Origin of the sequence: Streptomyces nidicola, assembly GCF_050106155.1 — a bacterium.
In the GTDB taxonomy this organism is placed as follows: Bacteria; Actinomycetota; Actinomycetes; order Streptomycetales; family Streptomycetaceae; genus Streptomyces.
The window spans coordinates 8,328,959-8,384,657 of the sequence record NZ_JBNBPI010000001.1 but is presented as its reverse complement, the minus strand read 5'-3'; the positions used below and the strand labels follow the sequence as shown (position 1 = coordinate 8,384,657).

The following is a 55,699-nucleotide window of genomic DNA, read 5'->3' as shown; positions in this document are numbered from 1 at the left end:
CTGTGACTACGTCGTGGCCGCCGACGACGCCCGGTTCGTGGCCTCCTTCGCCAAGATCGGGCTCACCGCCGACTCCGGACTCAGCTGGAGCCTCGCCCAGCGCGCGGGCCGGCCCGCGCGAAGGAACTCATCCTGTTCGCCGAGGACTTGGACGCTCACGAGGCCAGGCGGATCGGCCTGGTCAGCGAGATCGTCGAGAGCGAGAAGGTGGCCGTGCGGGCGTGGGAGCGGGCCGAGCGGCTCGCCGCCGCATCCCCCGCCATGGTCGCCGCCACCAAGCGGATCTTCGCGCAGGAGGCGCAGGACCTGGACGCGGCCCTCGACGCGGAGGCCGCGGCGCAGGTCGAACTGCTCGGCGGCGAGGGCTTCGTGGAGGGCCGGGCCGCGTTCCTGGAACGCCGCCGCCCGGTCTTCCCGGCCTGAGCCCGATCCCGTTCGCACGAGGAATGAGAGGAGAACGCATGCCTCGCCCAACGGCGTCCCGCTCCCGTCCCCTTGAGGGCATGCGGATCGTCGAGCTCTCCAGCTACGTGGCCAGCCCGCTCGGCGGGATGACGCTGGCCCAGCTCGGCGCCGACGTCATCCGCGTCGAGCCGCTGAACGGCGCGCCGGACCGCACCCGGCACCCGCTCGCCGACAGCGGTACGAGCCTGTACTGGTCCGGCCTGAACAAGGGCAAGCGGGCCGTCGAGGTCGACCTGCGCAGCGAGGAGGGGCGCGAGCTCGTCGCCGGCCTGGCCACCGGGGGCGGCCCGGGCGGCGGCATCGTGCTCGCCAACTCCGAGCGTTATCAGGACCTTTCGTACGAGGCGCTGGCCGCCCGTCGCCCCGATCTGATCCACGTACTGCTCACCGGCCGTCGGGACGGTTCGGCCGCCGTCGACTACACCGTGCAGGCCGCCACGGGCTTTCCCCAGCTCACCGGCCCCGAAGACGCTTCTGGTCCCGTCAACCACCTGATGCCCGCCTGGGATGTCGCCGCCGGCCTCTATCTCGCCGTCGGTCTGCTCGCCGCCGAGCGCCACCGGTCGCGTACCGGCGAGGGCCAGCAGGTCCGCGTCGCCCTGGAGGACGTGGCCCTGGCGACCGCCGGAAACCTCGGCTACCTCGCCGAGGCCCAGCTCGACCGCGCTCCGCGCACCCGCGCCGGGAACTACGTCTACGGCACCTTCGGCCGCGACTTCGCCACCGCCGACGGCGGCCGCCTCATGGTCGTCGCCCTCACCACCCGGCACTGGCAAGGGCTGTTGGGCGTCACCGGTCTCACCGACGCGGTCGACGCCGTCGGCCACGCGCTCGGCGCCGACCTCTCCGACGAGTTCGAGCGCTACACCCACCGCAAGGTCCTCGGCGAGCTGCTCGCCGGCTGGTTCGCGGCACACACCCTCGCCGAGGCCCAGGAGGCGCTCGCCCGCACGCGGGTGCTGTGGTCCACCTACCGCAGCTTCACCGAACTGGCAGCGAACGACGCCCAGTTGCTGCGCGAGAACCCGCTGATGGCCCGCGTCGGCCAGGACGGCGTCCCCGCGCACTGGGCACCCGGCTCCCCCGTCGTCATGGACGACACCCAGTCCACGCCCGAACCCTCGCCCACGGTCGGCCAGCACACCGACAAGGTGCTGCGGACCGAACTCGGCCTGGGCGACGCCGAATTGGAGAAGCTCGGCGACGCGGGCGTCATCCGCCCCCGCCGGGCCGCGCACCCGTTCACCACGACCACAGGGAGCTGACGACACTCATGGCAGCCAAGGCACTTCTGGCCGACAAGACCGCGGTCATCACGGGCGGCGCCCAGGGCATCGGGCTCGCGATCGCCAAGGCCTACGTCCGCGAGGGCGCGAAGGTCGTGCTCGGCGACCTCAACCTGGAGGCCGCGGAGGCGGCCGCCAAGGAACTCGGCGGGCCCTCCGTCGCGCATGCCGTCCGCTGCGACATCACCGAGGCCGCCCAGGTCGACGCCCTGATCCAGGCTGCGATCGACACCTTCGGCTCACTCGACGTCATGGTCAACAACGCCGGCATCACCCGTGACGCCACCATGCGCACCATGACCGAGGACCAGTTCGACCAGGTCATCGACGTCCACCTCAAGGGCACCTGGAACGGTACCCGCAAGGCCGCCGCCGTGATGCGCGAGCAGAAGCGCGGCGCGATCGTCAACATCTCCTCGCTGTCCGGCAAGGTCGGCATGGTCGGGCAGACCAACTACTCCGCCGCCAAGGCCGGCATCGTCGGCCTGTCGAAGGCCGCCGCCAAGGAGATGGCCCACCATGGTGTGCGCGTCAACGCCGTCCAGCCCGGCCTGATCCGCAGCGCCATGACCGAGGCGATGCCGCAGAAGGCCTGGGACCAGAAGATGGCCGAGATCCCGATGCGGCGCGCGGGCGAGGTCGAGGAGGTCGCCTCCGTCGCGCTGTTCCTCGCCTCGGACCTGTCCTCGTACATGACCGGAACCGTGCTGGAGGTGACGGGCGGCCGGTTCATGTAAACACGGTCCACCGAACGTCCCCCACCGACCCGCCAAGGAGCACCCCATGCGTGAAGCCGTCGTCTGCGAACCCGTCCGTACGCCCATCGGCCGCTACGGCGGCATGTTCACATCGCTGACCGCCGTCGACCTCGGCGTCGCCGCCCTCAAGGGCCTCCTCGAACGCACGGGCCTCAACCCCGAGGCCATCGAGGACGTCATCCTCGGCCACTGCAACGGCAACAGCGAGGCGCCCGCCATCGGCCGCGTCGTCGCCCTGGACGCGGGCCTTCCCGTCACCGTCCCCGGCCTCCACCTCGACCGCCGCTGCGGCTCGGGGCTTCAGGCCGTGCTCTACGCCGCTCAACAGGTGCAGACCGGCGCGCACGAGGTCGTCGTGGCGGGCGGCACGGAGTCCATGAGCAACGCGGCGTTCTACTCGACCGACATGCGCTGGGGCGCGAGGGGCGCCGCCATCCAGCTGCACGACGGCCTCGCGCGCGCCCGCTCCACCGCCGGAGGCCGCAACTACCCCGTCCCCGGCGGCATGTTGGAGACGGCCGAGAACCTGCGCCGCGAGTACGCCATCGGCCGCGAGGAACAGGACCGGCTCGCCCTCGCCTCCCACCAGCGCGCCGTGCGGGCGCAGGCGGACGGCGTCCTCGGCGAGGAGATCGTGCCCGTGAAGGTCCCCGGACGTCGCCCCACCGACGAGGGCACCGTCATCGACACCGACGAACACCCGCGCGCCGACACCTCGTTGGAGTCCCTCGGCCGCCTCAAGCCGATCCTGCGCCACTCCGACCCGGAGGCCACGGTCACCGCGGGCAACGCGAGCGGGCAGAACGACGCGGCCGCGATGTGTGTCGTCACCACCCCCGAGCGCGCCGAGCAGTTGGGCCTGCGGCCGCTCGTACGCCTCGTCTCCTGGGGCGTGGCCGGAGTGCCGCCGAAGACGATGGGCATCGGCCCCGTCCCGGCGAGCGCGGTCGCCCTCGACCGGGCCGGGCTCACGCTGGCCGACATCGACCTCATCGAGCTCAACGAGGCCTTCGCCGCGCAGGCGCTCGCCGTGATGCGCGAGTGGGAGTTCGGCGAGAAGGACCTGGAGCGCACCAACGTGCACGGCTCCGGCATCTCGCTCGGCCACCCGGTCGGCGCCACGGGCGTGCGCATGCTCGCCACTCTGTCGCGCGAACTCCACCGCCGCGAGGCCCGGTACGGCCTGGAGACCATGTGCATCGGCGGCGGCCAGGGCCTGGCGGCGGTCTTCGAGCGGGTGACGTCGTGACCACTGCACTTGTGCGTGCGACGGCGCTCGTCGAGGCGCTGGAGGAGGTCGTCGGCAAGGCCTCCGCCCGCCTCGCCGCGGCCCCCGCGACGGACGAGGACCAGACCGTCCCGTACGACATCGCCTCGGTGTCCTCTGCGGTCGCCGCCGCCCGCCACCTCCTCGACCTGGGCGCGCACAGCGCGGCCGAGGCGGATCTGGCGCTGCTCTTCGCCGCCGACACGGCCGCCGATCTCGCGGGCCGGACGGCCGGCCGCGAAGCCCTGTGGGGCATCGACGGGACGACGGTGCTCGACGCGGCCGCCGAGCACGTCGCGGCCGGGCGCGCGCCCGCGTTCCTGGACACCGTCGCCGAACGCGTCCTCGCGGCAGGCGGCGAGGCGGCCCCGCGCCACCTCTCCGACGAACTTCAGCTGGTGCGCTCCACGTTCCGCGACTTCGCCGAGGCGAAGGTGAAACCGGTCGCGGAAGCCGTCCACGCGGACGACCGGGACATCCCGGACGACATCATCGACGGCCTCTCCGAGATGGGCTGCTTCGGGCTGTCCATCCCCTCCGGGTACGGCGGCTTCGCCGAGGGCGGCGCGGACGAGCTGCTCAGCATGGTCGTGGTGACGGAGGAGCTGTCGCGGGCCTCGCTCGGCGCCGCGGGCTCACTGATCACCCGGCCCGAGATCATCGGCACGGCGATCGCGCGCGGCGGCACGGAGGAGCAGCGCCGCCGCTGGCTGCCACGCATCGCGTCCGGCGAGAAGCTGTGCGCCGTCGCCGTCACCGAGCCCAACCACGGCTCGGACGTCGGCGGCATCACGACGACGGCCGTGCGCGACGGCGAGGACTGGATCCTCAACGGGGTCAAGACGTGGTGCACGTTCGCGGGGCGCGCCCATTACCTCCTCGTACTGGCCCGTACGCAGCCGGACCGCTCTGCGGGCCACCGCGGCCTGTCCCTGTTCGTCGTCGAGAAACCGTCGTTCCCCGGCCACGAGTGGCAGGTCGCGCAGGACGGCGGCGGTTCGGCTGAGGGCCGCGCGATCCGCACGCTCGGCTACCGCGGCATGCACTCGTACGAGGTCACCTTCGACGGGTTCCGGGTCCCGGCGGACAACCTCATCGGCCTCGACGAGGGCCTCGGCCGGGGCTTCTATCTGCAGATGCAGGCCTTCGCCAACGCCCGCCTGCAGACCGCGGCCCGCGCGGTCGGCGTCATGCAGTCGGCCCTGGAACTGGCTGCCGACCACGCACGACAACGCCCCGTCTTCGGCCACCCGCTCACCTCCTTCCAGCTCACCCGGACCAAGCTGGCCCGCATGGCCGCCCACATCGCGGCCTGCCGCGCCTTCACCGCCACGGCGGCGCGCGCCATCACGGCGGGCGACGGCGTGCTGGCCGCGGCCCAGGTCAAACAACTGGCCTGCCGGGCCGCGGAATGGGTCACCCGCGAGGCCCAGCAGCTGCACGGCGGCTACGGCTACGCCGAGGAGTACGCGGTGTCCCGCCTCTTCGTCGACGCCCGCGTCCTGTCGATCTTCGAGGGGGCGGACGAGGTGCTGGCCCTCCGGGTGATCGCGCGGCAGCTGTCGAAGGGGGCGCCCCCAACCACCCAAAGGACATAGACCCCGCTTATGGGCTCATAGGGAACAAGCGGCTACCGGCCCGGGCGCCACGCGCCGACGCTGAGAGCATGACGACAACCGACACGGCAGTCAGCGCAGTGCCCGGAGTGGTCAAGCCGACCTCCGACAAACTCATGGAGGACACCGGCACCGGTCTGGACTTCGGTACCCGAGCGGACCGGATGCCCGGCCATCTGACCCCCAACGACCGCTTCTTCGTCCGCAGCCACTCCCCCACGCCGAGGATCGACGCCAAGGAGTGGTCCCTGCGGATCGAGGGCGATGCCGTGCGGTCGCCCGTCACCTTCGGCTACGACGATCTGTGGCGGGCGTTCCCGCTGGTCTCCGTCACGCGCACGATCGAGTGCGCGGGCAATCGCCGTGTGCTGTTCGGCCGGCAGCACGGTCGGCGCATCGCGGGGACGCCGTGGGGCCGCGGCGCGGTCAGCACCGCCGAGTGGACCGGCGTACGGCTCCGTGACCTGCTGGAGGCGGCACGCCTGAGCCCGGACGCGCACGACGTCATGCCGGTGGCGCTCGACGAGTGCGGCGCCCGGCGGCCCATGCCCCTGGACAAGGCGCTGGCCGACGACACCCTGCTCGCCCTCGCCATGAACGGCGAGCCGCTGCCGCCCGACCACGGCTACCCGGCCCGGGTCGTGGTCTCCGGCTGGCTGGGGGCGGCCAGCATCAAGTGGGTCGGCCGCATCGAGGTGTCCCGCAGACCGATCCACGTGCCCTGGAACACTGAGGACTACGTCCTCATCGGCCCCGACCACCCGGCGCACGGCCCCGTCCTGGGCACCCCCATCAACGAACTCCCGGTGACCAGCCTGGTGGAACTCGACTGGCCCGCACACCTGAAGCCGGTGCCCCAGCTCGTACGCGGTCGGTCGTTCGCCGGGGAGCAGCGCATCGCCTCGGTGGCGTACAGCATCGACCGGGGCCCCTGGCACGAGGCCCGGCTCACCGGCTCCCGGGAGGCGGGCGCCTGGACCCGCTGGCACTTCACGTGGAACCCCGCCCCGGGCGAGCACACCATCGCGATCCGCGCCACGGACGACACCGGCCGCACCCAGCCGTCCCACGTCCCGTGGAACCGCCTCGGCTACCTCAACAACCAGATCCTCGACCACCCCGTGCAGGTGGCGGGAGAGATCAGCGCCTGAAGCGCAACCCAACTCCTCACTCCAGCGCGGCCGTTGACTCCCGTACGACCAGTTGCGTCGCCAGCTCCACCCGATGCGTGTCGGGCTGCTCGCCCCGTGCCTGGCGCAGGACGGCGCGCAGGGCCGCGCGGCCCATCTCCTGGAGGGGCTGGGCGACGGAGGTCAGGGCGGGGACGGAGTCCCGGGCCAGGGCCGTGCCGTCGAAGCCGACGAGGCTCAGGTCCTCCGGGACCCGGATGCCGCGCCTGCGGGCCTCGCGGAGCACGCCGACGGCGATCGCGTCGTTGCCCGCGAAGACCGCGGTCGGCGGGCGCGTACGGGACAGGAGGGTGCTCAGCCCTTCGGCGCCGCACTCGGGGCGGAAGCGGCCGTGCAGGACGAGGCCCGGGTCGGCCTCGATGCCGCGCGAGGCGAGCGCGGACAGATAGCCGTGCAGGCGCGCCTGGTTGCACTCGATGGTCTCCGGGCCGCCGAGGTAGGCGATGCGGCGGTGGCCGAGGTCCAGGAGGTGTTCGGTGGCGGCCTTGCCTCCCGCCCAGTTGGCGGCCCCCACGCTGACGACGTCGGCGGGCGGCGGGTTGTAGGAGTCGATGACCACGACGGGGATGTGCCGGCGGAGGAAGGCGGCGAGTCCTGACTCGCCGTAGGCCGAGGTCACGACGATGACCCCGGCACGGCCTTCGTTGATGATGCGCTGCGCCTTGCGGCCGAGGCCGGGTTCGGTGGTGCGCTGTCGTCCTGTGGTGCTGACGACGACCTCGACGCCGGCGCTCGCGGCGTGGTCGAGGATGCCGTTGAGCAGTGCCGAGGGGTACGCGGAGTCGATCGCCTCGAAGGCGACCTCGACGACGTCCGGCCCCGAGGGCGCCCGGCGCTGGGACGGCGAGCGGTAGCCGGCCTCCTCGAGTGCGGCCAGCACCTTCGCGCGGGTCTCGTCGGCCACGTCCGCCCGGCCGTTGACGACCTTGGACACCGTCGCCGTGGAGACTCCGGTGCCGCGCGCGATGGCGGCCAGGGTCGGCTTGGCCGAGGAGGGCGGGAGCGGCACGGGGCCTCCTGAGTATCGAAACATTTTCGGTGACGGCAGCTTGGGGCGCGGCGTCATCGGCGTCAACCCCGGGCGCCAAATCTTCTCTGTGCGCGGCCTCTTGACCGCCTCCGTCACCACTTCTACGGTTCCAGGGTCTCGAACAATCTTCGAAATATTTCGGTCCCGTCCCTCAACGCCGAGGAACGGACGAACATGGCCGCGGGGCCCGCACCCGGCAAAGGAGATCTGTGACCACCGCCAAGAAGGCACTCGTCGTACGCGGAGGCTGGGACGGGCACCAACCCGTCCAGGCCACCGACCTGTTCATCCCGCACCTGAAGGCCAACGGCTACGACGTACGCATCGAGGACTCGCCCAAGGTCTACGCCGACCCGGCGTACATGGCCGGCGTGGACCTGGTGATGCAGTGCATGACGATGTCCACGATCGAGCGGGAGGAGTTCGCGGGGCTGCGCACGGCCGTCGAGAACGGGACCGGGCTCGCCGGATGGCACGGCGGGATCGCCGACTCCTACCGGAACACCGCGGACTATCTGCACCTCATCGGCGGCCAGTTCGCCTGCCACCCCGGCAAACACCCCGACGAGCGCAAGGGCGAGCAGGCGGACAACTACGTCCCGTACACGGTAAACATGCTCCCGGTCGCGGCCGAACACCCCATCACGGAGGGCATCGAGGACTTCGACCTCGTCACCGAGCAGTACTGGGTCCTCGCCGACGACTACATCGACGTGCTCGCCACCACCACGCAGAAGATCCGCGCCTGGGACCCGTGGCACCGGGAGGTCACTTCGCCGGCCATCTGGACGCGGAGGTGGGGCAAGGGCCGCATCTTCGTGTGCACACCGGGACACCACGTCGAGGACCTCGAGCACCCGAGCGTGCGCACCATCGTCGAGAGGGGCCTGCTGTGGGCAAGCCGTTGAACGTGGGCAGGCCGTTGAACGTCGGCATCATCGGGTGCGGGACGATCGTGGGCCAGTACCTGGCCAGTCTGCGCAGGCTCGCCGACATCGAGCTGGTCGCCGTGGCGGATCTGGACGCGGACCGGGCGCGCGCGGTGGCGAAGGAGTGGGACGGGGACGTACGCGCGGTCCCCGTCGACGAGTTGCTCGCATCCGACGACGTGGACCTCGTCCTCAACCTCACGATCCCCGCCGCGCACGCCGAGATAGCCCTCAAGGCGATCGCGGCAGGCAAGCACGTGTACGGCGAGAAGCCGCTCGCGGCCACCACGGACGAGGCCCGCCAGGTGCTGGAGGCCGCGCGGCAGGCGGGCGTCGTCGTCGGCTGCGCGCCGGACACGGTGCTCGGCACCGGCATCCAGACCGCGCGCAAGGCCATCGACGACGGACTCATCGGCCGCCCGGTCGCGGCCACGGCCACGATGGTGACCCCCGGCCACGAACGCTGGCACCCCGCCCCGGACTTCTACTACGCGCCGGGCGGCGGCCCGCTCCTCGACATGGGCCCGTACTACATCACGGCCCTGGTCACCCTCCTCGGACCGGTCACCTCGGTGATCGGCGCCGCGAGTCATCCCCGCTCCGAGCGGGAGATCGGGAGCGGCCCGCGGGCCGGTGAGCGGGTGCCGGTCGAGGTCGACACCCATGTCACGGGGGTGCTGGTGCACGAGTCCGGCGCGCTTTCGACGCTCGTGGTGAGCTTCGACGCGGTCGCGACACACTCCTCGAACATCGAGGTCCACGGGCCTCAGGGGTCCCTCGCGGTCCCCGACCCGAACCACTTCGCCGGCGACACACGCCTGTTCCGCCTCGGCGCCGAGACCTGGGAAACCCTCCCGGTCTCCGCCGGCTACAGCGACTCGGGCCGCGGCTACGGCATCGCCGATCTGGCCGCCACGCCCCCGACGCACCAGCCGCGTGCGTCGGGCACGCTGGCGTACCACGTGCTCGACATCATGGAGTCCCTGCTCGCCTCGGCGGCAGGCGGCAGCTCCGTCACGGTGTCGAGCCGCGCACCGCGTCCGGCGCCGGTGCCGCTCGCCGACCTGTCGCGTACGGGGGTGGGCGCGCCCTAGCCGGAGCCGATCGGGGTCAGACGCGCACGGGCTCATCGACGACCGGTGGCGCCGGGAGCACGGGCTCCCAGGCGAACGGCGGGTCGGGGAGCTCGGGCCGGAGCACCGAGGCGACCTCGGACTGGAACAGTTCGAGGGAGTCGCGGTGCTGAGTGTCCGTCAGTCCGCCGCCGTCCGCGTGCAGATGCAGCACCGAGTGCCCGAACCGCTCGTGGTAGCGGTGCACCTTCTCGATGATCTGTTGCGGGCTGCCGATCAGGGCCGAGCTGCGTTCGACGAAGTCCTCCACGGTCTCGAAGACCACCGGGAGCCCGGACTGCCGCTGGAACGCCAGCGTCGACTCGAAGATCGGCCGGTAGACCTTCACCGCCTCCTGGGAGGTGCGGGCCACGTACAGCCCGGCCGTACCGGCGCCGACGGCGATCTTGGCCGGGTCGTGGCCGTAGTGCTCCCAGCGCTCGCGGTAGTGGCGGATCAACTCGGCGTACGGCTCGATGGGGTTGGTGACGTTGGCCGAGAACAGCGGGTCGCCGTAGCGGGCCGCGAGGTCCACGGACTCCTTGCTGGTGGCGCTGCCGTGCCAGACCCTGACCGGCTGCTGGTACGGCCGCGGCCACACCTCGGCATCGGTCAGCGGCGGGCGGAACCGGGTCGCCGCGGTGACCTTGTCCTGCCGCCAGAGCTTGCGGAACACCTCGTAGCTCTCGGCGTTGCGGTCCCACTGATCCTCGGGCGTGACGTGGAACAGCTCGCGCTGGGCCGTCCCGTTGCCCTTGCCGATGATCAGGTCGAGGCGCCCGTCGGAGAGATGGTCGAGCGTGGCGTAGTCCTCGTAGGCACGCACGGGGTCGAGGAGGCTGAGCGTGGTCACCGCCGTGAAGAGGCGGATGCGTCTGGTCAGCGCGGCGATGTGGCTGAGCACGACGGTCGGCGAGGAAGAGATGAACGGCCGCTCGTGCCGCTCCCCCACACCGAACCCGTCGAACCCCAACTCCTCGGCGAGTACCGCGTGTTCGAGCACCTCGCGGAACCGGTCGTGGGTCGGCTTCTGGATGCCGGTGACCGGGTCGGGCCGGTGGGTGATCAGGGTGATGGCGAGGAACTTCATGAGGCCACCTGCTCGCCGCGCAGGTCGGTGGTCGTGGGCCAGGGGAAGGTGAGGGACACAGGGGTTCTCCGATCGGGGGCGCCTGTGATAGCGAGCCGTTGTCACAGCAGGCCGTGCCGGGGCGGACGGGTCCGGTTGAGTACGTAGCGGCCGACGTGCTGGACCTTCCAGCGGCCCGGATCGTGCAGGGTGTGAGTGCGGGCATCACGCCAATGGCGGTGCAGATCAAGAGAGTTGAGGGCCGAACGGGTGCCGGAGACCTCGAAGAGGGCGCTGGCCGTCTCCACGGCGGTCTCGGCCGCCGTGACCTTCGCCGCGGCCACCGCGATCGACGCCTCCGCCGCCGTGTCGTCGGTGAGGCCGGCGCGGGCGGCGTCCACGGACCTGGCCGCGGCGGCGAGCAGCGCATCCGCGGCCCGTACCCGGATGGCCAGTTCACCGAATCGCTGGATCAGCAGCGGGTCGTCGGCGGCGGTCGCGTGCCCCTCGTCGACGCTCTCGAACCAGGGACGGCTCTTGGTGCGGACGAACTCCACCGCCTCCCCCAGCGCGCCGGAGGCGATCCCGGCATCGATGGCGGCGTGCAGCAACTGGGCCACCGCGCCGTGCAGTTGCGGCCCCTGGAACGTGAGGTGGTGGGGCACGACCCGGTCGGCCGGCACGGGCACCGACTCCAGGCGGACGGTTCCGCTGGCGGTGGTGCGCTGCCCCATGCCGTCCCAGTCGTCCACCACCGTGAGACCGGGCGCATCCCGCGGCACGTACGCCACGTGCAGGGTGTCGTCGTCCGCGCGGGCGAGGACGGGGATCCAGTGGGCGAACAGCGCCCCGGTGGAGTAGTGCTTGACGCCGTCGAGGACGTACGCCCCGTCCGGCCCTCGCGCGAGCCGGGTGCGGATGTCCTGAACGTGCCGGGTGCCCGCCTCGGACTGGGCGTTGCCGAACCGCTTCCCCCGCAGCACCTCGCCGAAGAAGAACTCCTGCTGCTCGCGCGCGCCTTGCCGGCGCAGCACGTTGACGTACACGAAGTGGCTCTGCGGGATCTGCGCCAGGCTGGCGTCGGCGGCGGCGAGCAGCCGGAAGATCTCCGCGAGCGTCTCGGTACGGATGTCCGCGCCGCCGAACTCCTCGGGCACCGTCACACCGAGCAGCCCGGAGGCCGAGAGCCGTTCCAGCTCCGCGCGCGGGAGCCTGCGCGACGTGTCCCGCTCGACGGCCTCCTTGCGGAATTCCGCGGCGAGTTCGGCGGCGACGGCCAGGGCCTCGGCGTCGTCGGCGAGCACGGTCGCGGCGCTCATCCGGTGGCCGCGAGGAGCTTCGTGCGGCCGCCCAGCGCGGCGGAGAACTGGTCGGTGACCTGGGCCAGTGCCTCCGCCGAGCCGGGCGCCACGGTCAGCGTGCCGTCGTCGCCCACCTTGATGTCCTTGTCGAGGGTGAACCAGCCCGGCGTGATGTGCGCGGGCCCCATGGAGGAGAGGACCGGACGCAGGGCGTAGTCGATCGCCAGCACATGGGCGGTGGAGCCGCCGGTGGCCAGCGGGAGCACCGTCTTTCCGGCCAGCGCGTACTGCGGGAGCAGGTCGAGGAGCGACTTCAGCAGCCCCGAGTAGGCGGCCTTGTAGACCGGCGTGCCGACCACGACTCCGTCCGCCCGCTCGAACAGGGCGGTGGCCTCGACGATCGCGGGATGCCGGAAGTCGGCGTGGAGCAGGGCTTCGGCCGGGATCGTACGCACGTCGAGCGGGATCACCTCGTGCCCCTGACCGGCGAGCCGGGTGTCGAGTGCGCGTAGGAGACGGGCGGTGCGGGAGGTGGGGGACGGACTGCCGGAGACGGACAGGACGGTGGCCATGGGGCCTTCTTTCTGGGTTCGGGACGGCCGCGAAGGGGCGGGCGGAGGCGGTGGGGGTCAGGCGTGGGCCGGGACGGACTCGGCGTCCGCGTCGGCGGCCTGCGCCTCCAGTTCACGTACGAGGGGCAGCACGCGCCTGCCGAAGTACTCGACCTCTTCCTTGTAGTGCAGGAAGCCGAGCAGGAGGAGGTCGACGCCGAGCCGCTTGTAGGCGACGATGCGCTCGGCGATCTGCTCGGGTGTGCCGATCAGTCCCGTACGGAAGCCGTCGTTGTACTGGACGAGGTCATCGAAGGTGGAGTCCTGCCACATGCCCTTGCCGTCGGCGCTGGAGCGGCCGGCCTGCTGGACGGCGTCGCGGAATCCGTGGACGGCCTCGGTGTCCGCCTTGGCGACGATCTCGCGGAGGGTCTCGCGGGCCTCGGCCTCGGTGTCGCGGGCGATGAGGAAGCCGTTGAGCCCGAACTTCGGTGCTGTGCGGCCCACTTGGGCGGCTGACGCACGGACGTCGTTGATCTGCTCGGTGACTCCGTCGAAGTCCTTGCCGTTGCTGAAGTACCAGTCGGAGACGCGGCCCGCCATGGCGCGGGCGGCGGTGGAGTTGCCGCCCTGGAAGATCTCCGGGTTGGGCCGCTCGGGGGTGTTCAGGGGCTTGGGCTTCAGGGAGAAGTCACGCACCCGGTAGAAGTCCCCGGCGAGTTCGACGTGGTCCTCGGTCCAGATGGCCCGCAGGGCGCGGATGAACTCCTCCGCGCGGCGGTAGCGCTCGTCGTGCTCCAGCCACGGTTCGCCGAGAGCCGTGAACTCGCCCTTGAACCAGCCGGACACGACGTTGACGGCGAAGCGGCCGTTCGACAAGTGGTCGGCGGTGGCGCCGAGTTTGGCGAGGACACCCGGGTGCCACAGGCCGGGGTGGACGGCGGCGATGACCTTGAGCCGCTCGGTGGCGAGCAGCAGCGCGAGGCTGAAGCTGGTCGACTCGTGCTGGAACTCGGCGCCGTAACTTGCCATGTAGCGGACCTGGCTGAGGGCGTAGTCGAAACCGTTGTTCTCGGCGAGCACGGCCAGTTCGCGGTTGTACTCGTAGCCCCAGTCGGTGCGTTGCTCGATGGTGCTGGTGACGAGGCCACCGCTCACGTTCGGCACCCAGTAGGCGAAGCGGACGGGGTCGGTTCCCGGTGGTACAGGCATGGGGGTCTCCTGGCGAAGGCGCGCACGGAAGAGACACGTGCGCTGGCAGGCACAAGGGTTCGGTGGCCCGGATCGGGGCGCACGGGGGGCGACGTTCCCGGAAGAGGGACGTCAGCGGGTGGAATCCGCGGCGGGGGGGAAGGGGAGCGACGCGTGTGCGAAGGCTTTCGCGGGGGTGCGCTCAGACCCGACAACGACAGAAGGAGCTGGAGACACGCGCGAGATCGACGTGGCGTCGCTGCGTGAGGTCCTGTCGCTTCATGTCCTCGATCAAAGCAGCGGGATGTCCGGCCGGTCAACAGCGCCCGGACCGGATTCCACATTCTGAGAGATTCTGAGAGCCGGAAGTCGCCGTCACACCACTGTGACCGGATGCCGGACCACCGCGTCGAAGAGGTACCCCTGTGTGTTGGGCACCGCGACGTCCGGCTGACTGCGGCCCGCGGTATCGGTGGCTCGGGCCAGGACATGGGTGGCGCCGGGGGTGTCGGGCTTCCAGGGCACGGACCAGCGGGTCCAGGTGCCCGCGCGGGGCCGGTCGTGCAGCCGGGCGGGCCGCCAGTTGGCCCCGCCGTCGGTACTGACATCGACCCGCGCGACGCCGCCCGCGCCCGACCAGGACCGGCCGTGCAGCACCTGTCCCTCGCCCAGCGGGAACCGGGCGCCGCTCGCCAGCTCGAAGGCGCTCTTGATGGTCTGCCGGGTCAGCGGCGCGCTGCCGTTCTCCGGGTGGCCGGGGCCGAACAGCCGGTAGAAGGTGGTGTTCCACGGTGAGAACAGCGGCTGCGCGGACACCTCGATGTCACCGACCCACTTGATCGAGGCGATCCCCACCCACGAGGGGACCAGCACGCGCACCGGATGGCCGTGGTCGTACGGCAGCGGCTCGCCGTTCATCTCGTACGCGAGCAGGACGTCGTCCAGCGCCTTGGCCAGCGGCAGCGGACGCCGCACCCGGCCGAGGTTCTCCCCTTCGCTGACGTACTCGGCGTCCAGCCCACGCGGTTGTACGTCGACGGCGCGCGACGACAGCCCCGCCTTCCGCAGTACGTCGCCCAGGCGCGCCCCGCGCCATCGGGCGACGCCGACCGCGCCCAGTGTCCACGGGGTCCCGGTCACCGTCTCGCCCTGCTGGGACGTGTAATAGCTGCGCCCGTTCCCGGCGCACTCGACGAACGCGGTCCGGGTGACGGCGGGCAGGGCCCGCAGATCGTCGTAGCCGAACTCCACGGGCCTGTCCTCGCCGTGCGCGCCCCGCAGCCCGCTGCCCCACAGCCGCAACCGCCAGTCGTCTGCGTCCAGGACGGGCGTTGCGGTGTGATTGCGGACGAAGAACCGCTCGTTGGGCGTGAGATGGCCGGTCCCGCGCAGCGCCTCCCAGCGGGTCTCGGCGTTGGTGCCGCGCTGGATGAACCACTCGGGCGGCAGCGGTTTCACGATGGGCGCGTCGGCGGCGTGGGCGGGACGCGGGGTGGGGAGCGCGGTGGCGGCGGCGGTGGCGGCGAGCAGGGTGAGCAGCCGGCGGCGGCTGACCCCGTCCGCACGGGCGTCCCCGGCCAGCCACTGACGCAGCCTGCGCCGGTCGTAGGCGGTTTCGTCGAGGCGGGGTGCGGGGTGGGGCACGGCGGATTCAGGCATGGCGGGTCCTCGTGATCAGCGGGTGGGGCGGCGGCGCGCGGGACGTCCGGCCGCTGGACCTGCACACCCAACAGGGCTTCCGTATACGGCAGTTGGGAACCGGCCCGCGGCGGCGAGTGATCAGTCGGATTACCGACACAGCGCGGCAGCGACGCGGACGAGGTCCACGGCGCGGCGACGCGTCAGAGGCTCCAGCGGAGGCATGGCGCGATGCAAGCACGCGGGGCGAGAGGGTGTCAACGACGCCTCGTCTCAAGGTGGTTGAGCGTCGGTGGAGCGGACGGCGGGGCGCGGCACCACGGTCACGCCCCCGGCCGCCGACGGGCCTCGGCGTGTCCCGGCCCCCGCACCCTCCCCGCTGGCATCATGACGCCAGTGCGTCACGCGGAACCGGCGACGTACCCAGCCGATGGACGAACCACGGGGGCGTGGACATGCATGGCGGCAAGGTCGCGATCGTAGGCGGAAGCATCGCGGGATGCGCGGCGGCGCTCGCGCTGCGGCGTGGCGGGGCCGACGAGGTCACCGTGTACGAGCGCGCGGCGGGCCGCCTGGCCGACCGTGGCGTCGGCCTCGCCATGCACAACGCCCGTTACGCCGAACTGGAGTCGGCCGGCCTCGTCGACGCGTCGATGCCGTACCACCAGGTCGCCCGTCGCCGCTGGTACGTGCGGGACGACGCGGCGGCGAGCGGCCCGCTGGGGCGCGAGCTCGCGGTGCTGCCGTTCCCGTTCCGCACCTACAACTGGGGCCCGCTCTGGCGGGAGTTGCGCGGTCGGGTGCCCGAGGCGGTCGACTTCCGGCACGGCTCGACGGTCGAGGCGGTCGAGGTGACGCCGGATGGCGCCGCGGTGCACGCGGACGGGCGCACCGAGCGCTACGACGTGGTGATCGGTGCGGACGGTTACCGGTCGGCGGTCCGCGCGGCCGTGCACCCCGACGTCCGGCCGGGGTACGCCGGATACCTGGCCTGGCGCGGCGCCTACCCGTCGGACCGGTTGCGCGATCCCGACCTGTGGGCCGAGGACGAGTGCGTGTACGTCGTCTTCCCGGGCGGACACCTCGTCACGTACCGCATCCCGGACGGCGTCCAGGGCGGTCACCGGGTCAACTGGGTTCTGTACACGGCCCCGCCACCCGGACTCGACCAGGGCCTGCAGACCCCCACGACCCTGCCTCCGGGCACGGCGGGCGACGGTCTCCGCGCCCATCTCGCTTACGTGGCCGATGAGTTGTTGCCCACGTTCTGGGGTGACGTGGTGCGGGCGACGACACACGACGAGCTGTTCCTGCAGCCCCTCTACGACTTCACGGCGCCGCGTTACGCGGTGGGCAGGGCGCTGCTGATGGGCGACGCCGCCACGGTCGCCCGCCCGCACACGGGCGCGGGCGCCGTCAAGGCGCTGCAGGACGCCATGGCCCTCCAGTCGGCCCTGACCTCCGCGTCCACCTGGCCGGAGGCCCTGTCCGCGTACGACGCCGACCGCGCGCCCACCGGGCGGGTCATGGTCGACCTCGGCCGGCGCCTCGGCCGTGGCCTGGTCCAGGAGACCCCGGACTGGCGGTCCCTCGACCAGGCGGGCCTGGAGGCGTGGTGGCAACGGGCGGACGGGACGGGGGCGTTCGGCGGGGCGCCCCAGGCGCGTACGTGAACACATTTCGGGCATGCAAGAAGCAGCGACTGCCGCCGGACCGAACACCCCGGCGGGACGCCGCCGAGCGTGGGGGAGGGAAGCTCCCCTTCCCTCCCCCACGCGGACGCCCTGCACGGGGCGGAGAGCACGGGAGGCCGCTCCGCACAGCACATGACAGGGCGTGAGCTGGGGCCGCCGAAGGTCGGCGACGCGGCCCCAGCGGCCTGCGGTCTGCACAAAGGGGCCCGGGGACAGGGGGCCGTGGCGGCGCGCAACCGCGACCGCCGCAACCGAACGTACAACCCTTACCCAGAGTTCGTCAGGTCTTCCGCCAGACAACCCGCACGCGGAGTCGTACTCCCGGCTCGTCCTCGGGCCCGTCCGCCCGCCGCGCGAAGAAGCCCGGGCCCCGGACGTACGGTCAGCTGTCCCCGCCCTGCCCCGCGCTGCCCATCGGACCGACCTTGACGGCGGAACCGGAGCCGTCGGTGACCGGCAGGCTGGCGCCGCCCGGCCACGCCAGGGAGAACGACTTCGTCTCGTCGGGCGGGGTGACTACCAGCGTGCTGACCTTGACGCCGGAGCCGCCCGAGTCGTTGATCGGGTAGGTGACACCGAAGAACACCGACTTGCCGCTCTCCAGGGTCATCGGCGTGGACTCCTGACCGCTGCGCTGCGCGGACAGGTCCCCCTCGCTGGTCTTCAGGTCGACGCCGGCGTATCCGGACAGGACGCAGCCCTGGTCGCCGCGGTTCTTGAACTCGACCGCGACCGTGCCCTCCGTGTCCCCGCCGACGGTGGCGTCCGCCGCGGTGATGTCCAGGTCGTCGGTGCGGCACTTCTCGGCCCCGGTGTTCGCGTCGGAACCGCTGCCGCCGGCCGTGCCCTGCCCGTCCCCTTCGCCGCCCTCGCCCGTGGAGTCCGTCCCGCCGCCCTGCTCCGAACCGCCGCCCGTGGACGAGGCGGAGGAGGACGCGGAGGACTCCGACGACGAGCCGCCCTGTGCCACGTCGTCGCCGTTGCAGGCCGTCAGCGACAGTCCCGCGGCGACGGCCAGGGCGGCGAAGGTGAGCTTGCGAACGCTGCGAACACGCATGGATTCTTCCTCGGTCTTGGTGGGAGGTGGGAGGTGGCCGACCGCTCGGGCCGAGTCGGTACGAGCGGCCGTCTCTGATCACCAGGACCCCACCGACCGGGCGAACCGTTCCGCCCACGTTCCCCCTAAGACATGGCTGTTACGTACACGCGGTTGCACGACGGGTGCGACCACGGGCCCCAGGCCGCGGAGGGCCCGGCGAGAGCGGGGTTCCCGCGCCCCCTGCCTCGCCGGTACGCGGCCGTCATCCGCCGGGACAGACTCGTGACCCGGAAGATCTTGACCACATGACCGGCTCCATACATGAGTGGCGTCGCGGTCGCCTGGGAGTCGAAGTTCCGGTGGGAGACGCGGGAGGAGTACCTGGGTCACCGGGACCCCCAGGGCCTGGCCCGGTTCCACCGCTGCGGCAAGGTCATGCTGGACGTACCGCTGCTGCCACGCCAGAAGATGACCGCCCTCTTCAACCGCGCTGGTGTCCCCTACGAGGGGTGGGACACCGAGACGCTCGCGCGGCGGGTGCGCGGCTTGGACACCGGCTCGTACTTCCCGCCCAAGCCCGTGCACCGCGAGGAGTTCTTCGGCGATCCGCACGGCAGCCTGGGGGCCGTCTACACCCCGATGCCGGATACGTGAACGACCCCCGCCTGGCCGCGGCCAACCTGGCGGCCGCCGCAGCGCATCGGGGCGCCCGCTTCGCCTTCAGGCAACGGGTCACGTCGCTCACCCGCGCAGGAACCGTCTGGCGCGCGACGATCGACGGCCGGGACCCCGTAGAGGCCCCCGTCGTCGTGAACGCCGCGGGACCGCGGTCGAGCGCCGTGAAAAGGATGGTCGGCGCCACGGACGACTTCACCATCGGCGTGGCCCCGATGCGCCAGGAAGTGCACCACGTACCCGCCCCGTCCCAACTCCTTGCGCCGGACGCCGAGTTCTTCGTCATCAGCGACATGGACCTGGGCACGTACATGCGCCCCGAGACCGGCGGGAACCTGCTCGTAGGCGGCACCGAGCCGGAGTGCGATCCGCTGGAGTGGATCGAGGATCCGGACGCCGCGAACCCGCACCCCACCGTGGCGCGCTTCGAGGCCCAAGTCACCCGCGCCGCCCGGCGCTTCCCCGACCTCACCGTCCCGAACCGCCCCCAGGGCGTCGCCGGCGTGTACGACGTCGCCGACGACTGGACGCCCATCTACGACAAGACGGCCCTGCCGGGCTTCTACGTCGCCATCGGCACCAGCGGCAACCAGTTCAAGAACGCGCCGATCATCGGCTCCCTCATGGACCGGATCATCGACTCCGTCGAGAACGGCCACGATCACGACGCCGACCCGGTCCACTACACCTGCCCACACGCCGGCCACGACGTCGACCTGGGCACCTTCTCCCGAAAGCGCGAGGCCAACACCGAATCATCGGGCACGGTCCTGGGGTAGTCACGCGCCGGGCGCCAGGCGGATCCCTCGCACGCCGGGACCATGTCACTTCATCCGCGGCCGACAACGACGCAGCTCGGCCACCCCTTCACCGTTCACGATCTCGTCCGCGACGAGCCGCCCGACGGTGGGCGCCAGGGTGACACCGGAGTGCATGACGGCAACGTAGGCGGACCGGTCCCTCGTCACGTATCCGATGAGGGGGCCATGCGCGGGCATGGGACGGCTGCCGGTGCGGTGGCCGAGCAGCCGACACCGGTCGCCGCCACGGAAGGCCGTCTGCACATGCCGGAACGCGTCGTGCACGGCCCGCTCACGTGCCGCTCGCCCGGGAACGCACGGCAGTGCGAGCAGAAGCTCCCCGTCACGCACCTCCCGGACCTCGAAATCGGGGCTCACCGCGATGGTCCTGACCAGTCCGGGCGGTGCGCTGACACGCACCAGGGTGGCCGGGGAGGCACCGACGGGCAGGTCGGCCGGCAACGGTGCGCAGATCTTCGCAACGCCGGTCCCCGCAGCGACCACGACAGTGCCGGCGGCCCGCGCCCCGACCGACGACAGCACCCCCACGACACGTTCACCGGACAACTGCAGCGCGCTGACGGCCGTTTCGTAACGCACGATCGCTCCGTGGGCAGTGGCCCCGGCGAGGAGGGCGCGGGTCAACGCCGGGGCATCGACACCGATGTCGCTGGGAACGTGAACGGCCCGCTCCGGAGGATCCCGGAGGTTCGGCTCCAGGGCGGCGAGGTCCCTCGCCCCGATACGGAACCGCCCTGACTCCAGCCGCGACGCCTCGGTCGGCTCACCTCCCCAATGCACCGATCCGGTACGCCGGACGGTGAAGCTCGGCAGTTCGCCCTCCAACCGCCGGTAGTCCGCCAGCACGTACTCACGCAGCTCTCGCGCCCCACCGGGCCAGTCACCACCCGCCCCACCGACCCAGGCGAAGGAGTCCCCGGTCACCCCGGTGGCCGGCTCCGCCCCCTGCTCGAGCACGGTGACCGGAACACCCCGACGGGCCAGGTGGTATGCCACCGAGGCCCCGACAATGCCCGCACCGAGCACAACAACGGCTGCCATGAAGTCCTTTGCGATAGCCCGTGCGCCCGCCCGGTCCGGAGCCGCGGCCGCACAGACACAGTCGGGCGGCAATGGATCAGACCGCAACAGATTTACAGCGCAGTGCGCCTTTCGAGGCGGGTGTTCTTGCGGAGGGTGATCGACATCAGGTCGCTGGGTGCGTCCAGTTCGAGGCGGTGCCAGCGACCGCGGGGGACGACCGCAGCGGTGCCCGCCTGCAACTGGACCATGTCCTCGGTACCGACCCCGTCGGGGCGGAAGTACAGGCGGACACCCCCGGTCAGACAGCACACCGCCTCCTCGGCCTCCGGGTGCATCTCCCAGTGGTCGGCGTGGACGTCGGCGTCGGTCTCGACGTGGAACGTGGCGATCTGCCAGGCGCCGGAGTCGCCGCCGGCCATCTGCCGTTCGGCGGCTTGGACAGCGCCGTCGGCGCTGAAGCGCAGGGCCGAGGTGAACAGGTCGATGCTGGTGGTTGTCATGACGGGGTTCCTTCCAACTTCTGTGCGGGGGCGGTGGGTTGTGGAGGTCGCACGACGACGCGGCGGCGTGGCAGCACACCGATGGCCACGACCGCCGCCAGCAGGAGGACGGCAGCGGCCAGGGCCAGGCCCAGGGCATAGCCGTCGTTGAGCGCGGCGGGCCCCGTGCGCACGTACCCGTCCGGGGCCTAGCACCACTCCGGGCCTCCCCGTGGGTTTCTGTACATGTAAGAAAAGATAGCGCCGAGGGTCGTCCCTGTCGACTCCTGGGGGATGATGGGGGCATGCAGCAGCCGTCAACACCGCGCAAAACCCCGGGCCGGCCTCCCCGTATCTCTCGTGACGAGATCATCGGGACAGCTCGCCGGATCGTGACCGAGGAAGGCGTGCGCAAACTGACCATGCGTCGGCTGGCCGGCGAGATCGGCAGTACGCCGATGGCGCTCTACCACCACGTGCGCGACAAGGAAGAACTGCTCGTCCTGCTGCTGGACGACTACGCGGCGCGGGCGCTGACCCGCCCCGAACTTCCCGCCCGCCCGCGCGAGCGGGTCGTTGTCGCCGCCGCGGCGATCCACGAGGCACTCGCTGCCTGCCCGTGGATCGTGGAGGTGTTGACCGCCGACGACTTGATGTCCATGTCCGCGCTGTGGTTCGTCGAGCAGATCGTCGACGGCCTGGTCGAGTGCGGCCTCTCCCTCGACCAGGCCGTGCACGGCTACCGCGCGATCTGGTACTACACCGCGGGCGAAATCGTGATCAGGACGACGGCGGCCCGGCGTCGCGCCGACGACGACCGTACGACCTACCGGGAACAGGTCTTCGCCGATCTCGACCCGAGCGAACTGCCGCGCTTGGCGCAGGCCGCGGACCTCTGGGCGCCCCTGACCGCGAAAGACACTTACAAGGACGGTCTACGAGCCCTGGTGGACGGACTTACCGTCAGTCGTTGACGAGACCCGCTGCCGATGCGGCCGGCCCCGTCACCGGTACCTGAGTCCGAACCCCCGCTCGTACAGCGGATGCGCCGTGTCGTCGGGTACGTCGCCCCGCTGCGCCTCCACCTCCTTCATCGAGGACGGCAGCTCGAAGGGGAGTCTGCCGTTCGGGGTCCGGGCGCCGAAGATCGTGTCGAGCAGGACGGTGTCGGAGACGCCGAAGTTGGCCAGGACCGCGTCGGCGGTGCGGGTGATGTTGGTCAGGATCAGGGGGCGGGTCAGTTTGGGGACGGCGACCGTCGGGGTGCCGGTGGACGCGGCCTTGCGCAGGGCCTGGTACGCGGGGTCGGAGGTGGGGAATTCCAGGCCCGTGAGGTCGGAGCCGGCCCTGGGGTCCGCGAGTCGGACCACCGCCAGGTCGGCGTCGGCCGGGTCGTCGACCACCTTCAGGCCGCGTGCCTTCGCCTCGTCGGCGGAGACGCCGTGCAGGTAGACGGTGCGGACCCGGTCGCCGCGCGCGGGCAGGGTTCGGTCGCTGTTCTTGAGGAGGGTGAGGGAGTCGGACTGGGCCTTGTCACCAATCGCCTGGAATGCGGCGTTGCCGACCAGGCGTCCGGCCGCCTCTTCGTTCACGTACGGGTGCTCGAACAGGCCGAGGCGGAATTTCTGCTCCAGCACGCGGCGGGCCGCCTCGTTCACCCGCTGCTCGCCGACCAGCTTCTGCCGTACGGCCTGGACGACGTACGAGGGTTGGTCGCTGCCGCCGATCTGGTCGACGCCGGCGTTGAGAGTGAGCGCCGTGCGCTGGAGGATCGATCGGGTCTCGACGCCCCACGGCATGCCGACGCCCCACGGTCCGATGAAGGACGCCGGGGGCCGGTTGTCGAGGCACTGCTGCGGGCAGTCGCCGGTGATGCCCCAGTCCGAGACGATGACACCGTCGAACTTGTAGGTGCCGCGCAGAAAGTCGTTCAGGAGGTACGAGTTGAAGCCCGCGCCGACCTGGTCCAGCTTGTGGCCCTTGTACGTGAGGTCCTTGAGGATCGAGTACGTGGGCATGATGCCGGAGGTGTGCGCGGCGAACGCGCCCTTGAACGGCGTGATGTGGTCGGCGAAGTTCTTGCCGGGGAACGTGGCGTAGCGGCCGTAGTAGTAGTGGCTGTCGTAGCCGTTCGCCTGGGCGCCGTAGCCCACCCAGTGTTTCGTGACGGTGGCCGCGCTGTCGGGGCCGAGGCCGTCGGCGCCGTGCTGCATTCCCTTGACGTAGGCGTTCACTTGGCGGCCCGCGCTCTCCGGGTCCGAGCCGAAGGTGCCGTCGATGCGGGTCCAGCGGGGCTCGGTGGCTATGTCGGCCTGCGGCGACAGGCCTTCGGTGATGCCCACGGCGCGGTACTCGCGGCGGACGATGTCACCGAGCCGCCCGGTGAGCCGGGTGTTGTGGGCGGCGGCGATGCCGATGGCGTCGGGCATGGCCGTCGTGCCCGCGCCGGCGACGGTCTGGCCCTCGACCACGGAGAACCCGTTGCGCGGGTCGGTGGAGATCACGGCGGGGATGCCGAGGCGTTGCTTCTCGGCGATCGCCTGCACGCTGTTGTTGGCCGCGGCGACCTTCTCCGGGGACTTCGACAGGCGGGTGATGGCGGTGGTGACGTGGCGGTCGCCGACCAGTTGGGCCGTCGCGGCCGGGTCGTAGCCGTCGCCCGATGTGGGGAGGTTGCCGTGGACGAGGAGGCCCGCCTTCTCCTCCAGGGTCATCCGGGACAGCAGGTCGCGGGCGCGGGCGGTGGCGCTCAACCGCCAGTCCTCGTAGGGGGTGAGGCGGCCGTCGCGGTTGAGGTCGCGGAAGCGGATGCCGTCCTTGGCCAGGATCGGTACGTCGCGTGATTCCAGGCGGGGCTGAGCGGACGGTTTCCCGTGGGCGCCGGCCGGTGCGGTGAGCATGCCCGGCTGGGCGACGAGGGCGGCGACGGTGGTGACGGCGGCCCCGAGGGCCAGTCTTCGCCGGCCGCCCGTGGGGTGATTGTGTGAACGCATGCGTTCCTCTCCATCGAGGTCCACTTGAGCGCGTACAGGGCCGTGCAGGGCCTCTTGCAGCCGATTCGCCGTGTGACGGGCGGCGGCAGCGGAGGGCCACGTCTTCATGCTGTGAAGCGATAGAGCACCGGAGCGCCTTCAAAGTAGGTTGCAGGTTCAAGCAATACAAGAGCTGTGACAGGCGAAGTGCCCCGCTGACGCTCCGGCAGCTCCCCCGGGCCCGCCCTCCTTGATCCTCGACCTCTACGATCAGGTGGCGCTTCGCCGTCGAACGCCCGAGCCTCACCGGCCGAGTTCGACGTCGGGCGGTATCGGGCAGTCGAGGAGAGGAACGTCATGCGTGCTCGGAACATCGGTGCGGCGGCCGCCACCGCGTTGGCGGTGGTCGCCGCCCGCGACCTCGTGCAGAAGAAGCACGCACTGCTGCGGAACTTCCCCGTGATCGGGCACGCCCGGTACCTGCTGGAGACGATCGGCCCTGAGCTGCGCCAGTACGTCGTGACGTCCAACGACGAGGAGCGTCCCTTCAGCCGTGACCAGCGCAGCTGGATCTACGCGTCGGCGAAGGAGGAGAACAACTACTTCGGGTTCGGCACCGACAACGACGTCGAGCACGTGCAGGGCCACGCGTACGTCAAGCAGCGCACGTTCGCCGGGCCGCTCCCCGACCTGCACGACCCGCAGGCCCCGCTGCCCTCGGCGAAGGTGCTCGGCGGGCCGCGCGGGCGCGCCAAGGCGTTCCGGCCGGCGAGCGTCGTGAACATCTCGGCGATGAGCTTCGGTTCGCTGTCCGGCGCGGCGATCACGGCGCTCAACAAGGGCGCCGCGCTGGCCGGAACCATGCACAACACCGGTGAGGGCGGCCTCTCCTCGTACCACCGCAGCGGCGGTGACCTGATCCTCCAGATCGGCACGTCGTACTTCGGCTGCCGCAACGAGGACGGCACGTTCAACCTCGACAAGCTCAAGGCCGTCGTCGAGAGCGCTCCCGTCAAGGCGCTGGAGATCAAGCTCTCGCAAGGCGCCAAGCCGGGGCTCGGCGGGATGCTGCCCGGTGCGAAGGTGACCCCCGAGATCGCCGAGATCCGCGGCATCCCGGCGGGCAAGGACTGCGCCTCGCCCTCGCGGCACACCGCGTTCCACGACGTGGACTCGCTGCTGGACTTCGTTGAGCTGCTCGCCACCGAGACCGGGCTCCCGGTCGGCATCAAGAGCGCGGTCGGCGAGATGAGCTTCTGGGAGGAGCTCGCCACCCTGATGGCGCGCGGTGACCGCGGCGTCGACTTCGTGACCATCGACGGCGGGGAGGGTGGCACCGGCGCCGCTCCCCTGATCTTCAGCGACTCGGTGTCGCTGCCGTTCCGGATGGGCTTCTCGCGCGTCTACAGCACGTTCGCGGAACGTGGCCTGACCGACAAGCTCACCTTCATCGGCTCCGGCAAGCTCGGCCTGCCCGAGAACGCCGCGGTCGCCTTCGCCCTGGGCGTCGACATGATCAACGTGGCCCGCGAGGCGATGTTGTCCATAGGGTGCATCCAGGCGCAGAAGTGCCACACCGACAAGTGCCCCACCGGCATCGCCACCCAGGACCCCTGGCTGGTGCGGGGCGTGGACGCACCGTCGAAGGCCAACCGTGCCGCCATGTATCTGCGCACGCTGCGCAAGGAGTTGCTGAAGGTGTCGGGCGCGGTCGGCGTGGCCCACCCGTCGCTCATCACGCCCGACGACATCGACATCATGAACGGCGACTACGACGCCCGTACGCTGGCGAGTGTCTACGGATACAAGGCCGGCTGGGGCGAACTCGGCACGGACCTCGCCGAGGAGATCACCGCACTCCTCACCACGCAGGCTGAGCCGGAGCCCAAGCCGGGCGTCTGAGCCGGCTGTCCGAGGCTGCCCCGTACGCCTCTTCTGCGGCTGCCCGTCCGACGGTGGCCGGTGATGTCCGCCCGGATCCCCATCACCGTCACCGTCGGCGGGCCCCCGCGTCAGCCTGTATGACTCGTGCGCAGCAGATGCGGTCCGAGGTCGGCGATCGTCGCGGCCCCGATGAGCTGCATGGTCACCTCGATCTCCCTGGCGAGCAGTTCGACGGCTCGCGACACACCTTCGCGGCCGCCGGCCATCAGCCCGTACAGATAGGCGCGTCCGATGAGGGTGAAGTCGGCGCCGGCGCAGAGGGCGGCGACGATGTCGGCGCCGGACATGATGCCGGAGTCGAGGATGATCTCCACGTCCTCGCCGGCCTCTGCCCGTACCTCGGGCAGGGCGTGGAACGAGACGGGTGCGCGGTCGAGTTGGCGTCCGCCGTGGTTGGACACGACGAGGCCGTCGGCGCCCGCGTCGAGCGAGCGGCGTGTGTCCTCGGCGGTGAGGACGCCCTTGACGAACAGCTTCCCCGGCCACTGGGACCGGATCCACTCCAGGTCCTCGATCGACAGGGTCGGGTCGAACATCGAGTTGATGAGCGTCGGCAGGTCCTGGCTCGTACCGGACAGCGACGCGAAGCCGAGCGGGTCGGTGGTGAGGAAGTTGAACCACCACTCGGGCCGGTACGAGGCGTCGAGCACGGTCTTGAGGGTGAGCCTCGGCGGGATCACCATGCCGTTGCGGGCGTCGCGCAGCCGCTGCCCGGCCACCGGGGTGTCCACGGTGACCAGGAGCGTGTCGAAGCCGCTCGCCGTGGCCCGCTTCAGGAGGTCGAGCGACTTCTGCCGGTCCTTCCAGAGGTACAGCTGGAACCAGCGGCGCCCGTCCGGTGCGGTGGCGGCGACGTGTTCGAGCGAGCGGGTGCCCATGGTCGACAGGGAGAACGGAATGCCCGCCGCCGCGGCCGCCGCGGCTCCGGCGTCCTCGCCCTCGGCGTGCATGAAGCGCGTGAACCCGGTGGGCGCGATCCCGAACGGCAGTTGGGAGGACGCGCCCGCGATCCGGGTGCTCAGGTCCACCTTCTCGGTCCCGTGCAGGATGCGCGGCAGGAGCACGACGTCGTCGAACGCCCTGCGCGCCCGACGCACCGTCAACTCCCGCTGCGCCGCGCCGTCCACGTAGTCGAACGCGGGGCGGGGTGTACGTCGCCTGGCTATCGCGCGAAGGTCCCACACGTCGGCGGCCTTGCCCAGCCGGGCGGCACGCCTGTCGGGGTTGAACCCGTCGAACTTCAGCAGGGGGCGCAGCTCGGAGATCTGGGGCAGCCGGCGTTTCATGGGGTCCTCCTGCGGTGCGTGACGAATGCGGTGCTGTGCGGTCCTGCGGGCGGTCGTGGCGACGGACGCTGCACCCGTGGGTGGTGCACCCATGGACGATGCGCCCGTGGACGGCAAATTACAGGCCCATGATCCGCGGTTGCTCCCGGACGGCGCGGCGGCGGCCGTGATGGGTGGCCTCGAGTCGCCCGCCGGCGTGCACACCGCCGCGGAGCCGTAGGGTTCTCACCAGTCGGCCTCGCGGCATGTGAGGACCGCGTGCCGACCCGGGACCTGGTCCGAACGACAGGCCCTGGATCCCTGCCCCCTCGCACTCTTCTGGAGATCCGATGTACGCAGTCACCGACCCGGCCACCGGCGAGCTCGTCGAGACCTACCCCACCGCCACCGACGCCGAGGTGACCGCGGCCGTCGACGCCGCGCACCAGGCCACAGCGTGGGGGCGCACCAGCAGCGTGGCCGAGCGTGCCGCGCTGCTGCGCCGCCTCGGCGATCTGCACGCCGAGCACCGCACCGAGCTGGCGGACAGCATCGTGCGCGAGATGGGCAAGCCGCGCGACGAGGCGGAGGGTGAGGTCGACTTCTGTGTGGACATCTACCACTACTACGCCGACCACGCCGAGGAGTACCTCGCCGACGAGACGGTGAACGTGACCTCCGGTCCCGGCCGCGCGGTCGTCCGCCGCAGCCCGGTCGGCGTGCTCCTCGGCATCATGCCGTGGAACTTCCCCGCCTACCAGGTCGCCCGGTTCGCCGCCCCGAACCTCGCCATCGGCAACACCATCGTCCTCAAGCACGCCCCGCAGTGTCCCGCCACGGCGGCGCTCCTGGAGAAGCTGTGCGGCGAGGCGGGCTTCCCCGCCGGCGCGTACGTCAATGTCTACGCCACCAACGAGCAGATCGCCGATGTCATCGCCGACCCGCGCGTCCAGGGTGTCTCGCTCACCGGTTCCGAGCGGGCAGGGGCCGCGGTCGCCGAGATCGCCGGGCGGAACCTGAAGAAGGTCGTCCTCGAGCTGGGCGGTTCCGACCCGTTCGTCGTGCTGTCCGCCGACGACCTCGACGCCGTCGTGGAGTCCGCGGTCGCCGCCCGCCTCGACAACACCGGCCAGGCCTGCAACGCCGCCAAGCGCTTCGTCGTCGTCTCCGACCTGTACGACGCGTTCGTGGAGAAGTTCGCCGCCCAGCTCCTCGCACGCCAGTCCGGCGCCCCGCTGTCCTCCGTGGCCGCGGCCGACAACCTGGAGCGCCAGGTGGCGGCGGCCGTCGCCGAGGGCGCCACGCTGCACACCGAGGGCAAGCGCGACGGCGCCCACTACCCGGCGGGCGTCCTCACCGGACTGACCACCGAGCACGCCACGGCCCGCCAGGAGCTGTTCGGCCCCGTCGCCATGGTCTTCAAGGCCGCCGACGAGGACGACGCCCTGCGGATCGCCAACGACACGCCGTACGGCCTCGGTTCTTACGTCTTCACCACCGACGCCGACCAGGCCCAGCGGGTCGCGGACCGTATCGAGGCCGGCATGGTCTTCATCAACGGTGTCGGTGCCGAGGGAGCGGAGCTCTCCTTCGGTGGCGTCAAGCGCTCCGGCTTCGGCCGTGAGCTGGGCCGCCCGGGCATCGAGGAGTTCGTCAACAAGAAGCTCATCCGCACGGTCGCGTAAGCGTCAGCGCACAGCGAGGCAGACGGCGGTGGCGTCGACGGGATCGGTCCGGTCGACGCCACCGGTGCAGGGGGCACGGGACGGGCGAAGGCTGGTCCGACCAGCGCGCCCTCAGGCCCTCACGTCCCCGCCTCCACGATTCCCCCCGGTACCCGTCCCGAAAGTCCGAGACCCCAGATGAGGCCGCCGATTCCGGTGGCGAGGCCGAGGCCGTCCAGGATGCCTTCCAGGACGCCGAGCGAGGGTGCGGGGGCGGCGAGCCTGGTCTCGGTGCCGACGACCCTGGCCGCCCCCGCGAGGACGTCCAGCTCGATCTGCGGCGCGTTCACGAAGACCGCTGTCGGCTTCCACGTGAAGAGGTTCTTGATCCAGTCCCCGAATCCGACCGTCACCTTCCCCAGGCCGCCGACGCCCGCGAAATTCTTGAGGACGGAGACCCCGCCCGCGGCGAGCCCCACCGTTCCCAGGACGAGGCTCGGGATGTCCCACTTCCCTGTATCGAATCCCTTCCCGATCGTCAGGCCCAGCGAGACCGCGCCGAAGACCATCGAGCCGATCGCGAGTGCGACGCCGATCGGGCCGCTGATGAACATGGCGATGACACCGAGGACGGTCCCGATGACGGAGAAGATCGTGTTCAGGAGGTCGCCGATCCGGTCCCAGAAATTCTTGCCCTCGACCGCCTCGCCCTCGGCGTCCTCCAGCGCACGCTTGGCGACGCCCGCGTCGGACGTGCGCAGCTCCTGCGCATCCACGGCCAGCATTCGGGCGGCCTCCAGGTCCGCCTCCGCCGACTCGACGGACCGCGCGGCGTCGCCCTCCGCCTCCCGTGCGTCGGCCAGCGCGCGCCGGGCGCTGCTGCGGGCCTCCTGGTCGTCGGGCGGCGGGGCCTCCGCGCTGTCGAGGCGCTTCACATGGGCGCTCGCCGCGGCCGCCACATCGGTGGCCGAGTCGAGCCGTTCCTTCGCCTCGCGGCCCTTGTCCAGCGCCCGGTCCGCCTGGTCCTGGGTCTCCTTGAGCCGCTCTGCGTACGCGGCGACCGCGTCGGCGGCCACCTCGTAGGACGACTGGAGTTTGCCCACCTGCTTGGGCAGTTCGCCGAGTTGGGTCCGCAGCTTCTCCATGGACCGGCCCTCACCGAGCTCGTCGGAGTCCAGGCGGGCGACGACGGAGTGTGCGGACTGGGCGTCGTGGGAGATGGACCGGTACTCCGCGGCGAGCTTCTCGATGATCTCGGGCTCACCCGGTGTCGGGTCCTCCGAGAAGCCGAACACCGATTCCCAGTCGGCCAGCGGTGGCCGTGGCATGGCGGTACCTCACTTCCCGTTCTCGGTGTCGGCGGCTTCGGGTTCCTCTGGTTCCTCCGAGTCGTGGAATCGGAAGGTCCCGGCGATGGCGTCGAAGACCTCGAAGAACTTTGCCGCCAGGCTGATGTTGGGCGTCGTACCGGCGAGGATCATCAGCTCCCGGCTGGACGGCACGGGGATCACGACCTGGTGCACGGCCGTACGGACCGTGGCCTGCCCGAAGTAGTCGAAGTCCTCGATCGAGGTCATCCGCCCCACGCTGCCCACCTCGGGCAGCTCCATGATCTCGACCCGGTTCAGTTCGGAGTGCCGGCCGACGGAGGTCCGGCTGTTGCGCATGCCCGCGGCGAGCATCATCTGCGTCAGCTCGGTGGCCTCGCCGTCGGGGATCCGGGCCCGCAGCACCATCGCCGTGGCGTTCAGCGTGCTGCCGTCCCGGAGGAACCCGAGCATGTAGCCGACCTGAAGGGCGCCTTGGGCGTAGGCCTCGCGGGCGCTCCTGCGGGTGTCCCGGATCAGGCTGTCCACCTGCTCCCGGTCGACCTCGATGCCCTTCGCCTGCTCCTCGATGCGGCGCCGGATCGCCACGTCCCGGATGTTCGGGTCGAGGTCGAGGTGCGACCAACTGGACGGGTATTTCAGGGTGTAGCGCGCAGGGGCGCCCTCCGGCCGCTCGCCCACCGGCAGCAACCCCGGCCGCCCGTCCCCGTCCTGCGTCTCAAGCGGTGTCATCCAGTGCCTTCGTAGCTTCGTTGTCGGTGTCGGTGAAGTTGTCGACGATGCCCTGCGCGGCTTCCTTGAACGTGTCCACGTTGTCCTGGACCCGTTCGTGTCCGGCCGTCCAAGCCGAGTCGAAGCCGTTGACGGCCCCGGTCAGGCCGGAGTCGCCCACGTCGTCGTCCGAACCGACGTTGCCCAACTTCGCGGTCTTCCCGATCCGTTCGCGGATGTCCCGCAACGCGTCCATCGTGTCGGCGAGGTCGTCCACCGGAATGTGAATACGCGACATGGCCCCCTCTTCTCGTCTCCGCATCACCCGCGGACAGTCATCCGCGCACACCGGGCTCTACGGGGCGCCTGGCCAGGCGGTTCACACCTGTTGCGGAACGGTTCCGAGCGCCTGTCGCGGAGCGGCCGCGAGCACAGCCGACGGACGCACCGCCCCGACCGGTTCGCCGTGCCCGAGGACGGGTGCCTCGGTCAGCGCCGCCAGTCGGGGATCGGAGTCGACGTCGACTCCGAGGTGGCGCAGCGCGGCGGTCATCACCACGGGGCGGGGCCGCTGCGCGCCGTCCGCGATCTTGAGGGCGACGGCGGAGCCGTCCGGGCGGGCGAGGGCGTAGACGCCCTCCGCCCCGTCCTTGGCGACGACGCCGGGGAGCGCCCGCATGAGGGTGGTGACGTCGCGGCCGGTGCCGCCCACGTACTCGGGGTGGGTGTTCATCGCCTTCGCCACCCGCTTCTCGTGGGTGCCGTCGGCCGCGGCCGCGATCCTCGCGAAGGCGCGCGCCAGGCCGGTGAGGGTGAGCGCGAACAGCGGGGCGCCGCAGCCGTCGACGCCGACCGCTGTCGACTTCTCCCCCGCGAGGTCCTCCAAGGCGTCGCGCAGGGCGAGCTGCAGGGGGTGGCCGGGGTCGAGGTAGTCGTCGACGGTCCACCCGGCCGCCACGCAGGTGGCGAGCATCGCCGCGTGCTTGCCCGAGCAGTTCATCGTGATCCGGCTGGGGCCGAGACCCGCGGCGAGGTGCGCGGGCTGCGCGTCGGCGCCGATGGGCAGGGCCGCGGTGCACCGCAGGGCGTCCTCGGTCAGCCCCGATCCCGCGAGGATCCGGCGCACCCCGTCGAGGTGGAATGCCTCGCCCGAGTGGCTGGCGCAGGCGAGGGCGAGGAGTTCGCCGTCGAGGTCGAGGCCCGCGCGGAGCATGCCGACGGTCTGGAGCGGCTTGTTGGACGACCGCGGGTACATGGGGCTGTCGACGGGGCCTGCCGCCAGTACGGCGGCGCCGTCCGCGTCGAGAACCACGACGGAGCCGTGGTGCACGGACTCCAGGAAGTCACCGCGCCACACCTCTGCGAGCACGGGCCACTCCGGCCGCGAAACCGGTGACTCGGGCGTGGACGTGCTGGGGGCTGCGGCAGTCATGAGTGTCCTTCGACGGTCGGTGGTGCGGGCCCCGGACGGGGGCCTCACAGACTTTCAAGTGTCGACAGTTATCAGTTTCGGCGGCAAGTGTCGACAGTTGTCCGTCATGAAAGACGGTTGCCGAGAAGCCTTGACACGGGGTTCGGGACGGCTGTCCACTGACGTCTGTCGACACTTTGGCAGCGTGTTTCGGCAGATCAACGCCACCCGCTGCCGACACCGCCCGCTCTTTGCCCCTCGGAGGTTCCCGTGACCGGACTGATCCACCGTCGTCTGGCGGGACAGGTGGTCGAGATGCTGCGCGAGCAGATCCTCACCGGTGTGCTGCCCTCCGGCTCCCGACTGAACGAGGTGGAGATCGCCCGCGATCTGGGCATCAGCCGCAGCCCGCTGCGCGAGGCCATCGGCCAGCTGGTGAGCGACGGGCTACTGGTGCACGTGCCCAACAAGGGCGCCGCCGTCCTGACGGCGGGCCCCGAGGACGTGGCGGCCCTGTTCGAGCTGCGCTCCGCGCTCGAATGCCGGGCGGCGCGCCTGGCCGCGCTCCGCAGGCAGCCCAAGGAGGTGGCCCGCCTGCGCAAGGTGTGCGTGCGCTCCCGCACGGCGCGCGAGACGGGCCGCAAACTCCCGTACAACCTCGACCTCGACTTCCACCGTCTGCTGATGGAGGCCGCGCACAGCCCCCGGATCGCCGAGCAGGTGTGGCTGGTGCAGCAGCAGGTGATCGTGTTGCGCAGCGGGCTCGTGTCGCGGCCCGCCCACACGGAGGCCTCGCTGTCCGACCACGAGGCGATGGCCGAGGCGGTCGCGGACGGCGACCCCGAGCTCGCCGCGAGCCTGATGGAGGCGCATCTCTCCCTGGTGGAGACCGAGTTGCTGCACTCCCTCCAGTCGGACACGCTCCGCGCGGACCGGGGCGAGGGGGCCACGCCCGCGCGCCGCCGCGCCGGCCGAGCGGAGGCGACGTGACGCTCCCGCCGAGCGGAGGCGACGTGACACCCCGGCCGAGCCCTCGCGCGCTGGGGATCGCTCCGGGCACGCTGCCGCCCGGCCCCTCGAACTCCCTGACCGACGTACAGGGTGTCCGCGTGGGGCACCTCACCCTCCACCACGACGACGAGGCGCAGCCGGCGCGGACGGGCGTGACCGTCGTCGTCCCCGCCCCCGGCTCCGTGTTCCGCCACAAGCCGGCCGCCGGCCTGGACGTCGTCAACGGGTTCGGCAAGGCCGCCGGACTCAGCCAGGTCGTCGAACTCGGCGTCCTGGAAACACCGTTGGCGCTGACGAACACGCTCGGCGTCGGGGCCGCCTTCGAGGGCCTGACCCGGCACGCGCTGCGCGAGCACCCGGAGATCGGCGTCTCCACGGGCACCGTCAACCCGGTGGTCCTGGAGTGCAACGACGGCTGGCTCAACGACATCCGCGGGCTCCTCGTACGCCCGCGTCATGTCCTCGACGCGCTGGCCTCGGCGTCCGAAGGGCCCGTGACGGAAGGGGCCGTCGGGGCGGGCACCGGAATGGTGTCCTTCGGGTGGAAGGCCGGCATCGGTTCCAGTTCACGGCTCGTGGACACCGGCGACGGCAGCCGCTTCACGGTCGGCGTCCTCGTCCTCGCCAACTTCGGGCGGGCGGCGGACCTGACGGTGCTCGGCGCCCCGGTCGGACGCCACGTCACACCTCAACAGGCCGAAGCGCAGGCCGAGTTCGCCCGTGGCGCCGGCTCCTGTGTCGTGCTCGTCGCCACGGACGCCCCGGCGGACGCCCGCCAGCTGCGGCGCATCGCCAAGCGCGCCTCGGTCGGTCTTGCCCGCACCGGCGGCATCATCCAGCACGGCAGCGGCGAGTACGCCCTGGCCTGGTCCACGACGCACCGCACACCCCACGTACCGTCCGGGCCCGTCCGCAGCACCTCGGCCCTGGCCGAGGACGGCCCCCTGATGGACCTGATGTTCCGGGCCGTCGCCGAGGCGACGGAGGAAGCCGTCCTCGGCTCCCTGTTCGCCGCGCACCCTGTGACCGGCATTCGAGGACACCACGCACCCGCGCTGCCCACGGACCGCGTGGCTCAACTGCTGGGCAATCCCGAGCCGTTGGCCCACCAAGGCGCGCCGCCGAAGCGCACACCGTAAGAGCTCCGCACCCCGAACACACCCCACAACCCCAGACATCGGAGCAGGTCTCCGGCCGCCCGGCATGCCCGGCGGCCCGGCCCGGCCTGCCCTCGACCACTCCTGACCTGCCTTCAACCACCCCCGACCTGCCCTCAACCACCCCGGAAAGAGCGAACCATGCCCGAAACCGCTCCGGTCGCGGCGCCGCGCCGGACCCCCACCTTCCTCCAGGCCCTCGCCCCGATCGCCGTCATGATCGCGCTGCTGGTGGTCGGCACGGTCTGGCTCGGCCTCGATCCCGTGATCCTGCTCATCGTCGCCTCCAGCTTCGCCGGGGTGTACGCGCTGTGGTTCGGCCTGACCTGGGAGCGGATGCTCACCGGCATCCGCCGCAAGATCGACTCGACCATGCCCGCGCTGCTGATCCTGATCTCGATCGGCATGCTCACCGGCACCTGGATGATCAGCGGAACCATCCCGATGGTCGTGGACTTCGGGCTCCAAGTGATCGAGCCCCACTGGATACTTCCGGTGTCCTTCCTGGTCACCGTCGTCGTCTCCACGCTCACGGGAACGTCGTGGGGCTCGGTCGGCACGGTCGGCGTCGCGCTCATCAGCGTGGCGGGCGGCCTCGGTGCCTCGCTGCCCATGACGGCCGGAGCGATCGTCGCGGGTGCCTACTTCGGCGACAAGATGTCACCGCTTTCGGACACGACCAACCTCGCCCCGGTCGTCGCGGGCGCCAACCTCTTCGAGCACATCCGCCACCTCCTGTACACCACGGTGCCCGCCGCGGTCGTGTCACTGATCGCCTACTTCTTCCTCGGCCTGGGCATGGACACGGGCTCCTCGCACGGCGCGGGCAAGCAGACGGAGGAGCTTCTCGGCTTCCTGGGCAAGGCGTTCACCTTCAGCCCGCTGCTCCTGCTGCCGCCCCTCGTGGTCCTCGTGGGAGCGGTGCTGCGCAAGCCGCCGCTGCCGACGATCATCCTGTCGTCGGTGGTGGCCGCGATCCTGGGCGGCGTGGTGCAGGGCTTCTCGCTGTCCGAACTGAGCACCGCCGCGTCCGAGGGCTTCAGCTCCGACATGCTCGCCGCGCACGGCTGGGACGCGGGAGCCATCCCGGAGACGGCCCGAACCCTCCTGGACCGTGGCGGACTCTCCTCCATGACGAGCGTCGTCCTCATCGGCCTCGCGGGCTTCGCGTTCGCCGGCATCATCACCGAAGCCGGCTTCATGGACGTTCTGATCACACGCCTGCTGCACCGCGTCCGCCGCACCGGAGGCATCGTCCTGGCGACGGTGGGGTCGTCGATCGGCGTCGCGCTGGCCACCGGCACCTCGTACCTGACGATCCTCATCCCCGGCGAGGGCTTCAAGCAGGTCTACGCCGACAAGGGCCTCGCCCCCAAGAACCTCTCCCGCACCCTGGAGGACTCCGGCACGGTGATGGTGCCGCTGGTCCCCTGGAGCGAGGCCGCGATGTACATGTCGACGACGCTGGGCGTGGCGACGATCTCGTACGCGCCCTACGCCTTCCTCTGTTACCTGGGCGCGGTGTTCGCGGTGATCTGCGGATACACGGGCATCGGTATCGCCCGCAGCGGCACGGGTCCGGCTTCCCGGACCACGGCCACGGAGCCGGCCGCCTCGACGCCCGTCTCCTGACGCCTGTCCGGCCGCGGCGGGTTCACCGGCTCCGGGCGCTCAAGGCGTGCGACAGCGCGCCCACGCTGATGTCGACGATCGCGCGGAGCTGCTTCCGGCTCGACCCGGCCCTGCTCATCACGGCCAGCGACTGGTTCACCGCCGCGAGGTGCACCGCGAAGTCGTCGGCCTCGCCCTCGGCCAGCTCCGCGGCGCCCAAGGCGGTCCGCAGCCGCGCGAGCTGCAAGCCCAGAGCTTCGCCCGCGCGTGCGGCGATGGCGGGGCCGAGCACCGGTGACGCCATCGCGGTCTGGGCGATCAGACATCCGTCGGGTACGTCGGGGTCGGCGATGCGCTCCAGGGTGACCTCGAAGAACGCCCGTACCGCCTGGAGCGGTTCCTCGGCCGCACAGGAAAGCGCCTGGTCGTACCTGCCGCCGTACCGCGCGGCGTAGCGGTCCAGGCAGCGCAGGTAGAGGGCGTCCTTGTCGCCGAACGAGGAGTAGAGGGAACTGCGGTTCAAGCCGGTCGCCCTGGAGAGGTCGTCGACCGACGTGTCGGCGTGTCCGGCCCGCCAGAACTGGACCATCGCCGCGTCGAGCACGACACCCACGTCGAACTGCTTCTTCCCGGCCATCACGCATGCACCTCGTTCTCGGACCAGTCGTTGTGGCGCTGCCCATCCTATCTTGAACTAATCAGTTCAAGATGACGTAGGGTCGAGGCATGACCGACGACGCCGCCATGACCATGGCCCCGAACAGCTCCCGCCGCTCCCCCGAACAGAACCCGCTCCCCGGGCTGCCGCTGCACGACCTCGCGGGTTTCACCCACCGCTGGGTCGACGCGGCGGGCATCCGGCTGCACGCCGTTGAAGGCGGCCGGTCGGCCGGTCCCACCGTCGTGCTGCTCGCCGGGTTCCCGCAGACCTGGTGGGCCTGGCGGAAGGTGATGCCGGGCCTTGCCGAGCGCTTCCGCGTGATCGCGTTCGACCTGCCGGGGCAGGGCCACTCCGAACGCCCTCAAGGGAACTACGACACCCACACCGTCGCCTCGCACGTCCAGGCCGCGCTGGACGCGCTCGACGTGCCGAAGTACTGGCTCGTCGCCCACGACATCGGGGCCTGGGTCGCCTTCTCGCTCGCGCTCAAGCACGAGGAGCGCCTGCACGGCGTCGCCCTGCTCGACGCCGGCATTCCCGGAATCACCCTCCCGGACTCGATCCCCACGGATCCCGAACGGGCCTGGAAGACCTGGCACTTCGCGTTCCACCTGGTGCCAGAACTGCCCGAGACGCTCCTCACCGGCCGCGAGCGCGAGTACGTCGAATGGTTCCTGCGGGCCAAGACACTGCTGCCGGACGCCTTCGACGGCTCGGAGATCGACCACTACGCCGCCGCCATCGCGGCCGAGGGCGGACTCCGGGCGTCCCTCGCCTACTACCGCGACGCGCCGGAGTCGGCGCGCAGGAATCATGAGGCTCTTGAGCGAGGGAAGCCGACCGTCCCGGTCCTGGGGGTCTCCAGTTCCCATGGCTCGATCCCCGACATGGCCGCGTCGATCGGCCCGTGGGCGGAGAACGCGACCGGTGCCTTCATTCCGGAGGCCGGCCACTTCATCCCCGACGAGCAGCCCGGCGCGACGGTGGACGCGTTGACCGCGTTCATCGATCGCGGGCGTGTCGGGTAGTTGGACCTGGGGGTGCAGCCCCGGTCAGTCGCGCGGCTCGCGGCCCGCCGCGGCCAGCACCCGGGCCGCCTCACGCACCGCCGCCGTGTTCGCCTTGCCCTGCCGGGACCCCGCCAACTTGGCCTTGATGTGGTCCCGGACGGTGATCGGCTCGTAGGCGAGGCCCTCGTCGGCGTCGAGGTGGCTGGGGAACGTGGCGATGACCGCGTCGATGTTGCCGTCGTGGAAGTACGCCACCGAGCGGCGCCGCTTGATGGTGCCGTCGACGATCGGCGGCTTGACCCGGTGCAGGGTCGACATCCAACGGTCGTTCGTGAGACGGGCGGTGAGGTCGCCGAGGTTCACCAGGAGGGCGCCATCGGCCGGGGACACGTCGTGCCAGACGCCGTCGGAGCCGAGCACCTGGAGTCCGGCGACGCGGTCCGCCCACAACACGGTGACCAGGCCGAAGTCGGTGTGCTCGCCCATGCCGGTCAGGTCGCCGTCGAGGGTGACGGTGCCTTCCGGGAGCGCGTAGTTGTTCATCCGCAGGACGTCGACGGAGTGGTCGGTGAGCGCCTCGAAATGGCCGGGCTCCAGGCCGAGGGCGTCGCCGAAGGCGCGGGTCAGGACGCGGGCGACGCGGCCCGCGTGGGCGAAGTAGGCCTGCACACGCGGCTCGAAGGCCTCGAGTTCGGCGGGCCAGACGTTGCGGCCGTAGTCATCCTCGGAGAGGTCCAGGCCGGGGAAGGAGCGGGCCTCGGTGCCGACGTTGAACGCCTCGAAGAAGTCGTTCATGCGGGACGCCGACTCGACGCCGAGGCTGAGACTGAGCGACTCGCTCTTGGGCGGACTGTAGCCGCGGTTGGCGCCGGTGACCCGGTAGGCGTTCTTGCGCTCGGGCGGCAGCGCGAAGAAGTCGTCGACGGCGCCCGCCAGCCCGTCGAGCACCGCGTCCGGGACGCCGTGCCCGAGGACCTGCACGAAGCCCACGCGGGTGCAGGCGTCGTCGAGGGCGCGGGCCACGCGGGCCAGGTCCTCGGCCGAACCCCCGTCCACGTAAGGGCCGATGTCGACGACGGGGACCTCGAACGGGGTCGTCGCGGTCGGTTCGGGCACGGGCGTCTCCCTGGGTGAGGGCCTCGACTGGCGGTCGCCGACATTGTTGATGCGAACTGTTGGTGCGAACTGTTGGTGCGAAAGCGTTGCTGCGGACATTTTCCGCGTACGGTCCACGCCGTTTCGGCAGCGTAACGCCCCCAGTTGACCGCCCACCACATCGACCTCCGCACACTTGAGGTCCCCACCCTCTCCACACTTCGGGCACGTACGGCAGGATGTCCGCAGCGCGCACCCGACCGCGACCCCGGTCGGTGCGCCGCCTCCGCCCCCGAACAAGCAGGTACCACGTGACCACACATCACATATCCGTCCCCACCACAGCGTTCAGCCCTCGTGCGGGAGGTGCCCGATGAGCCGCGGCATCGAAGTCCACGACCTGATCCTCGCCGGAGTCGCCCTGCTCGGCGGCCTGTTGGCGGGACTGCTGCTGCGGACCCTGCTGCGCTGGCTCGGCGTGCGCGCCGGGCAGACGCGGTGGTCGGGGGACGATGTGATCGTCGACGCGCTGCGCACGCTGGTGCCGTGGGCGGCGTTCGCGGCGGGCGCCGCCGTGGCCGCCGAGGTGCTGCCGCTCACCCCGCGTACGGGGCGGAATGTGAACATGGCGCTCACGGCGCTGCTGATCGTCGTGGCGACGCTGACGGCGGCGCGGGTGATCACGGGTCTTGTGCGGGCGGTCGCGCAGTCGCGTGCGGCCGTGGCCGGTTCGGCGACCATCTTCGTGAACATCACGCGGGTCGTGGTGCTCGCGATGGGGTTCCTCGTCGTGCTGCAGACCCTCGGGATCTCCATCGCGCCGCTGCTCACCGCGCTCGGCGTGGGCGGTCTGGCCGTGGCGCTCGCCCTTCAGGACACGCTCGCCAACCTGTTCGCGGGCGTGCACATCCTGGCCTCGAAGACCGTGCAGCCCGGTGACTACATCCGCCTCAGCAGCGGCGAGGAGGGCTATGTCGTCGACATCAACTGGCGCAACACGGTGGTGCGGCAGCTCTCCAACAACCTCGTGATCATCCCGAACACGCAGCTGTCGGGCACGAACATGACCAACTTCAGCCGCCCGGAACAGGAGATGACCCTGACCGTGCTCGCCGGGGTCGGCTACGACGTCGACCTCGAAGTGGTGGAGCGGGTGACGGTCGAGGTCGTGACCGAGGTCATGAAGGAGGTCGAGGGCGCCGTCCCGGAGCACGAGCCGCTCGTGCGCTTCCACACGTTCGGCGACTCCCGGATCAGCTTCAACGTGATCCTGGGCGTCGGCGAGTTCAGCGACCAGTACCGGATCAAGCACGAGTTCATCAAGCGGCTGCACGCGCGCTTCCGCGCGGAGGGCATCAGCATTCCGTCGCCGGCGCGGACGGTGGCGCTGACGACCGGCAGCCCGCAGGTCGTGATCCCGCATCAGCGGGACGCGCAGGGGACGCCGGTCGCCCCGTCCCTGTAGCGCTCGACCCCCGTCAGGTGCGGGCCGCGTCCGCGAGGATCTCTCCGACCACGCGCGACGCCGTCCGCACCATGAACGGGTTCAGGCTCCGGTAGTACGCCAGCTCGTGCGACGCGATGGTCAACGCCCAGCCACGCCCGCGCACCCACGTGTTCTCGTCGACCGCCGCGGCCTCCCGGAAGATCCGCCGTTCCGGAGAGCCGAGGACATACCAGGCCGTGATCAGGTCGACGGCCGGGTCCCCTGTGCCCATGCACCCGAAGTCGATGACCGCGCCGAGCCGCCCTCCGGACACCAGGAGGTTGCCGGGCTGAAGGTCCCCGTGCAGCCACACGCAGTGGCCCGCGCCGGGGGTGCCCACCGCCTCGACCCACACGGCGAGGGCCACCGCGGAGTCGATCGTCCCTTCCAGACGGCGGATCACCTCGCGGGTCTCGTCGGCCCGTTCGGCGAGCGGCCGTCCGCGGAACGACTCGGGCGCCCCGGCGGTGTCGATCGCGCGCATCGCCGCGACGAACCCCGCCAGATCCTCGGCCAGCGCCTCGGGCCGGTCGAGCCGTCCCACGACCGGGTTCTCGCCGGGCAGCCAGCAGTGCACCGCCCACGGCCACGGGAAGCCGTGCCCCGGCTCCCCCTCCGCCACCTGCTCCGGTACGGGCACCGGCAGCCGGGCCGCGAGATACGGCATCCACTGCCGGGCGCCCGCCAGCTCGAGCACGACCCCGTCCTGGCGCGGCAGCCGGACGACCCACTCCTCGCCGAGCCGGTACAGGACGTTCTGCGTGCCGTGCGAGTCGACGTACTTCAGGGGCAGCTCCGCCCACTGCGGGAACTGCTCGTCGACCAGCGCGCGGGCGAGGTCCTCGTCGATGTCCGGCTCGTCCTGGTGCAGCTTGCGAACGCCCATGGTCACCTTTCGTGGGAGCGGTCCCCCGGCCGGGCGAGCGTAGCCACGCCCGGCCGGGCCCCGCGATCGGTTTTCCCACGCGCCCCAGGTCACCGGTTCACGGGGTCAACAAATCACCACGTCACCCGGAGACCGAAGGCCGCCCGTTCTCGATGTGGCCCATGAGGCGCCGCGCGAAGTCGGGCTCGTCCGGGCAGCGCACCATCAGGTCGTACCAGCCGTGCGCCTTCGCGGCGGGGTGCGTCACGGTGGTGCTGTCGCCGGGCGCGACGCGGACCTGCCGGGTCAGGGCGGCGGCGTCGGCGGCGTGGACGTAGGCCCCCGGGCGGACGGTGAACACCTTGGCCTCGGTGCCGTGGTTGGCCAGCGTGATGCGCAGCTCGCGCGTCTTGGCGCGCACGGACGACGTGACCTCGGCGGTGGATTCGGCGAGGCCCGCGAACTCGCGGCGGAAGCCGTTGGGGCCTGTGACGGTGAACCGGTAGCGGTCCTTGGCGGGCGTCACGGTCAGGGCGCGGGTGCCGGAGACGTCCCGGTGCTGCGGCACGTCGAACTCGCCCTCGTACGGGTAGAGCGCGAAGTGGGCGCTGGAGGCACCGGTGTTGGACAGGGTGACCTCGACGCGCCCCTCGGCGATCCTTGCGTACGCGTCGGTCTGGTACGGCAGCGGGCGCGCGGGCCGGGTGCCGGGCTCCTGCACGGGCATCTTCTGGTCGGCGGGCGGGATCGGCTTCCAGCGCGCGCTCGCCGGCGGCACCGGGCCCGGGTACTCCACAGCGGGCTGCTTCTCGGCGGTGTCGAAGTCGAACGCGGAGGTCAGGTCGCCGCATATCCGGCGGCGCCACGCCGTGATGTTGGGGTCCTCGATGCCGGTCCACTTCTCCAGGAAGCGGTTGACGGAGGTGTGGTCGAACAGCTCGGAGCAGACGTGACCGCCCACCGACCACGGCGAGACGACGAGCATCGGCACGCGCATGCCGAGCCCGGTCGGCTGCCCCTGCCACCACTCGTCGGGCTCGCCCGCCTCGGGCACGGGCGGCGGCACGTGGTCGAAGAACCCGTCGTTCTCGTCGTAGTTGATGAGCACGACGGTCTTGCGCCACACGTCGGGGTGCGAGGCCAGCGCGTCGAGCACCTTGTACGGGACGCTGGCGCTCGCGGCGGGCACGGAGACGCTGGGGTGCTCGGAGTCGACCGCGGACGGCACCAGGTAGGAGACCGCGGGCAGCTTCTTGGCGGCGACGTCGGCGGCGAAGCGCTCGGCCAGGGTGCCGGTGGGCACGCGGCGCAGGGCCCGCTCGAACAGGCTGCGCTCGGCCTTGGTGAGCGCCTTCACACCCTCCTCCAGGAGCCCGAGCAGCCTGTCCCGCTCTGCCGTGTCGCCGGCGTCGGCGGCCTTGCGGACCAGCGCGTAGAACGACTCCATGTAGGTGTGCCCGCCGGTCTTGGCCAGCGCCTTGCGGGCGACCGCCTTGAAGGAGGCGTAGAACTCGATCTGGTTGTCGGTGAAGTTCTCCCACTCGGTGTACGTCTGCCAGCTGCGGCCCTCCCTTTCGAGGAGTTCCGCGAACGTGGGCCAGTCGTAGCCCTTGTGGGTGCCCTCGTCGTACGCGTCGTTGCCGATGGCGCGCCCGCCGCCCGGCTCGTCGCCGGAGTTGCCGCTCCACAGGTAGTTGCGGTTGGGGCTGGTGGAGCTGTGCATGGAGGAGTGGTAGGCGTCGCAGATGGTGAACGTGTCGGCGAGCTCGTACTGGAGCGGGACGTCGGAGCGGTCGTAATAGGCCATGGTGGCGGCGGTCTTGGCGGAGACCCACTGGTTCATCCAGCCGTTGTTCCAGGCCTTGTGCCCGCCGTTCCAGTCGTGGTTGAGGGCGCCGATGTACTGCGCGTCGCGCTGCTGCGCCTCGGCGGCCGCCCGCACCGGGAACGGCAGGACTCTCTTCAGGCCGTCCGGCTGCTCGAACACGGGCTTTCCGTCCGGGAGTTGCACGGCGTTCCGGTCACCGTATCCGCGCACGCCGCGCAGCATGCCGAAGTAGTGGTCGAAGGACCGGTTCTCCTGCATGAGGATCACCACGTGCTCGATGGCGTCGAGCCCGCCGGACGGCGGCTCGGCGGCCAGGGCGCGTTGCAGCGAGGGCGGCAGCAGGGAGCCCGCCGCGGCGGCGCCGACGGCGCCCGCGCCGAGGGCGAGCGCCCGACGCCGGGACACGGGATGGGAGAGGTGATCGGTCATGTCGGCGGCTCCTGGGTTCGTTGGCGGCGGTCGGTACGCAGGGACGCTACGAGTGCAGACGGTACGGATGGTGAGCACCGGATGAACTCATGTCGGCACCACACAATCAAGCTCTGGACAAATGTGAGCATGGAATTGCTTGAATTTGACGAGTAGTGTGCGCCGCATGCTGGCAGAGCGACGACACCACCTGATCCTGCGTGCGCTGCGCTCCGGTGGGCCGGCGTCCGTCGCCGAGCTCGCCGAGCAGCTCACCGTGAGCCCGGCGACCATCCGCCGCGACCTCGTGAAACTGGAGGAGGACGGGCTCCTCACCCGCGTGCACGGCGGCGCCGTCATGGAGGCGGGCGACCAGCCCTTCTCCGAGGTCGCCCAGGTACGCGTCCCCGAGAAGGACACCATCGCCGAGCACGCGGCGTCCCTGATAACCGACGGCCAGTCGGTCCTCCTCGACATCGGGACGACCGCGTACCGCCTGGCCCGCCAACTCCACGGCCGCCGACTCACCGTCATCACCAGCAACTTGGTGGTGTACGAGGAGCTGGCCGACGACACCGGCATCGACCTGGTGCTGCTCGGCGGGATGGTGCGCCGCGAGTACCGCTCCCTGGTCGGCTTCCTCACCGAGGACAACCTGCGCCAGCTGCACGCCGACTGGCTGTTCCTCGGCACCAGCGGCGTCCGCCCGGACGGGCAGGTGATGGACACCACCGTGGTGGAGGTCCCGGTCAAGCGGGCCATGATCGCGGCCGCCGACCGGGCGGTGCTCCTCGCCGACTCCTCCAAGTTCCCCGGCACCGGCATGGCCAAGGTGTGCGGCCCCGACTCCCTCGACGTTCTCGTGACCAACTCCTCCGCCCCGGCGCCGACTTGTGCGGCGCTGACGGAGGCCGGCGTGAAAGTAGTCCAAGTATGAAGCTGACGATTCTCGGTGGCGGCGGATTCCGGGTGCCGCTGGTGTACGGGGCCCTGCTCACCGATCACGCGGAGGGCCGTGTCACCGAGGTCGCCCTGTACGACCTCGACGGGCAGCGCCTCGACGCGATCGCGCGGGTCCTGGCCGAGCAGGCGGAGGGCGTGCCGGACGCGCCGGCGGTCACCGTCACCACCGACCTCGACGAAGCGGTGCGTGGCACGGACTTCGTGTTCTCGGCGATCCGGGTGGGCGGCCTCGAAGGGCGGGCGGCGGACGAGCGGATCGCGCTCGCCGAGGACGTGCTGGGCCAGGAGACGGTCGGCGCGGGCGGACTCGCGTACGGGCTGCGGACGCTCCCGGTCGTCGAGGAGATCGCGCGGCGGGTCGCCCAACTCGCCCCGGACGCCTGGTTCATCAACTTCACCAACCCGGCGGGCCTGGTCACGGAGGCGCTCGCGGATCACCTGGGTGACCGTGTCATCGGCATCTGCGACTCCCCCGTGGGCCTCGGCAAGCGCGTGGCGCGGGCGCTCGGCGCCGACCCGCGGAACGCGTGGGTCGACTACGTCGGCCTCAACCACCTGGGCTGGTTGCGCGGGTTGAAGGTGAACGGCCGCGACGAACTCCCCCGCCTCCTCGCCGACGACACCCTCCTCGGCTCCTTCGAGGAGGGCAAGCTGTTCGGCACGGAGTGGCTGCGCGAGCTGGGCTCGATCCCCAACGAGTACCTGCACTACTACTACTTCAACCGCGAGGCGGTGCACGCCTACCAGGAGGCGGAGGCCACGCGCGGCGCGTTCCTGCACGAGCAGCAGTCCCGCTTCTACGACCGGATGCGCGACCCGGCGGCCCCGCCGCTCAAGACGTGGGACGCGACACGGGCCGAGCGCGAGGCCACGTACATGGCGGAGAACCGGGAGGCGGCGGGCGCGGGCGAGCGCGACGAGGCCTCGCTCACCGAGTCCGGCGGCTACGAGAAGGTGGCGCTCGACCTGATGCGGGCCATCGCCCGCGACGAGCGCACCACGCTGATCCTCAACGTCCGCAACCGTACGACCCTTTCGGCGCTCGACGCGGACGCCGTGATCGAGGTGCCGTGCCTGGTCGACGCCAACGGCGCGCACCCCGTCGCCGTCGACCCGCTGCCGGGGCACGCCACGGGCCTCGTGACGTCGGTGAAGGCGGTCGAGCGGGAGATCCTCGCCGCCGCCCGCTCCGGCTCGCGGGCGACGGCGGTGAAGGCGTTCGCGCTGCATCCGCTGGTGGACTCGGCGAATGTCGCGCGGCGCCTGGTGGACGAGTACCGGCAGGCGCACCCGGGCCTCGCCTACCTGCGCTGACCCTCCCGGTGCTCGACCGAGTTCCGGTATCCGTACGCCGCGTAGACGCCCACCCCGATGAGCATCCACACCGCGAACCGGACCCAGGTCACCCAGTCCAGGTTGCTGATCAGCCACACGGAGAACGCGACGCCGATCGCGGGAACCCACGGCACCAGCGGCGTACGGAAGGAACGCGGCAGATCGGGCCGCGTCTTCCTCAGCACGACGACGGCGATCGCGACCACGATGAACGCCATCAGGATGCCGATGTTGGTGAGGTCGGCGGCCTCCCGGATGGGCAGGAACCCGGCGATCAGCGCGGAGCCGATGCCGACCGGCCAGATCACCCGCGTGGGCACGTGCCTGCGCGGGTGGTTGCGCGCGAAGTAGCGCGGCAGCAGCCCGTCGCGGCTCATCGAGTACCAGACCCGGGACACCGCCAGCATGTTGGCGAACGCCGAGGTGGTGATGCCGATGACGGCGCCCACGGCCACGACGAGCCCGAGCCCGCCGAGCCCAACTGCCCCCAGCGCACTGGAGAACGGGCTCGCCACATCGATGTCCCGATAGTTCTGCATCCCCAACAGCACGACGCACACCGCGAGATAGATGAACGCGGCGATGCCGAGCGAGACGAGGATGGCCTTCGGGAGCACCTTCTTCGCCTCGGCGCTCTCCTCGGCGGCGGCGCTCATGGCGTCGTACCCGTAGACGGCGAAGAACGCGGTGGCGGCGCCCGTGAACGCGCCGCCGACGCCATACGGCAGGAACGGGGTGTAGTTCCCGGACTTGATGTGAAAGGCACCGGCGACGACGACGAGCGCGACGATCCCCAGCTTCACCACGACCAGGATGGTCTCGAACCGCGCCGACTCCTTCGTCCCGCGCGACAACACGAACGCGAGCAGCAGACACAGCAACAGAGCGAACAGATCGACACGATGCCCGGACCCGGTGCCGGGCGCGCCCAGCATCCAGGTCGGCACATCAATGCCCACATGCTCAAGGATGTACGAGAAGTAGCCGGACACCGCGATGGCGACGACAGCCACGATCGCGGTGTACTCGAGCAGCAGGTCCCAGCCGATCGCCCAGCCGACGAACTCGCCGAGCGCGGCGTAGGAGTACGTGTAGGCGGAGCCGGCCTTCGGGATGGTGCCGGCGAACTCGGCGTAGCAGAGGGCGGCCGCGCCGCTGGCCACGATGGCGATGAGGAACGAGAGCATGACGCCGGGCCCGGCGTCCTCGTTGGCCACCACACCGGCCAGCGAGAAGACCCCCGCGCCGACCAGACCGCCGAGGCTGAGGGCGACCAGCTGCCACAGGCCCATGGTGCGGCGCAGTCCGCCGCTGGTCTCCTCCTCCGAGTCGTCGACGGGCTTGAGGCGGAAGATGCCGGCACGGGAGAGGAGTCCCCCGTCGGGCCCGGCCGGATCGCGGGGTGGGTTGGTTGTCGTACGGGACACGGTGACTCCTTCAGGGGCCGCGGAGGGCCTGCTGTGTCAGAGCACGAAGCCGTGCGGGAACGGGTCGCGGGGGTCGAGGAGGTAGTTGGCCGTGCCGGTGATCCAGGCCCGTCCGGAGAACTCGGGCACGACGGCGTCGAGTTGACCGACTTTCGCGTCACCGACGAGCCGTCCGGTGAACCGCGTACCGATGAACGACTCGTTCACGAACTCGGTGTGCAAGGGGAGTTCGCCGCGCGCGTGCAGCTGCGCCATCCGGGCCGAGGTGCCGGTGCCGCACGGCGAACGGTCGAACCAGCCGGGCTGGATCGCCATGGCGTTGCGTGAGTGCCGGGCGGTCGAGTCGGGCGCGAGGAACTGCACGTGCTTGCAGCCGCCGATGACCGGGTCGAGCGGATGCTGCGGCCGGTTGTGCTCGTTGATGGCGGCGGAGATGGCGAGCCCGGCCTTGAGGATGTCGTCCTTGCGGGCCCGGTCGAAGGGCAGCCCGAGCTGGTCGAGCTCGGTGATCGCGTAGAAGTTCCCGCCGTACGCCATGTCATAGCGCACTTCCCCGTACCCGGGCACCTTCACGGTGGCATCCAGCTCCAGCGCGAAGGCGTCCACATTGCGCAGGGTGACCTGCTCGGCGACACCGTCACGTACGGCGACCCGCGCCTCGACGAGACCGGCAGGCGTATCGAGCCGCACGACGGTCTCCGGCTCGCTCACCTCCACCATCCCGGTCTCCACGAGCACGGTGGCGACGCCGATGGTGCCGTGCCCGCACATCGGCAGGAAGCCGCTGACCTCGATGTACAGGACACCCCAGTCCGCGTCCGGGCGGGTCGGCGGTTGCAGGATGGCGCCGCTCATCGCGGGGTGGCCGCGCGGCTCGTCGACGAGGAACCTGCGGAGTTCGTCGAGGTGTTCGAGCGCGTAGGTGCGACGCTCGGCCATGGTGTCACCGGGGATGGGACCCACGCCGCCGGTGACGACGCGGGTGGGCATGCCCTCGGTGTGCGAGTCGACGGCACTCAGCGTCCGTACGGACCGCATCAGACGGCCTCCCCCTTCTCCAGGGACGCGATCGCGCGGGCCATGTCGGCCTCGACCTGCTCGCGCAGCTCGGGCAGCAGCGCACCGCGCGGCGGCCGGCAGGGCCCGCCGAACCGCCCGACCTGCTCCATCCCCAACTTGATGGCCTGCACGAACTCGGTCCGCGAGTCCCAGCGGAAGGCGGCGACCAGCGGCTCGTACAGCGCCCGCGCTTCCTCCACCTTCCCGGCGAGAGCCAGGTCGTACAGCCGGGCGGACTCAGCAGGAAAGACATTCGGGAACCCGGCGAACCACCCGGTGGCACCCATCAACAGACTCTCGAGCACGACATCATCGGCACCACTGATGATCTCAAGACCCGGGGCCTTCTCCTTGATCTCAAGGACCCGCCGCACATCACCGGAGAACTCCTTCACGGCGACGATGTTGTCGATCTGCGCGATCTCGGCAAGCAGATCCGGCGTGAGGTCCACCTTCGTGTCGAAGGGATTGTTGTACACCATCACAGGCAGCCCGACGGAGGCGACGGCGGCGAAATGGTCAATGACATCACGCGAGTTGGCCCGATACAGGGTGGGCGGCAGACACAGCACACCGTCGGCACCGTCCTCGGCCGCGACCTCGGCCCAGTGCTTCGCCTGGTGGGCCCCGACCCCATGCACACCCACCACGACGACGCCATCGTCGCCGACGGCCTCGATGGCGGTCTTGGCGACCCTCCGACGCTCCTCGTCCGTGAGGGACGAGTACTCACCGAGCGACCCGTTCGGACCGACGCCACGGCAGCCGTTGTCGACGAGCCAGCGGCAGTGCTCGGCGTAACGGTCGTAGTCGACGGCGAGCCCGGCGGGCGCCGAGGCGTCCTCGGAGTAGGGCAGAGCGGTGGCGACGACAACGCCACCAAGACCGATGGAACCCTTCGCCTGCTGCTTCTTGGCACTCATGAACTGCTCTCCTCTGTACGGGAGTTACTGGGGGACGTGGCAGTGGTTTCGGGGGTGACGGCAGTGGTTTCGGGGGTGGCGGCCAGATCGCCCAGCCGGATCGGGCGGGCGATGGGCCGCCGGTGCTCGCTGGCCGGGGGCAGGCCCGCGATGCTGCGGTCGTCGCTGCCGGGCCCGCGCAGGCGCGCACCGATCTCGGCGACAGTGGGCCCGCACATCCGGGCCTGGCACGGCCCGAGTCCGGCGCGGGTGGCGAGCTTGGCGGCGCGCGGTGCGGAGGTGGATTCGTCGGTGGCGGCGCGGCACACGGTGGCGTAGTCGGTCTCCTCGCACCGGCACACCACGGTCTCGGGCCGCAGCCACCCGGACCAGCCCGCCCCGACGGGGTGCGCGCGGGCGAGGCGGGCGGTGAAGGCGCGGCCCTGGTCGCGGCTGGTCCGCAGCCGGCGCACGGTGGCGGTGTTCCGGTCGCCGCCCGCGGCGAGCCACCCGGCGAGCGCACCCTCGACGCGGGCGGCGGGCGCGCCCGCGATGCCGGTGATCTCCCCGGCCGCGTACACGTCGGGGCAGGTGGTGCGCTGGTCGCCGTCGACCTCGACGAACTCCCCCGCCGGGGTGGCGCGCAGCGCGCATCCGGCGGCGAGCGGCAGTTCCAGCTGCGGACTGAACCCGTGCGAGACACACACGGCGTCGACGGCGACGGTCCGCTCGCTCCCCGGCACGACCGACCAGTCCGCACGCAGCCGAGCGGTGACGACCTCCTCCACACACCCGTCGCCGCGCGCCTCGACGACAGTACGTCCGGTGCGGTACGGAACCCGGTGCCGCGCCAACAGGGCGCTGTACTCGGCGAGTTCGGCGGCCTTCCCGGCCTGCGCGGCCAGCTCCCAGGGCCGCCGGCCCCAGCCACGGGCGAGGGTGGCAGGGGTGCCGGCCTCCAGCACTTCACGCACCCGCGCCCCGGCCTCGATCAGCGACGCGGCCACCGGCAGCAGGAACGGACCGCTCCCGGCCACGACCACCTGGTCGCCGACCACCACCCGCTCCCCCTTCGCCAGCGCCTGCGCCGCGCCCGCGGTGAACACGCCGGGCAACTCCCAGCCGGGGAAGGGCAGTACGCGGTCGTGGGCGCCGACCGCGAGCACGAGCGCGTCGGGGTCGAGCACCTGCCGGTCCCGGCCGCCCCCGTCGGACGGTCCGCGCAGCACGTGCACGCGCGGCGGTCCCGGCTCGGCGGGGTCGGGCCGCTCCAGGGCCCACACGGCGGTCTCGGACCACCAGGCGCAGCGCGGATGGGCGAGGACCCGGCGGCGGCGTGCGTCGAAGGCGCGCCAACCGTGGTGGAGGCGCTCCGGCCGGGCGGCGGCGTAGGCCTCGGGGAGCATCCGGTGGTACTGGCCGCCGGGCTGCTCGGCCTCGTCGACCAGGGTGACCCGCGCGCCCGCGCCGAGCGCGGCATCGGCGGCGGCGAGCCCTGCGGGCCCCGCGCCTACGACCACTACGTGGCGTGTCATGTGGCCTCCGTGGGCTTCCAGTTGAGCGAGTACGTAGCGGTGCGGGGACTGTGACGTGGGACTTCGCATGGGCCGTCTTTCTGCGTCACAGTCCCGGTGTCCTGCCGGCCCCGAAACGCGCTCACCGTTCCTCCCCGCGCGCCTGCGTCCGCACCTCGTCCCCGTCCCGCGCCCGCCTGCGGCACGCCCGTACGTCGCGTTCGGGGCCGACCGTGACCAGGCAGTCGAAGCAGGCGCCGATGCCGCAGAACACTCCTCGGGGCGCGCCGGAGCGGCCGGTGCGCCAGGCGCGGCGGCCGGAGGCGAGCAGGACGCCCGCGATGGACTGGCCCTCGATTCCGTCGACGGGCTCGCCGTCGACGGTGATCGTGAGCGGCGTCTCGCGCCGCTCGACGGCATCCGTGGCCGCCGGTATGCGTCGTGGGCTCATGCCGCCCAACCTCCTTGAGTGCTTCCCAGGACGGCCGGCCGGTCCACCCGGAACGGCGTCGCGTCGATCTCGGTGGGCCGGCCCAGGAGCAGGTCCCGCACGAGGCGTGCGGTGCCGACGGACAGGCCGATGCCCGCGCCTTCGTGGCCGCCCGCGTGCCACAGCCCGGCGAGGCGCGGGTCGGGCCCTATGACGGGCAAGTGGTCGGGTACGTAGGGGCGGAAGCCGCCGTAGGCGCGCATCACCGGCACGTCCGTGAGGGACGGGAAGAGGCGCAGCGCCTTGGCGGCGATCGCGGAGAGGGCGTCGACGCGGAGCCGGCCGTCGAAGCCGACGCGGCGGCGTGAGGAGCCGATGAGGACGCTGCCGCCGCGCGTGGATTCGACGACGGCGGAGGTCTGGAGGTCCTCGGCGCTGCTGCCGACGGCGCCCACGTAGTCGGCGTCGTACACCTTGTGGAAGACGGTGGGCGGGAGCGGGGTGGTGACGAGGACGTCGCCGCGGCGGGGGCGGACGTCGACGGGGGCGCCGAGGCGGGTGGAGAGTTCGCCCGCCCAGGGCCCTGCCGCGTTGATGAAGATGTCCGCCTCGATAAGCTCGCCTTCGGACGTGCGGACCGCGGTGAGGCGGTCGGAGCGGGTGACCGCGCCGTGCACCTCGCAGTGCGTGCGCAGGGTCGCGCCTGCCCGTAGCGCGTCGGCGAGGAGGGCGGCGGCCGCGCCCGACGGCTGCACCTGGGCGTCCTCGGGGTAGTGGATCGCTGCCGTGTGTTCCCGGGTGACGTACGGCTCGGCGGCCGCGAGTTCCGCGGCGTCCAGGGTGTCGGCGCGTACGCCGGCCTCGCGTTGAGTCGCCGCGAACTTCGTCAGCTCGCGGGCCCCGTCGTCGGTGGTCGCGACGACGATGCCGCCCTTGGGGTCCCACTCCGTCAAGTCACCGACCACGTCGGTCCGTTCGGACATCTCGGCGATGATCTGTGGCCACAGGCGGCCGGAGAGTTGAGCCAACTCGAGTTCGGGGCCCGGGCCTTTGTCGGATACGAGGATGTTGCCCTCGCCGTGCGCGGTGGTCGCGGCGGCCGGGCGGCCGCGGTCGACGACCGTGGTGGCACAGCCCGCGAGGGCCAGCTCCCGCGCACAGGCGGCTCCGACGATTCCGGCCCCGAGAATGACCGCCCGTGTTCCGTACATCGAACCGCCTCCGTTCGCTTCATCGAACAGCTCGGAGGCTAGGACGGCCCTTCAGAGGGTGTCAACGGGTCCGGAAGGAGTGATCGATTAATTACCTGTAACACTCACTCGTTTTCGGGTTCGGCGGCGCCCGGCTTCGGGTGCGGGATCCCCAAGTGGGCGTGCTCGTGCGGCCGGTACTGGAGCAGCAGCACCGAGTGCACGTCGCCGTCGAGCGCCGTGTAGGAGTGCGGGAGCGTGGCGTCGAAGCCCACGTAGTCGCCGGGGCCGAGCTCCACCTCGTCGCCGTCCACGCGGACCTGGAGCCGGCCGGTCTGCACAATGGTGTGCTCGGTACCGACGTGGCCGAGCGAGTCCTGCCTGCTGTCGGCCCGCACCACCTGGTCGTACACCTCGAAGACCAGGTCACCGAACTCCATCCGGCGCAGCGGCCGCAGGTCGACGCCCTGGCCGCTGAGCACCTCGACCTCCTTGGCGCGCACGACGGTCAGGCCGCCGGGCGCCCGCGTCTCCAGGAGGTCGGAGACGGGCACCTCCAGGGCGCGCGAGAGGCTGAACACCGTCTCGATGGTGGGGTTTCCGGTGCCGGACTCGAGCTGGGAGAGCGTCGCCTTGCCGATCTTGGAGCGTCGCGAGAGCTCCGAGATCGACAGGCCGCGCCGCGTCCTCGCTCGGCGGAGATTGGCCGCCACCATGTCGCGCACCGACTCCTGAGGAACGTCCATAGCCTCTCCCTGACTCCCTTGACAGCGTTCGCTTTGACGAACACTATGCCGCACAACGCGTTTACTGACCCGAACGGTTCCTCGTTCGTTTCCCTACTTTCGACGCTTTCGACGCAACGGCACCCAAGTACACGCCACTTGGAGGACTGATCGTGCGGCACCCCTCTGAACGTCTCCGACCGCTCCCCGCCGCCCGGGTAGAGCTCGTCGGCGGCCTCCTCGCCGACTGGCAGCGCCGCAACCGCGAGGCGACTCTGCCGCACACGGTGGAGCAGCTCCGCGCGGCGGGCAATGTGGACAACCTCCGCAGGCTTCTGCCCGATGAGAGCGGGGCCCCCGCGTTCCGCGGGCGGTATCCGTTCCTCGACACCGATATTCACAAGACGCTGGAGGGGCTCGTATACGAACTGGCCGAGTCCGGTGCCGAATTGGATGCCGGGCTGCGGGGTTTCTACGAGGAGATCGTCGGGCTTCTGGAGCGGGTGCAGGCTCCCGACGGGTATCTCAACTCCTTCTACCAGGACCCCGATCAGGCCAAGGAGCCCTGGTCCGACCTCGCCTGGGGGCACGAGCTCTACACCTTCGGCCATCTCGCCCAGGCCGCGATCGCCGCTCACCGGCGGCTCGGCGACCGGCGGCTGCTCGATGTCACCGTGCGCTTCGCCGACCTCGTGGTGAAACGTTTCGGGCCGGGCGGCGAGGAGGCCGTCTGCGGGCACCCCGAAGTCGAGATGGCGCTGGTCGAGCTGTACCGGGAGACCGGCGACGCCGCGTATCTGACGCAGGCCCGGCTCTTCGTCGACCGCCGGGGCCACCGGGAGCGCAGCGGGCTGCGGCACAGCGTCTTCCCGCCCTCGTACTTCCAGGACGAGGTGCCGCTGCGCGAACTGCCGTCGGTGACCGGGCACGCGGTGCGCATGGCGTATCTCGCGGCGGGCGCCGCGGATGTGGCGCTGGAGACCGGCGACGACTCGCTGCTCGACGTGCTGCGCCGGCTGTGGGCCGACATGGCCGCCACGAAGCTGTACGTCACCGGGGGCCTGGGCAGCCGGCACTCCGACGAAGCGGTGGGCGACCGCTACGAGTTGCCCTCCGAGCGTTCCTACAGCGAGACCTGCGCGGCGATCGCCACCATGCAGTGGGGCTGGCGGATGTTCCTGGCCACCGGGGACGCCACGTATCTCGACACCTTCGAGACCGTCCTCTACAACGCGTTCGCGGTGGGTCCGTCGGCCGATGGCCGTGCCTTCTTCTACGACAACCCGCTGCAACGCCGCGCCGACCACGAGCAGCGCAGCGGTGCCGAGGCCGACGGGGAGCCACTGCGCCGGGCCTGGTTCGGGTGCCCGTGCTGTCCGCCCAACATCGTGCGGTGGATGTCCCAGCTCGGCGAGCACCTCGCGGCCGAGCGCACGGACGAGCTCGTGGTCGCGGGGTACGCGACGGCCCGGATCGACGGCCAGGAGCTGGCGGTCGACATGGTGACCGGGTATCCGTGGGACGGCGAGGTGCGGGTGACGGTCAGGGAAGCGCCGGAGCGACCGTACGCTCTCACCTTGCGTGTGCCCGGCTGGGCCAACGCCAGTGCGGTCCGGCTGACGGTCGACGGGGAGACCTCCGCCCCCGAGGTGGTGGACGGCTGGGTCAGCGTCCGGCGCGGGTGGCGGGCCGGCGACGAGCTCGTGCTGCGGTTGCCGATGGCCGTGCGCGCCCACGGTTCCCACCCCTACCTGGACGCGACCCGCGGCGCCGTCGCCGTCGCCCGCGGCCCCCTCGTCTACTGCGCCGAGCAGCAGGACTGCGGCGTCGACATCGACGACGTGACGCTCGACGTGGCCCAGGTCGCCGCCGCCCGTCCGCGTACGGACACGGAGTTCGAGGGCGCGGTCGTCCTCGACACGGAGGCGGGTGTCGCACCCCCGGCGTCGCCCGACCTCTACCCCGTACTGACCGGCACCGCCGCGTCCGTCACGGACACCGCCGCCGCGACCACCGGCCTCACCCTCGTCCCCTACTTCCTGTGGGGCAACCGCGAGGCGGCACCCATGCGCGTCTGGATCCGGCGCGCCTGACCGCCGGCCCTCCGTCTCACCCTCGTCCCCTCTCGCTCCTCTCGCCCCACTCGCACCATTCGCACCTCGCGCCCCGCACGCGCCTCGCCCCTCTCATCCTTCCCCCCTCTCCAGAAGGCGTCATGAGAAAAGCAATAGTCCTGCCCGCCGCCGCACTGTGTACCGCGCTCACCCTCACGCTCTCCGCCTGCAAGGGCGGCGGCGCGTCAGCCGCCAAGGAGGCCGACCCAGGCGCGGCCGCCGCGACCGGTGGCACGGTGCACGTCCTGGCGCAGGCCGACTTCTCCCACCTCGACCCGGCCCGCGGCTTCGACGGCGGCGTCAACAACTTCTACCGGCTCGTCTACCGCACCCTCACCACGCCGGTCGCGGCCCCCGGAGAGAAGGGCGCCAAGATCACCGGTGACCTCGCCACCGACACCGGGCGGCCCTCCGACGGCAACAAGACATGGACGTTCACGCTGAAGCGCGGACTCACCTTCGAGGACGGTTCCGACATC

At 71.3% G+C, this 55,699-nt stretch carries 50 protein-coding genes and 1 pseudogene (2 of these 51 cut by a window edge); 22 read left to right on the top strand and 29 right to left on the bottom strand.

The genetic code is table 11. The features are described from left to right. The 6 genes and pseudogenes from ACOKM3_RS37875 to ACOKM3_RS37850 all read left to right on the top strand — a co-directional run. Positions 1–423, top strand: a pseudogene (locus tag ACOKM3_RS37875) (enoyl-CoA hydratase/isomerase family protein); it begins 347 nt to the left of the window's first position. A 38-nt stretch (positions 424–461) separates the two neighbouring features. Next, positions 462–1,730: a CoA transferase gene (locus ACOKM3_RS37870; RefSeq protein WP_426905789.1), complete on the top strand. Its 1,269-nt coding sequence runs from the start codon at positions 462–464 to the stop codon at positions 1,728–1,730. 8 nt (positions 1,731–1,738) lie between these two features. Next, on the top strand, positions 1,739–2,488 hold the full coding sequence (gene fabG / locus ACOKM3_RS37865; RefSeq protein ID WP_426905788.1) for a 3-oxoacyl-ACP reductase FabG: 750 nt from the start codon (positions 1,739–1,741) through the stop codon (positions 2,486–2,488). 46 nt (positions 2,489–2,534) lie between these two features. Continuing rightward, positions 2,535–3,758 (top strand): acetyl-CoA C-acetyltransferase, encoded by a 1,224-nt coding sequence (locus tag ACOKM3_RS37860; protein ID WP_426905787.1) that lies wholly within the window; start codon positions 2,535–2,537, stop codon positions 3,756–3,758. After that, complete coding sequence (locus ACOKM3_RS37855) at positions 3,755–5,374, top strand: acyl-CoA dehydrogenase family protein (protein ID WP_426905786.1); 1,620 nt, start codon at positions 3,755–3,757, stop codon at positions 5,372–5,374. The genes ACOKM3_RS37860 and ACOKM3_RS37855 overlap by 4 nt, the downstream gene beginning before the upstream one ends. Positions 5,375–5,442: 68 nt before the next feature. Then, a complete protein-coding gene (locus tag ACOKM3_RS37850; protein WP_426905785.1) occupies positions 5,443–6,543 on the top strand; it encodes a sulfite oxidase in 1,101 nt (366 codons plus the stop codon). A 16-nt stretch (positions 6,544–6,559) separates the two neighbouring features. Here the strand turns inward: ACOKM3_RS37850 and ACOKM3_RS37845 are convergent, their stop codons facing one another. Then, the gene (locus ACOKM3_RS37845; protein ID WP_426905784.1) at positions 6,560–7,591 is read right to left on the bottom strand and encodes a LacI family DNA-binding transcriptional regulator; all 1,032 of its coding nucleotides are present in this window, start codon (positions 7,589–7,591) and stop codon (positions 6,560–6,562) included. 230 nt (positions 7,592–7,821) lie between these two features. Here ACOKM3_RS37845 and ACOKM3_RS37840 point away from each other — a divergent pair, with 230 nt between their 5' ends. Further along, positions 7,822–8,520 carry a ThuA domain-containing protein gene (locus ACOKM3_RS37840; RefSeq protein WP_426905783.1) on the top strand — a complete coding sequence of 233 codons (699 nt, stop codon included), beginning with the start codon at positions 7,822–7,824 and terminating at the stop codon, positions 8,518–8,520. After that, a complete protein-coding gene (locus ACOKM3_RS37835) occupies positions 8,505–9,635 on the top strand; it encodes a Gfo/Idh/MocA family protein (protein WP_426905782.1) in 1,131 nt (376 codons plus the stop codon). The genes ACOKM3_RS37840 and ACOKM3_RS37835 overlap by 16 nt, the downstream gene beginning before the upstream one ends. A 16-nt stretch (positions 9,636–9,651) precedes the next feature. On the opposite strand, the gene ACOKM3_RS37830 is transcribed toward ACOKM3_RS37835, so the two are convergent. The 7 genes from ACOKM3_RS37830 to ACOKM3_RS37800 form a co-directional block, all read right to left on the bottom strand. Further along, complete coding sequence (locus ACOKM3_RS37830) at positions 9,652–10,743, bottom strand: LLM class flavin-dependent oxidoreductase (protein ID WP_426905781.1); 1,092 nt, start codon at positions 10,741–10,743, stop codon at positions 9,652–9,654. Between the two features lie 101 nt (positions 10,744–10,844). Beyond that, positions 10,845–12,041: an SfnB family sulfur acquisition oxidoreductase gene (locus tag ACOKM3_RS37825; protein ID WP_426905780.1), complete on the bottom strand. Its 1,197-nt coding sequence runs from the start codon at positions 12,039–12,041 to the stop codon at positions 10,845–10,847. After that, the gene (ssuE, locus tag ACOKM3_RS37820) at positions 12,038–12,595 is read right to left on the bottom strand and encodes an NADPH-dependent FMN reductase (RefSeq protein ID WP_426905779.1); all 558 of its coding nucleotides are present in this window, start codon (positions 12,593–12,595) and stop codon (positions 12,038–12,040) included. The genes ACOKM3_RS37825 and ssuE overlap by 4 nt, the downstream gene beginning before the upstream one ends. Before the next feature lie 57 nt (positions 12,596–12,652). Then, positions 12,653–13,786, bottom strand: a complete 1,134-nt coding sequence (sfnG, locus tag ACOKM3_RS37815; protein WP_426905778.1) for a dimethylsulfone monooxygenase SfnG — start codon at positions 13,784–13,786, stop codon at positions 12,653–12,655. Positions 13,787–13,967: 181 nt separating this feature from the next. Beyond that, on the bottom strand, positions 13,968–14,048 hold the full coding sequence (locus ACOKM3_RS37810) for a putative leader peptide (protein ID WP_353962433.1): 81 nt from the start codon (positions 14,046–14,048) through the stop codon (positions 13,968–13,970). 92 nt (positions 14,049–14,140) lie between these two features. Beyond that, positions 14,141–15,424, bottom strand: a complete 1,284-nt coding sequence (locus ACOKM3_RS37805) for a sulfite oxidase (RefSeq protein ID WP_426905777.1) — start codon at positions 15,422–15,424, stop codon at positions 14,141–14,143. 129 nt (positions 15,425–15,553) lie between these two features. Continuing rightward, positions 15,554–15,628 (bottom strand): putative leader peptide, encoded by a 75-nt coding sequence (locus ACOKM3_RS37800; protein WP_426906999.1) that lies wholly within the window; start codon positions 15,626–15,628, stop codon positions 15,554–15,556. A 230-nt stretch (positions 15,629–15,858) separates the two neighbouring features. Between ACOKM3_RS37800 and ACOKM3_RS37795 the strand changes: the two genes are divergently transcribed. Then, positions 15,859–17,076, top strand: a complete 1,218-nt coding sequence (locus ACOKM3_RS37795) for an FAD-dependent monooxygenase (RefSeq protein WP_426906998.1) — start codon at positions 15,859–15,861, stop codon at positions 17,074–17,076. A 403-nt stretch (positions 17,077–17,479) separates the two neighbouring features. Here ACOKM3_RS37795 and ACOKM3_RS37790 read toward each other — a convergent pair whose 3' ends face one another. Continuing rightward, positions 17,480–18,154 carry a DUF4232 domain-containing protein gene (locus tag ACOKM3_RS37790; RefSeq protein WP_426905776.1) on the bottom strand — a complete coding sequence of 225 codons (675 nt, stop codon included), beginning with the start codon at positions 18,152–18,154 and terminating at the stop codon, positions 17,480–17,482. A 287-nt stretch (positions 18,155–18,441) separates the two neighbouring features. Here ACOKM3_RS37790 and ACOKM3_RS37785 point away from each other — a divergent pair, with 287 nt between their 5' ends. Further along, positions 18,442–19,590 (top strand): NAD(P)/FAD-dependent oxidoreductase, encoded by a 1,149-nt coding sequence (locus tag ACOKM3_RS37785; protein ID WP_426905775.1) that lies wholly within the window; start codon positions 18,442–18,444, stop codon positions 19,588–19,590. Between the two features lie 45 nt (positions 19,591–19,635). Here ACOKM3_RS37785 and ACOKM3_RS37780 read toward each other — a convergent pair whose 3' ends face one another. The 3 genes from ACOKM3_RS37780 to ACOKM3_RS37770 form a co-directional block, all read right to left on the bottom strand. Then, positions 19,636–20,673 carry an NAD(P)/FAD-dependent oxidoreductase gene (locus ACOKM3_RS37780; RefSeq protein WP_426905774.1) on the bottom strand — a complete coding sequence of 346 codons (1,038 nt, stop codon included), beginning with the start codon at positions 20,671–20,673 and terminating at the stop codon, positions 19,636–19,638. A gap of 92 nt (positions 20,674–20,765) precedes the next feature. Further along, positions 20,766–21,155, bottom strand: a complete 390-nt coding sequence (locus ACOKM3_RS37775; protein ID WP_426905773.1) for a cupin — start codon at positions 21,153–21,155, stop codon at positions 20,766–20,768. Further along, a complete protein-coding gene (locus ACOKM3_RS37770) occupies positions 21,152–21,328 on the bottom strand; it encodes a hypothetical protein (protein WP_426905772.1) in 177 nt (58 codons plus the stop codon). The genes ACOKM3_RS37775 and ACOKM3_RS37770 overlap by 4 nt, the downstream gene beginning before the upstream one ends. 111 nt (positions 21,329–21,439) lie before the next feature. Between ACOKM3_RS37770 and ACOKM3_RS37765 the strand changes: the two genes are divergently transcribed. Continuing rightward, a complete protein-coding gene (locus tag ACOKM3_RS37765; RefSeq protein WP_426905771.1) occupies positions 21,440–22,108 on the top strand; it encodes a TetR/AcrR family transcriptional regulator in 669 nt (222 codons plus the stop codon). Positions 22,109–22,138: 30 nt separating this feature from the next. Here the strand turns inward: ACOKM3_RS37765 and ACOKM3_RS37760 are convergent, their stop codons facing one another. Further along, positions 22,139–24,127 (bottom strand): glycoside hydrolase family 3 protein, encoded by a 1,989-nt coding sequence (locus ACOKM3_RS37760; protein ID WP_426905770.1) that lies wholly within the window; start codon positions 24,125–24,127, stop codon positions 22,139–22,141. Positions 24,128–24,463: 336 nt separating this feature from the next. Between ACOKM3_RS37760 and ACOKM3_RS37755 the strand changes: the two genes are divergently transcribed. Next, a complete protein-coding gene (locus ACOKM3_RS37755) occupies positions 24,464–26,008 on the top strand; it encodes an FMN-binding glutamate synthase family protein (RefSeq protein WP_426905769.1) in 1,545 nt (514 codons plus the stop codon). 110 nt (positions 26,009–26,118) lie between these two features. Here the strand turns inward: ACOKM3_RS37755 and ACOKM3_RS37750 are convergent, their stop codons facing one another. Further along, a complete protein-coding gene (locus ACOKM3_RS37750; RefSeq protein ID WP_426905768.1) occupies positions 26,119–27,336 on the bottom strand; it encodes an alpha-hydroxy acid oxidase in 1,218 nt (405 codons plus the stop codon). 329 nt (positions 27,337–27,665) lie between these two features. Between ACOKM3_RS37750 and ACOKM3_RS37745 the strand changes: the two genes are divergently transcribed. Then, positions 27,666–29,000, top strand: a complete 1,335-nt coding sequence (locus tag ACOKM3_RS37745) for an NAD-dependent succinate-semialdehyde dehydrogenase (protein ID WP_426905767.1) — start codon at positions 27,666–27,668, stop codon at positions 28,998–29,000. Between the two features lie 119 nt (positions 29,001–29,119). Here ACOKM3_RS37745 and ACOKM3_RS37740 read toward each other — a convergent pair whose 3' ends face one another. The 4 genes from ACOKM3_RS37740 to ACOKM3_RS37725 form a co-directional block, all read right to left on the bottom strand. Continuing rightward, a complete protein-coding gene (locus ACOKM3_RS37740) occupies positions 29,120–30,307 on the bottom strand; it encodes a putative T7SS-secreted protein (protein ID WP_426905766.1) in 1,188 nt (395 codons plus the stop codon). 9 nt (positions 30,308–30,316) lie between these two features. After that, positions 30,317–31,039 carry a hypothetical protein gene (locus ACOKM3_RS37735; protein ID WP_426905765.1) on the bottom strand — a complete coding sequence of 241 codons (723 nt, stop codon included), beginning with the start codon at positions 31,037–31,039 and terminating at the stop codon, positions 30,317–30,319. Further along, entirely contained in the window at positions 31,026–31,316 is a 291-nt protein-coding gene (locus ACOKM3_RS37730) for a hypothetical protein (protein ID WP_426905764.1), read from the bottom strand. The genes ACOKM3_RS37735 and ACOKM3_RS37730 overlap by 14 nt, the downstream gene beginning before the upstream one ends. Positions 31,317–31,397: 81 nt before the next feature. Next, entirely contained in the window at positions 31,398–32,450 is a 1,053-nt protein-coding gene (locus ACOKM3_RS37725; RefSeq protein ID WP_426905763.1) for an asparaginase, read from the bottom strand. 249 nt (positions 32,451–32,699) lie between these two features. Between ACOKM3_RS37725 and ACOKM3_RS37720 the strand changes: the two genes are divergently transcribed. The 3 genes from ACOKM3_RS37720 (at position 32,700) to nhaC (ending at position 36,229) form a co-directional block, all read left to right on the top strand. Continuing rightward, complete coding sequence (locus ACOKM3_RS37720) at positions 32,700–33,419, top strand: GntR family transcriptional regulator (RefSeq protein WP_426905762.1); 720 nt, start codon at positions 32,700–32,702, stop codon at positions 33,417–33,419. After that, positions 33,416–34,579, top strand: a complete 1,164-nt coding sequence (locus tag ACOKM3_RS37715) for a DmpA family aminopeptidase (RefSeq protein WP_426905761.1) — start codon at positions 33,416–33,418, stop codon at positions 34,577–34,579. The genes ACOKM3_RS37720 and ACOKM3_RS37715 overlap by 4 nt, the downstream gene beginning before the upstream one ends. 159 nt (positions 34,580–34,738) lie before the next feature. Next, on the top strand, positions 34,739–36,229 hold the full coding sequence (nhaC, locus tag ACOKM3_RS37710; RefSeq protein WP_426905760.1) for a Na+/H+ antiporter NhaC: 1,491 nt from the start codon (positions 34,739–34,741) through the stop codon (positions 36,227–36,229). Between the two features lie 22 nt (positions 36,230–36,251). On the opposite strand, the gene ACOKM3_RS37705 is transcribed toward nhaC, so the two are convergent. Continuing rightward, positions 36,252–36,845, bottom strand: a complete 594-nt coding sequence (locus ACOKM3_RS37705) for a TetR/AcrR family transcriptional regulator (RefSeq protein ID WP_426905759.1) — start codon at positions 36,843–36,845, stop codon at positions 36,252–36,254. A gap of 89 nt (positions 36,846–36,934) precedes the next feature. On the opposite strand from ACOKM3_RS37705, the gene ACOKM3_RS37700 reads away from it, so the two are divergent. Beyond that, positions 36,935–37,897 (top strand): alpha/beta fold hydrolase, encoded by a 963-nt coding sequence (locus ACOKM3_RS37700; protein WP_426905758.1) that lies wholly within the window; start codon positions 36,935–36,937, stop codon positions 37,895–37,897. A 24-nt stretch (positions 37,898–37,921) separates the two neighbouring features. On the opposite strand, the gene ACOKM3_RS37695 is transcribed toward ACOKM3_RS37700, so the two are convergent. Continuing rightward, a complete protein-coding gene (locus ACOKM3_RS37695) occupies positions 37,922–38,995 on the bottom strand; it encodes an isopenicillin N synthase family dioxygenase (RefSeq protein ID WP_426905757.1) in 1,074 nt (357 codons plus the stop codon). Positions 38,996–39,347: 352 nt separating this feature from the next. Here ACOKM3_RS37695 and ACOKM3_RS37690 point away from each other — a divergent pair, with 352 nt between their 5' ends. Beyond that, positions 39,348–40,439, top strand: coding sequence for a mechanosensitive ion channel family protein (locus ACOKM3_RS37690; protein ID WP_426905756.1), 1,092 nt, complete (start codon positions 39,348–39,350; stop codon positions 40,437–40,439). A 13-nt stretch (positions 40,440–40,452) separates the two neighbouring features. Here ACOKM3_RS37690 and ACOKM3_RS37685 read toward each other — a convergent pair whose 3' ends face one another. Together ACOKM3_RS37685 and ACOKM3_RS37680 are read right to left on the bottom strand one after the other, a co-directional pair. Further along, a complete protein-coding gene (locus tag ACOKM3_RS37685) occupies positions 40,453–41,346 on the bottom strand; it encodes an aminoglycoside phosphotransferase family protein (RefSeq protein ID WP_426905755.1) in 894 nt (297 codons plus the stop codon). Positions 41,347–41,467: 121 nt separating this feature from the next. After that, positions 41,468–43,582, bottom strand: a complete 2,115-nt coding sequence (locus tag ACOKM3_RS37680; RefSeq protein ID WP_426905754.1) for a phosphocholine-specific phospholipase C — start codon at positions 43,580–43,582, stop codon at positions 41,468–41,470. Between the two features lie 166 nt (positions 43,583–43,748). Here ACOKM3_RS37680 and ACOKM3_RS37675 point away from each other — a divergent pair, with 166 nt between their 5' ends. Both ACOKM3_RS37675 and ACOKM3_RS37670 read left to right on the top strand, forming a co-directional pair. Beyond that, complete coding sequence (locus ACOKM3_RS37675; RefSeq protein ID WP_426905753.1) at positions 43,749–44,498, top strand: DeoR/GlpR family DNA-binding transcription regulator; 750 nt, start codon at positions 43,749–43,751, stop codon at positions 44,496–44,498. After that, positions 44,495–45,838 (top strand): 6-phospho-beta-glucosidase, encoded by a 1,344-nt coding sequence (locus ACOKM3_RS37670; RefSeq protein WP_426905752.1) that lies wholly within the window; start codon positions 44,495–44,497, stop codon positions 45,836–45,838. The genes ACOKM3_RS37675 and ACOKM3_RS37670 overlap by 4 nt, the downstream gene beginning before the upstream one ends. Here ACOKM3_RS37670 and ACOKM3_RS37665 read toward each other — a convergent pair. The 7 genes from ACOKM3_RS37665 to ACOKM3_RS37635 all read right to left on the bottom strand — a co-directional run bounded on the left by ACOKM3_RS37665 (position 45,826) and on the right by ACOKM3_RS37635 (position 53,127). Continuing rightward, the gene (locus tag ACOKM3_RS37665; protein ID WP_327666360.1) at positions 45,826–47,214 is read right to left on the bottom strand and encodes an amino acid permease; all 1,389 of its coding nucleotides are present in this window, start codon (positions 47,212–47,214) and stop codon (positions 45,826–45,828) included. The genes ACOKM3_RS37670 and ACOKM3_RS37665 overlap by 13 nt on opposite strands. A gap of 108 nt (positions 47,215–47,322) precedes the next feature. Further along, a complete protein-coding gene (locus ACOKM3_RS37660) occupies positions 47,323–48,324 on the bottom strand; it encodes a proline racemase family protein (protein WP_426905751.1) in 1,002 nt (333 codons plus the stop codon). Then, on the bottom strand, positions 48,324–49,268 hold the full coding sequence (locus ACOKM3_RS37655) for a dihydrodipicolinate synthase family protein (RefSeq protein WP_426905750.1): 945 nt from the start codon (positions 49,266–49,268) through the stop codon (positions 48,324–48,326). Before ACOKM3_RS37655 ends, ACOKM3_RS37660 begins: the two co-directional genes overlap by 1 nt. Next, the gene (locus ACOKM3_RS37650) at positions 49,265–50,782 is read right to left on the bottom strand and encodes an FAD-dependent oxidoreductase (protein ID WP_426905749.1); all 1,518 of its coding nucleotides are present in this window, start codon (positions 50,780–50,782) and stop codon (positions 49,265–49,267) included. The genes ACOKM3_RS37655 and ACOKM3_RS37650 overlap by 4 nt, the downstream gene beginning before the upstream one ends. 121 nt (positions 50,783–50,903) lie before the next feature. Beyond that, positions 50,904–51,212 carry a (2Fe-2S)-binding protein gene (locus ACOKM3_RS37645; protein ID WP_327654235.1) on the bottom strand — a complete coding sequence of 103 codons (309 nt, stop codon included), beginning with the start codon at positions 51,210–51,212 and terminating at the stop codon, positions 50,904–50,906. Continuing rightward, positions 51,209–52,402: an NAD(P)/FAD-dependent oxidoreductase gene (locus tag ACOKM3_RS37640; protein WP_426905748.1), complete on the bottom strand. Its 1,194-nt coding sequence runs from the start codon at positions 52,400–52,402 to the stop codon at positions 51,209–51,211. Before ACOKM3_RS37640 ends, ACOKM3_RS37645 begins: the two co-directional genes overlap by 4 nt. 104 nt (positions 52,403–52,506) lie before the next feature. Then, entirely contained in the window at positions 52,507–53,127 is a 621-nt protein-coding gene (locus ACOKM3_RS37635) for a helix-turn-helix domain-containing protein (protein WP_426905747.1), read from the bottom strand. A 152-nt stretch (positions 53,128–53,279) separates the two neighbouring features. Between ACOKM3_RS37635 and ACOKM3_RS37630 the strand changes: the two genes are divergently transcribed. Both ACOKM3_RS37630 and ACOKM3_RS37625 read left to right on the top strand, forming a co-directional pair. Beyond that, positions 53,280–55,199, top strand: coding sequence for a glycoside hydrolase family 127 protein (locus ACOKM3_RS37630; RefSeq protein ID WP_426905746.1), 1,920 nt, complete (start codon positions 53,280–53,282; stop codon positions 55,197–55,199). 122 nt (positions 55,200–55,321) lie between these two features. Further along, a protein-coding gene (locus ACOKM3_RS37625) for an ABC transporter substrate-binding protein (RefSeq protein WP_426905745.1) crosses the window boundary here: on the top strand, positions 55,322–55,699 show its beginning. The gene runs 1,326 nt beyond the window's last position; 378 of the gene's 1,704 nt are visible here — the first part of the coding sequence; the start codon lies at positions 55,322–55,324; its stop codon lies beyond the right edge, outside the window.

Bases quoted from the DNA above. Each gene is read 5' to 3' on its own strand.
- ACOKM3_RS37670 (WP_426905752.1), top strand. From the start codon at position 44,495: ATGAAGCTGACGATTCTCGGTGGCGGCGGATTCCGGGTGCCGCTGGTG.
- sfnG (WP_426905778.1), bottom strand. From the start codon at position 13,786: ATGCCTGTACCACCGGGAACCGACCCCGTCCGCTTCGCCTACTGGGTG.
- ACOKM3_RS37760 (WP_426905770.1), bottom strand. From the start codon at position 24,127: ATGCGTTCACACAATCACCCCACGGGCGGCCGGCGAAGACTGGCCCTC.
- ACOKM3_RS37870 (WP_426905789.1), top strand. From the start codon at position 462: ATGCCTCGCCCAACGGCGTCCCGCTCCCGTCCCCTTGAGGGCATGCGG.
- ACOKM3_RS37790 (WP_426905776.1), bottom strand. From the start codon at position 18,154: ATGCGTGTTCGCAGCGTTCGCAAGCTCACCTTCGCCGCCCTGGCCGTC.
- ACOKM3_RS37640 (WP_426905748.1), bottom strand. From the start codon at position 52,402: ATGTACGGAACACGGGCGGTCATTCTCGGGGCCGGAATCGTCGGAGCC.
- ACOKM3_RS37700 (WP_426905758.1), top strand. From the start codon at position 36,935: ATGACCGACGACGCCGCCATGACCATGGCCCCGAACAGCTCCCGCCGC.
- ACOKM3_RS37755 (WP_426905769.1), top strand. From the start codon at position 24,464: ATGCGTGCTCGGAACATCGGTGCGGCGGCCGCCACCGCGTTGGCGGTG.
- ACOKM3_RS37860 (WP_426905787.1), top strand. From the start codon at position 2,535: ATGCGTGAAGCCGTCGTCTGCGAACCCGTCCGTACGCCCATCGGCCGC.
- ACOKM3_RS37685 (WP_426905755.1), bottom strand. From the start codon at position 41,346: ATGGGCGTTCGCAAGCTGCACCAGGACGAGCCGGACATCGACGAGGAC.
- ACOKM3_RS37680 (WP_426905754.1), bottom strand. From the start codon at position 43,582: ATGACCGATCACCTCTCCCATCCCGTGTCCCGGCGTCGGGCGCTCGCC.
- ACOKM3_RS37725 (WP_426905763.1), bottom strand. From the start codon at position 32,450: ATGACTGCCGCAGCCCCCAGCACGTCCACGCCCGAGTCACCGGTTTCG.
- ACOKM3_RS37650 (WP_426905749.1), bottom strand. From the start codon at position 50,782: ATGACACGCCACGTAGTGGTCGTAGGCGCGGGGCCCGCAGGGCTCGCC.
- ACOKM3_RS37795 (WP_426906998.1), top strand. From the start codon at position 15,859: ATGCATGGCGGCAAGGTCGCGATCGTAGGCGGAAGCATCGCGGGATGC.
- ACOKM3_RS37705 (WP_426905759.1), bottom strand. From the start codon at position 36,845: ATGGCCGGGAAGAAGCAGTTCGACGTGGGTGTCGTGCTCGACGCGGCG.
- ACOKM3_RS37825 (WP_426905780.1), bottom strand. From the start codon at position 12,041: ATGAGCGCCGCGACCGTGCTCGCCGACGACGCCGAGGCCCTGGCCGTC.
- ACOKM3_RS37775 (WP_426905773.1), bottom strand. From the start codon at position 21,155: ATGACAACCACCAGCATCGACCTGTTCACCTCGGCCCTGCGCTTCAGC.
- ACOKM3_RS37660 (WP_426905751.1), bottom strand. From the start codon at position 48,324: ATGCGGTCCGTACGGACGCTGAGTGCCGTCGACTCGCACACCGAGGGC.
- ACOKM3_RS37735 (WP_426905765.1), bottom strand. From the start codon at position 31,039: ATGACACCGCTTGAGACGCAGGACGGGGACGGGCGGCCGGGGTTGCTG.
- ACOKM3_RS37785 (WP_426905775.1), top strand. From the start codon at position 18,442: ATGACCGGCTCCATACATGAGTGGCGTCGCGGTCGCCTGGGAGTCGAA.
- ACOKM3_RS37765 (WP_426905771.1), top strand. From the start codon at position 21,440: ATGCAGCAGCCGTCAACACCGCGCAAAACCCCGGGCCGGCCTCCCCGT.
- ACOKM3_RS37780 (WP_426905774.1), bottom strand. From the start codon at position 20,673: ATGGCAGCCGTTGTTGTGCTCGGTGCGGGCATTGTCGGGGCCTCGGTG.
- ACOKM3_RS37850 (WP_426905785.1), top strand. From the start codon at position 5,443: ATGACGACAACCGACACGGCAGTCAGCGCAGTGCCCGGAGTGGTCAAG.
- ACOKM3_RS37740 (WP_426905766.1), bottom strand. From the start codon at position 30,307: ATGCCACGGCCACCGCTGGCCGACTGGGAATCGGTGTTCGGCTTCTCG.
- ACOKM3_RS37830 (WP_426905781.1), bottom strand. From the start codon at position 10,743: ATGAAGTTCCTCGCCATCACCCTGATCACCCACCGGCCCGACCCGGTC.
- fabG (WP_426905788.1), top strand. From the start codon at position 1,739: ATGGCAGCCAAGGCACTTCTGGCCGACAAGACCGCGGTCATCACGGGC.
- ACOKM3_RS37810 (WP_353962433.1), bottom strand. From the start codon at position 14,048: ATGAAGCGACAGGACCTCACGCAGCGACGCCACGTCGATCTCGCGCGT.
- nhaC (WP_426905760.1), top strand. From the start codon at position 34,739: ATGCCCGAAACCGCTCCGGTCGCGGCGCCGCGCCGGACCCCCACCTTC.
- ACOKM3_RS37745 (WP_426905767.1), top strand. From the start codon at position 27,666: ATGTACGCAGTCACCGACCCGGCCACCGGCGAGCTCGTCGAGACCTAC.
- ACOKM3_RS37730 (WP_426905764.1), bottom strand. From the start codon at position 31,316: ATGTCGCGTATTCACATTCCGGTGGACGACCTCGCCGACACGATGGAC.
- ACOKM3_RS37645 (WP_327654235.1), bottom strand. From the start codon at position 51,212: ATGAGCCCACGACGCATACCGGCGGCCACGGATGCCGTCGAGCGGCGC.
- ACOKM3_RS37635 (WP_426905747.1), bottom strand. From the start codon at position 53,127: ATGGACGTTCCTCAGGAGTCGGTGCGCGACATGGTGGCGGCCAATCTC.
- ssuE (WP_426905779.1), bottom strand. From the start codon at position 12,595: ATGGCCACCGTCCTGTCCGTCTCCGGCAGTCCGTCCCCCACCTCCCGC.
- ACOKM3_RS37675 (WP_426905753.1), top strand. From the start codon at position 43,749: ATGCTGGCAGAGCGACGACACCACCTGATCCTGCGTGCGCTGCGCTCC.
- ACOKM3_RS37690 (WP_426905756.1), top strand. From the start codon at position 39,348: ATGAGCCGCGGCATCGAAGTCCACGACCTGATCCTCGCCGGAGTCGCC.
- ACOKM3_RS37805 (WP_426905777.1), bottom strand. From the start codon at position 15,424: ATGCCTGAATCCGCCGTGCCCCACCCCGCACCCCGCCTCGACGAAACC.
- ACOKM3_RS37655 (WP_426905750.1), bottom strand. From the start codon at position 49,268: ATGAGTGCCAAGAAGCAGCAGGCGAAGGGTTCCATCGGTCTTGGTGGC.
- ACOKM3_RS37750 (WP_426905768.1), bottom strand. From the start codon at position 27,336: ATGAAACGCCGGCTGCCCCAGATCTCCGAGCTGCGCCCCCTGCTGAAG.